Consider the following 56,317-nt stretch of genomic DNA (forward strand, 5'->3'; position numbering starts at 1 on the left):
GTGCTCTCGGCGTGCCGACCGGAAGCCCGTGTACTGGACGTACTCGGGTTTTCGGTCGGTGCGGCGAGAGTGCGTGCCGGGCGCCGCGACGCCACGGACATCCGTCAGACACCCCCTAGTGACCGTCGTCGGAGGGGGCCGGGTTCGGGGGTGCGACCGCCGCGGGGTCGAGCACGCGGTTGAGGAAGTTCCTGGTCCGCTCGTGCGCCGGGGCGCCCACCACCTGGGCCGCCGGGCCCTGTTCGACGATGACGCCGCCGTCCATGAAGACGACCCGGTCCGCGACCTCGCGGGCGAAGCTCATCTCGTGGGTGACGACCATCATGGTCATCCCCTCGCCCGCCAACACCCGCATCACCGAAAGCACTTCACCGACGAGTTCGGGGTCGAGCGCCGAGGTCGGTTCGTCGAAGAGCATGACCTGGGGGCCCATCGACAGCGCCCGCGCGATCGCCACGCGCTGCTGTTGACCGCCCGACAACTGGGCCGGATAGGCAGCGGACTTGTCGGCGAGACCGACGCGTCGGAGGTTCTCGCGGGCGACGGCCTCCGCCCGGGCCCGGTCGGTGCGCAGGACCCGGCGCTGGGGCAGCGTGAGGTTCTCGGTCACGTTCACGTGCGGGAAGAGGTTGAACTGCTGGAAGACCATGCCGATGCGGCGGCGGACGGCGTCGATGTCGACGTCCGGGTCGGTGACCTCCGTACCGCCGACGAAGATCCGGCCGTCGCTGGGCTCCTCCAGCAGGTTCACGCAGCGCAGCAGCGTGGACTTGCCGGAGCCGGACGGTCCGATGACGCACACCACTTCGCCCCGGGCGACCTCCAGGTCGATGCCGCGCAGGACGTGGTTGTCGCCGAAGGACTTGTGCAGCCCCCGGATCTCGATCTCCGGGCGGTCCGGGCCGCTCGCGTCCACCGGCGCCGTACGGGTCTTCTGTGACATGTCGTCCTCACGTGGCCTTGTCCGCACGGGCCTCCAGGCGCCGCACCACGAAGCTCAGCGGTACGGTCACCAGGAGGTAGCACAGGCCCGCGACGAGGATCGGGGTGGAATTTGCGGTCTGGCTGGCGAGGTCCCGGCCGAACTTGGTCAGTTCGCGTTCCTGGAGCGTGACGCCGAGGAACAGCACGAGCGAGGAGTCCTTGAACAGCAGGACCAGTTCGTTGGTGAGCGGCGGGATGACGATCCGGAAGGCCTGCGGGATGATCACCGAGACCATGGCCCGGGCCTGCGAGAAACCCAGCGAACGGGCCGCTTCCATCTGCCCCTTGGGCACCGCCTGGATACCGGCGCGGATCGTTTCCGCCATGTAGGCGGCGGCCACCAGCCCGAGGCCGAGGGCGACCTTGCCGTACGTACCGCCGGGGATCTCGGTGCCGGGGAAGGCGAGGGGGACCGCCACCCCCACGAAGATGAAGATCAGCAGTGCGGGCAGGCCGCGGAACAGCTCGATATAGACGCTCGCCACCCACCGGTACGGGGCCACGGACGACAGTCGCATCATGGCGATGACCAGGCCGAGCACCAGGCCGAGGAGGAACCCGGAGAGGGTGTACACCACGGTGTTGCGCAGCGCCGTGGTGATGATCTCCGGGAAGAGCCGCAGCGCCAGGTCCTTCTGCGCGAACTGGTTCTGCAGTCGGCCCCAGTCCGCGTAGGAGGCGATGAGGGCCAGCACCGCCACGAACAGCGCGTACTGGACGCCCTGCGACAACCGGCGGCGCTGTCGGCGGCTCAGCCGCGAGGTCACTGCGTGGCCTGGGGCAACGGGCCGATCCACTGCTCGTAGATCTTCTTGTAGGTGCCGTCGGCCTTGGCGTCGGTGATCGCCTTGTCGATCGCGGCCACGAGGGCGGAGTTGCCCTTCTTCACCGAGAAGCCGTACTGCTCACCGGTCGGGATGTTCTGCGCCAGGGTGAACTCGGCGGCGTTCTTGGGGTCCTTGAGCCAGCCCTGGACCACGGGGTAGTCGATGACGACCGCGTCGACCTGCCCGGTGCGCAGTCCGTTGAGCACCGCGTCCGAGCTCTCGAAGGCGACGGGGTCGAAGCCCTGGGCCTTGGCGTAGCTCTCGCCGGTGGTCTCGGCCTGCGCCCCCAGCTTCTTCGCCTTCGCCTTGAGGTCGGCGAGCGAGGTGACACCGCTCTTCTTGGTGGCGAGCAGCGCCTGGGTGGCGTCGAAGTAGGGGACGGAGAAGTCCACGTTCTTCTTGCGCTCGTCGGTGATCGTCATGCCGGCGGCCGCGAGGTCGCACTCGCCGGAGTTGAGGAAGGCACCGGTCTTGAAGTTCTCGAAGGGCGTGTCGAGGATCTTCTGCTCGACCTTGAGGCGGCTCGCCACCAGGTCGACCAGGGCCACGTCGAAGCCGACGACCTTGCCGTCCTTCTCGAACTGGAACGGCGGGTAGGGCAGGTGCGTACAGGTGGTCAGCTTGCCCTTCTCGACGACGGGCACCCCGCCGGCCGCCTCCCCCGGGCCGTCGCCGCCGGACGAGCACCCGGCGAGCAGGAACGCGCCCGTCGCGGTGGCTGCGGCCGCGGCCCGCAGGCGGCGGCTGCTGGGGCGACTGCGGTTTCCTCTGGCCGTCCGGAACACGGTTGACCTCCACGGATGCGGGGCGGGCGGTGGGCACGGGACGGGACCCGCGCCGCCGGGGCGATGTCCGCCGAGATCGTAAGCCACGGGTGACGCGCGCCGAGGGATCTCGCGCGATGCGTTCCGGGGCGCCCGGCCGGATCCGGCCAGGACAGCGCGGTGCGCGGCCACCGGGGTCCGGGGCGTTCCCCCACATGGCCGCCGGACGGCGCGCCGGTGGCCGTGTCCGCCCGGCCCTCGGCACGGGGTTTTCGGCCAAGGTCGACGCCCGTGCGGGAGCACGGGCGCGGCGCGTCTTCATGATGTCGCCCGCCCGGAGGCAGCGGCGCGCGGCGCCGACCGGGCCGTCACGCGGGCCGTACGTACGCCCCCGCGCGGGCGGCCACCGCCGCGGCCGTCGCCGCGCGGTCGGCGGCGGCCTCGTCGAGGGGCAGGGACGTGGTCAGCAGCCGGTAGTACAGGGGGGCGGACGCGGCGCGGATCACCTCGTGGGGGTCGGTGCCCTCGGGCACCTCGCCGCGGGCGGCGGCCGCTTCGACGCACGGCGCCCACTCCGCGACGCGGACGGCGTAGAACTCGTGCAGGGCGCGGGCCGCGTTGGGGTCGCAGGTGGCGGCCGCGATCACCGCCTTGAACAGGGCGCCCTGGCGGGGATCGGCCAACGTGCGCCGCACCAGACGGGCGTTGGCCGTCAGGTCGCCGAGCAGGGTGCCGGTCTCCGTCCGGGGGACGGACTGCTGCGCCATGTCCAGCAGGAGGTCGGCGACGAGGCCGGTGACCGTGCCCCAGCGGCGGTAGACGGTCGTCTTCCCGACCTCCGCGCGGCGCGCGACGTCGGTGAGGTCCAGGTGGGCGAACCCCTGCTCGGCCAGCACGTCCCCGGCGGCCAGGAGCACGGCCGCCCGCACCCGCGCCGTACGCCCCCCGGGCCGGACCCCGCCGGACCCGGCACCGGCACCGGCCCCTGACCCGGACCCGGGCTCCAGCGACTCCTCAGACTCCATAACGGGACTCCTGTTCCATTAAGTGCCACAGCTTGCTACGCTGGCGCCATCTTAACGGAACCACGGACCCATTAGTTGGCTCCGTGGACGAGGGGAGACACGTCATGGAATACAGGCGACTGGGCACGTCCGGGCTTCAGGTTCCGGCACTGAGCTTCGGCGCGGGCACCTTCGGCGGACAGGGACCCCTCTTCGGAGCCTGGGGCACCACGGGAGTGGAGCAGGCGCGCCGCCTCGTCGACATCTGCATCGACGCCGGGGTCACCATGTTCGACACCGCCGACGTCTACTCCGGCGGCGCCTCGGAGGAGGTGCTCGGGGCCGCGCTCAAGGGCCGCCGGGACCAGGTGCTCGTCTCGACCAAGGCCGGACTGCCCATGGGCGACGGCCCGCAGGACGCCGGCACCTCCCGCTCCCGCCTGATCGGGGCCGTGGAGGACGCCCTGCGGCGCCTCGACACCGACCACATCGACCTCTTCCAACTGCACGCCTTCGACGCCGGAACACCGGTCGAGGAGGTCTTGTCCACCCTGGACGACCTGGTGCGGGCCGGGAAGATCCGCTACCTCGGGATCTCCAACTTCTCCGGGTGGCAGGCGATGAAGTCCCTCGCCGCCGCCGACCGGCTCGGCCGGCAGCGCTACGTCGCCCACCAGGTCTACTACTCCCTCCTCGGCCGCGACTACGAGTGGGAGCTGATGCCGCTCGGGAAGGACCAGGGACTGGGCGGCATCGTCTGGAGCCCGCTCGGCTGGGGGAGGTTGACCGGAAAGATCCGCCGGGGCCGGCCGCTGCCCGCGGGCAGCCGACTGCACGACACCGCCGACTACGGCCCGCCCGTCGAGGACGAGCACCTCTACCGCGTGGTCGACGCCCTGGACGAGATCGCCGCGGAGACCGGCAGGGCGGTACCGCAGATCGCCCTGCGGTGGCTGCTCCAGCGCCCGACGGTGTCCTCCGTCATCATCGGCGCCCGCGACGAGGAGCAACTGCGCCAGAACCTCGGCGCCGTGGGCTGGACCCTCACCCCCGAGCAGATGACGAAGCTCGACGCGGCGAGCGCCCGCACGGCCCCCTACCCGTACTTCCCGTACCAGCGCCAGGAGGGCTTCGCCCGCCTCAACCCCCCGCTCGTGTAGGCCCCCCGCGCCCACCTCACCTCACCAGGGCACCACACCGGCGTCCTCGAAGAAGGTGCCGGTCGGGCCGCCGTCGGGCAGGGTCGCCAGCTTGACGGCGATCGCCGCGCCCTGTTCGGGGGTGCGCACGCCGTGGAAGCCGTTGAGGTCGGTCGCGACGTAGCCGGGGCAGCCCATGTTGATCAGGATGCCGGTGCCGCTCAGCTCCTGGGCGTACTGCAGGGTGACGGCGTTCAGGAAGGTCTTGGACGGCGCGTACGCCGCGACCACCGGACCCGTTCCCGGCGCGGCGACGGCACCCGACTGCCGGGCGAGGGAGCCGAGGCTGCTGGACATGTTGACGATCCGCGGCGAGGCGGAGCGGCGCAGCAGGGGCAGCATCGCGTTGGTGACGCGGACGACGCCGATCACGTTGGTCTCCACGACCGTCCGGATGGTGTCGGGGTCGATCCGGCTGGGCTCCTGCGGCATCTCGCCGCTGATGCCCGCGTTGTTGACGAGCACGTCGAGGCGCCCCGCCCGCTCCTCGATGAGCCGCGCGGCGGCGTTCACGCTCGCGTCGTCGGTCACGTCCAGCGCTACACCGAAGGCGTCGACGCCCATCGCGCGCAGTCGCTCCACCGCCGCCTCGCGGCGGCGATCGTCCCGGGCGCCGACGCCGACGCTCCAGCCGAGGGCGCCCAGGCCCACGGCTATCTCCTGGCCAATTCCCTTGTTCGCACCGGTGATCAGCGCGATCGTTCGTTCGCTCATGGGGATCATGCTGCCCCCGGACCCCGCCGGGGGTCCAAGACCGATCCGGTGGACAACGATACCGACGGGGTATCGATGCGGGGTAGCGTGAGCGCATGGAGACCCGGGAACTGCGGTATTTCGTCGCCGTCGCCGAAGAGCTGCACTTCGGGCGGGCGGCGCGGCGACTCGGGATCGCGCAGCCGCCCCTGTCACGGGCCGTCCAGCAGCTCGAACGCCGCCTCGGGGCGGCGCTGCTGGACCGGACCAGCCGCTCGGTCACGCTGACCGCGGCCGGTTCGGTGCTGTTGGTCGAGGGCCGGGCGGCCCTCGACGCGGTCGACGCGGCCGAGCGCAGGACGCGCCGCGCCGCCCTGGCCACGACCGACCGTCCCGGCCTGGTCCTGGTCACGAAGGCCAGCGCGTCCCGCGAGCTGCTGGCGGAACTACTCGACGCGTACGCCGCCGAACCGGGCGCGGTCCCGGTCGACGTCATCCTGTGCGGCCCGGCCGAACAGGCACGGCTCCTGCGCGAGGGCCGGGCCGACGTGGCGCTGCTGCACCGGCCGTTCGACTCGACGGCCGGATTCCACACCGAGGAACTCGGCACGGAGGGCCAGGTGGCGGTGTTGCCGGCCGGCCATCCGCTCACGGTCCGGGCGCATGTGCGCATGGCCGACATCACCGGGCTGCCGGACCTGCCGCTGCCGCGCTGGCCCGACCCCGACGGCACCTACCCGCCCGGCCCCGGCCCGCAGGTCCGCGACCACGCGCAGTTGCTGCAGCTCGTCTCCCTCGGCCGGGCGTGCGCGGTCTCACCGCAGTCGTGCCGGGACCAACTCCCCGGCGACCTCGCCGCCGTGCCCGTGCTGGACGCGCCGAGCGTCACCACCGTGATCGCCTGGCCGCCGCACAGCCGCTCCCGAGCCGTCGCCGACCTCGTCCGGACCGCGACACGGCTCTGAGGGCTGCGCCGCGTCACCGCTCGACCGCCGCCGGGCGCCACGCGGTGCGCAGTCGGTCGGCCTCGGCGGCCGCCTGGGCGAGGCCGGCGCGGTATGCCGGGATCCACTTCGTCCGTTCGCCCAGATCGGGGCCGAAGGCGCGCGCCGCGTCGGGGTCCGGGCCGATGGTGACGACGGTCCGCGCGCCCGCGTCGGTCGCCCGTCCCGCCGACGGCCCGCCCGGGGAGCGGTGCGCCATCGGGTCGACCACGACCAGCGTGCGGGCGCCGGCCGCGAGGTCGACGTTGGCCCCCGACCGCAGCGCGCCGTCCATGTACCGCCGCCCCGAGACGGTCACCGGCGGCGCCGCTCCGGGGAAGGAGCTGCTCGCGGCCACCGCGTGGACCAGGGGCACGCCGCTGGTCCGGTCCCACACCACGGGCTCTCCCGAGCCCGCGTCCACCGCGGTGATCAGCAGTCGGCGCGCGGGCCACGCGGCCGCCCCGATCAGGGCGCCCCGCGCCGCGAGCAGCGCCCCCTCCGCCTCCGCGTCGCCGTGTGCCAGGGCGATCCGGCCGACCCGGCGGCGGGCCTCCCCCGGCTCCAGTCCGGATTCGCCGAGGACGGCGAACACCGCCCCGAGCACGGCGGGATCCACCACGGGCGGCGGGGCGGCAGCGCCCGCAGGAGCGAGCGGTACGGCGAGCCGGTCGAGGTCCTGGCCGGTGGCGAGGAGCGCTCCGACGATCGCCCCCGCCGAGGTGCCGACGATCAGGTCGGCCTCGCCGAGCTCCACGCCCGCCCGGCGCAGCCCGGCGGCCAGTCCCGCCGTCCACGCCGTGCCGACCAGGCCGCCGGGGCCGAGCACGAGCGCGCGGTCGGGGGATGCGGGCGCCTCCGGGGCGGGCGGGGTCACCGGGGTGGCGGGGGTCATGGCGCGTCTCCTGTCGTCGGGTGCCGATCGGGTGGATCCGACCGTACGACCTCAAGTGACCTTGGGGTCAAGGCCACTTGCGGGAGCCGTCGCCACTCCCCCCTTTTTCCGGTCGCGGCACTAACCGGACTTGGCGCGCCGCGGTGCGGTGGCGGCGCGGATCTCCTCGGTGGCCGCGCGGAACGCGGGAGCCGCGCGTGCGAAGTAGTCGAAGAGCAGGGCTTGTTGCTCGGGCGAGTAGCTGTCGATCACCTCGGCGACGCGTCGGCGGGCCGGGCCGACGGCGTCTTCGATGCGGTCCAGTGCGTCGGGTACGGCTTCCACGATGACCCGGCGCCGGTCGGCCGGGTCGGCGGCGCGACGGGCGAAACCGGCCCGTTCGAGCCGGTCGATGAGGCGGGTGGTCGCCCCGGTGGTCAGCCCGGTGCGCGCGGAGAGTTCGCCGGAGGACAGGCTCCCCTCCAGGGTGATGAGGCTCAGGGCGTACCACTCCGAGGTGTGCAGGCCGGCCGCCTCGGCGCTCGCCAGCCCCTGGAGGCCCACCGCGTCCAGGTACTGCCGGAAGACCACGTGCGGTTCGCCGCCGCTGGGTGTTGCCATCTTCGCCGGTCGCCTCCTACCTTTATATCTGCACGCATGCAGATACTGCACCGATGCAGCATCTACGCCACCCTAACCAATGGGGAGTGATCCGTCATGCAGTCCACCAGTGAGGCCACCATCGCCGTGCGGGCCCTGCTCACCCGCCTCGTCGACGCCTGGGGGCGCCACGACGCCGACGCCTACGGCGCGCTCTTCACCGAGGACGCCAGCTACACCACCTACGTGGGCACCTTCTACCGGGGGCGGCGCGACATCACCGAGAGCCACCGCATCCTCTTCGCGGGCTTCCTCAAGGGCACCCGCCTGGCGGACGAGGTCCTCGACGTCCGCTTCTACAGGCCCGACGTGGCCGTGGTGAACAGCAGGGGCGACACCCACAAGGCCGGACGCCCGGCCAAGCTCGGCAAGGTCCAGACGTACACCCTCGTCCGCGACGCCGGAGAGTGGCGGATCGCGGCCTTCCAGAACACCAGGCGCCGCCCGCTCATGGAGCGGATCTCCTTCGCCGTCGCCCCCGGTCTGACCCCTGGGGGCAAGGGGTGAAGGAGGACCCGACTCGGTAGTTCGAATTTGAACTGTATGCTGGTGACCGTTCACATCGAGCCGGACCTTTCGAGCCAGGTCCTTCGAGTCATCCGGGAGTCCGTCGCCATGTCTGTCCGCCGTCTGAACCACGCCGTGCTCTGGATCCGCGAGGTCGAGCGGTCCGTCGCGTTCTACCGCGACGTCTTCGGTTTCCAGGTCGACCACCTGATCCCCGGCCGCGCCGCCTTCCTGAGCGCGCCGGGCAGCCTCAACGACCACGACCTCGGACTGTTCGCGATCGGCGCCGACGCACCCGGGCCCGAGCAGGGCCGGGTCGGGCTCTACCACCTGGCGTGGGAGGTCGGCACCCTCGGCGAGCTGCGCGAGCTGGGCGAGAAGCTCGGTGCGCTCGGAGCGCTCGTCGGCGCGACCGACCACCTGGTCTCGAAGTCCTTCTACGCCAAGGACCCGGACGGCAACGAGTTCGAGCTGATGTGGCGCGTCCCGCGCGAGGACTGGCCCGGCGCCGACTCCGACCTGCGCTCCGGGGCGCTCGACCTGCCCGCCGCGATCGCGCGCTGGGGCACGGACCTCGCGACGGGTTCGGCGGCGGGTTCCGCCAGCTGACGGCCCGGGCTCAGGTCGCCGACGGGCTGCCGGAGGGGGACGGCGCGGTCGTACCGGGCGCGAACGGCCAGCTGGTGTCGTAGGTGGTCGTGGGCGCCGGTGCGGGATCCGGCGCCCACGGGCCCGCCCGGTTGGCCAGCAGGATCAGCATCGTCGCGGTGAAGAGCACACTGATGACGATCAGGGCCATCCCGATCGGGTTGCGGGGGTTGTAGTAGTACCGGTTGGTGCCCCACTTGCCGCGCTTGAGGACCGGCTCGTCATCGGGGTGCAAGGCCAGGGCTCGTTCCTCGGTGGGGCGGACCCGCCTGCGGGGGCGGGGCGGACCGGCCCAATCTAGACGCCCCCCGAGGGCCCCCGGAAGGGGGCCGGTCAGCGCAGGGCCGCCGGTGACGAGCCGTTGGGCGTGGTGAGTCGAGGGGTTCCGGTGCCGTCCGCGGGCACCGTCCAGATGTCGCTCGCCCTGCCGTCCGCCCCCGGCAGGGCGTAGGCGAGCGTGCCGTCGTCCAGCCAGGCCGCCTGGTCGTCGACGCTGCGCGTCTCGGCGAGCGGGGTCTCCCGCATCGTCTTGAGGTCGAGGACGTACAACCGCCAGGGCGCGGCCGGATCGTCGGAGACCTTCTTCTTGAAGGCGAGCCTGGTGTTGTCGGGCGAGAGCGAGGGGCATTCGGCGTTCTCCCGCAGGACGCGCGCGGACCACTCCCCCATGTTCCCCTCGACCAGGTGGGTCCGGCCCTTGCTGGAGACGGTCGCGTAGAAGCGGTTGTCGTCGCGGGCGAAGGTCACCCCCCAGTAGTTCACGTCGGGCGCGTGGTAGCGGGCGCCGTCGAGGGTGAGGGGGATCTGCTCCATGGAGGTGACCAGGTATCCGGTGCGCAGGTCGAGGATGGCGGTCCGGGTGGAGAAGGCACTGGTGGCGTACGAGTCCCCGCTCGCGAAGACCGTCCAGGACAGCATCCGCCCCGAGGCCGAGACCCGGGCCCGGTTGGGGACGCCCGGCACCGTGACCCGGCGGACCTCGCGCAGCTGCCGGTCGAGGACGATCGCGTACGTCTTGGGCAGGACCCCCGGTTCGGCGCGCAGGCACAGCGCGGTGTCCGCGGCGGCGTAGAACCGGTCGCACGAGGGCCCTCCGGCGACGCGCGCGTCGGCGTCCCCGGAGAGCGGACGGTGGGCGACGCGGCCGGTGGTGGGATCGCGGAAGTACAGGGCGGGGCCCGCCAGCGTGAAGGAGGCGTCCGCGACGGCCGCCCGGGCCGTTGGGCGGGCCCCGGCGTGCAGGACGTATCCGGTGGCGCCGCCCGCGAGCAGGAGCGCGGCGCTCACCACGACGGCGATGCGGGCCCGGGGGCCCAGCGGCTTCGGGGGTCGGCCGGACCCGGTGCGGTCGGTCATGCGGTTCGCCTCTCGGGGTGGGACGGGGTGGTGCGCGGCAGCAGCAGCCAGCCACCGGCGAGCGCGACGCACAGGAGCGAGAGCGCGGCCCACAGCGCGGGGCCCTGGCCCCACACCGTCCACAGGGCGCCGAAGCCCACCCCGGCGAGCATCCGGGCCAGGGCCTGGCCGCTCTGGAGCAGGGCGAGGCCCCGGGCCGTGCCGTCGGCGGGCAGGACGGGCCCGGTGAGGGCCATCAGCACGCCGTCGGTGGTGGCGTAGAAGGCGCCGAGCAGCGCGAGGACGGGCAGCAGCAGGAGCAGGGTCGGGGCGTCGCCGGTGGGCAGGAGCAGGGCGGCGTAGACGCAGAGCAGGGCGAGGTGGCCGTACAGGAAGGGGAGCCGGCGGCCGACCCGGTCCGCGATCCGGCCCGCCGGGACGGCGAGCAGGAGGTAGGCGGCGGCCCCGCCGAGCGGGAGCAGCGGGAACCAGCCCACGGGCAGGTCCAGGCGCTGCTGGAGCAGGAGGTAGACGAAGGCGTCGCCGACCGTGGCGGTGCCCAGCAGCGCGGTGGCCGCGAGGATGCGCCGGAAGGCGGGGTCGCGAAGGGCCGCGAAGGTCGCTCCCTTGCGGCGGGGTGCCGCGGGCGCGCTCGGCGCCGGGTGGTGTCCGGGCACGTAGAGGACCAGGAGCAGCACCCCCAACAGGCCGACGCAGAAGCTGACCACGAACACGGCGTCGTAGGCGCCGGCCGTCGCCCACAGCAGGGCGAAGGCAGCGAGCGGGCCGAGCAGGGCGCCGGTGGTGTCCATGGCCCGGTGGACGCCGAAGGAGCGGCCCAGCGCGTCGGGCGGGCTGCTCAGGGTGATGAGCGCGTCGCGGGGCGCCGTCCGGATGCCCTTGCCGACGCGGTCGGTGGCGAGGGCGGCCGCGATCCCGGCGGTGGCGCCGCCGGCGAGCAGCAGGCCGAGGCGGGACATGGCGGAGAGCGCGTAGCCGATCCCGGCGACGTGTTTGTGCCGGTGGCCGCGGTCGGCGGCATGACCGCCGAGGAGCCGTACGAAGGCGGTGGCTCCGTTGAAGAGGCCGTCCAGGAAGCCGAATTGGAGGGGGGAGAGACCCAGTCCGAGGACCAGGTAGAGCGGGAGCACCGCCGTGACCATCTCGGAGGAGATGTCGGTGACGAGGCTGACCGCGCCGAGTGCCAGGACGGTGCCCGGGACCCGCCGACCCGCCCCGCCGGTGCGGGGTCGGGCCGACGTGTCCGGGCGGCCTGTGGTCGCCAGGTACATCAGTGGCAGGTGTACTTCGGGCTGGTGTCCTTGGCCTTGCCGTCGGTGCCGACGTAGCTGAAGCTGTAGCCGGAGTCGGTGAAGTCCAGCTTCAGCACGCCGTACTGGCCGCTGATCCGCTTCTGGCTGTTGGGCTGGACGTTCTCGATGGGGTACGGCTCGGCGCCGCCCATGCCGCCGACGATCTCGGTGATGCCGTCAGCGGTGGCCTTGCCGTTCGGGTCCTGCGGGGCGAAGCGCTCGTAGTGGTGGTCGTGGCCGTTGAGGACCAGGTCGGCCTTGGCCGCGTAGAGGATGTTCCAGACCGGCTTGCTGACGGGGTCGTTGCCGTGGCCGCCCGAGGAGTACAGCGGGTGGTGGAAGTAGGCGGCGATGCACTGCTTGCCGTTCTTGGCGAGGTCCGCCTTCAACCAGTCGATCTGGGCCTTCTGGTCGAAGGCGTTGGAGTCGAGGGCGACGAAGTGCCAGTTGCCCTCGTCGAAGCTGTAGTAGGTCTTGCCCTGGGGGTAGGCGATGGAGCCGAAGTACGCCTTGTAGCCGGCGAGGGACCCGGCCGGGTCGTAGGTCTCGTGGTTGCCGGGCACCGGGTGGGTCTTGTCCTTGAAGGTGCCCCACGTCTTGTCGTAGTAGGCCTTGTAGTCCGAGATCCGGGCGTCGTCGTACTGGTTGTCGCCCATCGTCAGGTAGAACTTCGGGTCGATCTGGCGGGCCAGGGCGGCCGTCTTGGGGTGGGCGCAGGAGCTGTCGGAGGCGGTGCACTGGGCGGCGATGTCACCGGCGGCGACCACGGTGAAGGCGCCGGTGGGCGGGGTGCCGCCGTCGACGGTGCCGTACACCTCGACCTCGTGGAGCGAGTAGCCGTACGAGGTCCCGCGCGCGGTTCCGTAGACGCGCAGGTAGCGGCCCTTGCCGGCGAGGCCGGTCCAGTCGTCGGTACCGCCGTTGCCCGCGGTCTCGTTGGCGAGGCGGGTCCAGGTGCTGCCGTCGGCGGATATCTCCACCCGGTAGACCTTGGCGTAGGCGGCCTCCCACGTCACGGACACGCGCGTCACGGTGGCGTTGGCGCCGAGGTCGACGCGGATCCACTGGGGATCCTTGCCCTCGGCGCTCGCCCAGCGGGTGGCCGGATCGCCGTCGAAGGCCTTCTCGGGGCCGAAGGCGGAGGTTTCGGAGGAGGAGGCGGTGGCGGGCTTGCCACGCGAGATGAGGGAGTCGGCGGCGGCCCCGGCCCGTTCGGGCAGGGCGAGCAACAGGCCTCCGACGAGGAGGAGTACGGCGGCGACCAGGGTCACCGTGCCGCGCCGGGCGGGCGCGGGTGCTGAAGCGTTCAGGCGCATCCTTGGGAACTCCTGCACTGGGGGGAGTGAGAGCTGGGCACCGTTGCGAAGCGCCACCCACCGGCCCGGTCGCGGGCAGGGGGCGGCGCAACGGCGGCCGGGTCAGAACTCTCACTGAGCGCGTCACGCCCCTGTCACAGGGCACCGCGCCGAGCCGCCGCCGGGAATGCTATCGAACAGGAAAGTTTCCTACCAGTCTTTCGACGCCCCTTCCCCGGGCACGCGCCGAGGGGCCGGGCAGACGTGCCCGACCCCCCGGGGGACACGCTGACCGGCCCCTTCCGTCACGGCGTCAGGAGGGCTTCACCGCCCCGTCCTTGGTCGAGACGGTGACGCGGTCGACCCGCATCGGATGGCCCGGTTCGGTGGCCGGGCCCACCGTCGCGCCGTCCGCGAGCGGGAGGTTGCCGCCGATCGCCACGTTCAGGATGAGGAACACCCCGTGGTCCACGGCCTGCTTCCAGGTCGCCGGGTCCATCTGGTCCGCGCGCACCCGGTGGTGCACCCGCCCGTCCAGCGACCAACGCACCTCCTGCGCGCCGGGCGTGAGGTCGACCTCGACGGCGTAGGAGTGGAACGCCGTGCGGCAGTCGGGGCAGGGCCGCGGTCCGGACGTCAGGCCCGCCGGTTCCCGGCACGGTCCGCCGCCGAGGACGCCGCAGTGCATGGTGGCGAAGACGTCGTCCCGTCCGTTGACGTTCTCCATGACGTCCAGCTCGCCGACGGACGGCCAGCCGGTGTAGCCGCCCCGCAACGGTGCGCCGAGGGTCCAGAAGGCCGGCCAGTAGCCCGCCGCCTTCGCACCCGTCACGTCCGGCAGGGCGATCGACGCCTCGATCCGCAACACCCCGCCGGGCGGCGGGGCGAAGTCGGCGCGCCGGGTCTCGATGCGGCCCGAACTCCACTGCCCGTCCTTGCGGGTGGGGACGATCTCCAGCGCGCCCTTCCCGTCGAGGCGGACGTTGTCGGTCGAGTCCGTCATCGTCTCGATCTCACCGGTGCCCCACTGCGGCGCCGGGCAGCCCGGGTAGCAGGTGCCCAGGTCGTACTGCCAGTTGGCGCCCGAGGGGCGACTGCCCGCAGGCCCGTCGAAGTCGTCCCGCAGCAGCTCCCGCCATCCGTCGGCGGTCGGCGGCGCCGCGGCGCCCGGCGTCCCGGCGCCGGTCGCGGCCCCGGCGGCCGCCAGCGCGCCGACGTCGGTCAACAGCCGTTCCAGGCGGGCCGTCAGGACGACGGCCGCCACGTTGGTGAGGTGGGAGTCGTCCCGGTAGAGCAGGATCCGGTCCAGCACCGCCGGGCAGGTCGCACCGGTGCCCGGGCACAGGACCGGGTTCACGCTGATGCTCCGTACGCCGGGCAGCGCGCCCGAGGCGATCCGCTGGGCCAACACGTCGGGCAGCTGGGCGGCCGCCCGGCTGAAGGCGCAGGACTCCGGGGAGGAACCGGCGCCCGAGAGGCACGCCGGGACGTCCTTGCCGGGGACGGGCGTGTCCTCGATGTAGACGATCGGCACCCCGAGGGCCCGCAGCGGCTTCAGCGTCTCCTCCCACGCCCCGACCAGCAGGGCGGGGTCGGCGGTGTAGCGGGCCAGCGAGGAGATCACGACGAGGCGGGGCTTCGGCCCCTTCCCCAGCCGGTCCAGCGCGTCCGCCCGCCAGGTGTCGCACTCGCGGTAGGCGCGGCCGAGCTGGGGGTTGTCCACGGCGAGCTTCGCGAGCGGGCAGCCCTGCTTGACCAACTCCTGGAGCGCCCAGCCGCGTTGCGAGGCCAATGCGAGCATCGGCGAGAACCACTGACCGGCGTGCGAATCACCGAGCAGCACGATCCGGTCAGGGCTGTCGACCGCGCCGAACAGGCAGTCCGGGCTGCGGGTGACCTCCGGGTCCACCTCGCAGTTCCCGTCCGGCGGGAAGTCCTTGCCCGCCTGGACGGGACCGGGGACCACCGGGCCGTCCAGCGCGGGCGCCGCCGGGCCGCGGGCGAGCAGCGTGGGGCCGGAGGCCGCGCCCGGCGGCAGGCCCTGGAGGTCGACGGGGGTGGCCGGGCCCAGCAGGCGCAGCGTGGTGGTGCCGACCACCAGGGCGAGGACGACCGGCATGACGATGGCCGTGACGCCCACCGACAGCCCGCGGCGCGGGAGTTCGGAGACCGTGCGGCTGCGGCGCAGCGGGCGCTCCACCCAGCGCATGGTGGCGAGGGCGGGCAGTACGGCGGCCAGCGTCAGCGCCGCCTTGGCGGGCCAGCCGAGGGTGCCCAGGGCGGCCTCGGCGAGGACCAGCACGGGCCAGTGCCACAGGTAGAGGTTGTAGGAGAGCCGCCCGATCGCGCGGGGCGCGCGGCCGGCGAGCAGCCGCCCGACGCCGTAGGCGCCCTCGACGTTGCGCTCGCCCCGGCCGGGGATCGCGGCGAGGATCACGGCGGCGGCGCCCAGGGTCGGGACGAGCGCGGCGAATCCGGGGTACGGGGTGCTCGCGTCGTACGCCACCACGCACCAGCCGATCGCCACGGCCCCGGCCCAGCCGCACAGCAACCGCAGCGGACGCGGACCGCGCAGCAGGTGCCAGGGCAGCAGCGCCAGCAGCGCACCGGTGGCGAACTGCCACACCCGCGAGGGGGTGCCGAGGTAGGCGAGCGAGACCGAGTGCTCCGTCCAGCTCAGGGACAGCGCGAAGGAGCCGAGGGCCAGCAGCGCGGTGGCGAGCGCCACGACGGCGCGCACGACCCGGCCCCGGCGAACGGCGCGGGCCGTGCAGAGGGCGATCACCGCCATCAACGGGGCCCAGAAGAGGTAGAACTGCTCCTCGACGGCCAGGGACCAGAAGTGCAGGAGCGGGCTCTGGTCGTGGCCCGCGGCGAGGTAGTCCGTCTGCTGCGCGACGAAGCGCCAGTTGGCGACGGACACGGCCGCCGCGACGACGTCGTACTCCAGCACGGCGCGCCGCAGCGGTACGGTCAGCCAGGCGCCGGCCACCGCCACCGCGCCGAGCACGACGGCGGCCGACGGCAGCAGTCGCCGGGCCCGCCGGGAGAAGAAGTCACCGAGCCGGATCCGGCCGGTGGTGATCGCCTCGCGGACCAGCAGGCCGGTGATCAGGTAGCCGGAGATGACGAAGAAGACGTCGACGCCGACGAACCCGCCCGCCAGCCCCGGGATCCCGGCGTGGAAGGCGAGGACGGCGAGGACGGCCACCGCGCGCAGGCCCTCGATGTCGGGCCGGAACGCGGACCGGTGCGGACTGGGTCCGGATTCGCCGCCGGAGCCGGGCCGCGCGGGCGCGCCGCCCGCCTCGGCCGGCGGCCCGGACGCCGCGGCGGACGGCCGCGGGGCCGAGGTGGTGCTGTGCTTCCGGCGGAAGCCGGGAGTCACGGGGAAGGGCATGGTGACGAAGCCTTTCAACTCAGCCAGGGCAGCATCGGGTTGACCCACCCGGATGCCAGCAGGCCGATGAGCAGGAGGGCCGCGGAGGCGGCCAGGGTCTCGGGCCAGCGACGGGGCCGCATGCCGGTGTCGGACCGAAGGGCGGTCCGCAGCCGGGTGCGCAGCCAACCGGTGTCACCGGCCGTGCTCCGGGGCTCCGTTGCCCCGCGCAGTTCGGTCATCAGGTCCCGGATCAGCGGGACGTTGATCTGGCACTGCACCAACAGGTAGAGCAGGAGGCCCCAGTTGGGCTCCCAGCCGTTGCGCGCGACGGCGAGGGCGAGGCCGGTGGCGGCCGCGCCGTTGGAGAGCACCAGCCACACCAGCGAAACGGCCACCACCCGCCGGGCCATTCCGCCCGAGGCCTTCGGGCCGCGCACACCGGTGGGCACCCACGCGGCGCTGCGGCCGCGCAGGGTGTGCAGGAACGCCGCCGCGGCGGCCACGCTCGTCAGGACGTTCGCGCGGATCACCTCGACCCGCCAGCGGGTGCGGCTGATGCGCGGCAGCAGCACGTGCCACAGCCACAACGGGGCGAGCAGCGGCAGGACGTGCCAGGGCCGGATGTGGTCCGGGTACCAGAACATCATCACCAGCGGCGGCAGCGGCGCGGCGAAGGTGTTCACCACCGTGGTCAGGTAGCCGACGACGCCCTCGTAGAAGCACAGCCGCATCCGCCAGGGCGCGCGCATCCGTCCCAGCACGGGGGTGCCGATCAGGTGCAGGTTGCCCATCGCCCACCGGTACTGCTGGTTGATGAAGGCGGTGGCCTCGTCCGGCGACGTGCCCTTGGCGACCAGGACGGGCACGTACAGCGTGCGGAAACCCTTTTCGTACAGGGCGAGTCCGGTGTAGAGGTCCTCGCTGTGGTCGAGCCGGGCGAACCCTCCGGCCAGGTCGATCGCCCGGCGCCGGTAGACGGCGTTGCTGCCGCAGCAGATGGCGGCGTCGCTGGCGTCCCGGGACGGCTGGATCCAGCGGAAGAACCACTCCTGGGCGCTGCCCGCGGCCCGTTGGATCCAGCCCATGGCCTCGTCGGTGTCGAAGCACTGCGGGCTCTGGACGATGCCGACGGCGGGGTCGGCCAGGTAGGGGACGAGGTGGCGCAGGAAGTCGGGCCGGGGCGCGAAGTCGGCGTCCAGGATCGCGATGTACTCGCCGCTGCTCAGGGTGAGGGCGTGGTTGAGGTTGCCCGCCTTCTTCAGGTGCCCCCGGTCGGGGCGCACGACGTACTCGTAGCCGTGCGCGGCGGCCAGCGAGGCGACCTCGGGCCGGTCGCCGTCGTCCAGGACCCACACGGTGAGCGCGCCCGGCCAGTCGACCTCGGCGACCGCGCGGTAGGCGTTGGCGAGGACGGGCAGGGGTTCGCCGCAGGTCGGCAAGTAGAGGTCGACGCTGGGCAGTTCGGCGGGCCGCCAGGCCTGGACGAGGATCTCGTGCGACTGCCGGGTCAGGCGGCGCCCGCGCAGGCTGTTGACGGAGGAGAGGACCAGAGCCACGACGTTGAGGCCGAGGACCGCGAGGAAGGCCCACAGTGCGGGCGTCCTCAGCGAGAAGGTGAACATCGTCACCGCGGTGAAGCTGAAGGCGAGAGAGGTGCTGATCAGGACCCAGCGACGCTGCGGGCCGAAGTACCAGTACAACTCGTCGTCGGATGGTGGCTGCGGAAGATGATGCACGGTCATATAGCCCCCCACGGCTGTATATGTGCCGGTTTCAGGTGACCCACTCTACCGTCAAAGGTATAGACCACATGCCCAAAGCGGGCCCAACGCGGCGATCGACACATGGATTTGGCGCGAATGAAATGGTCCAGACCTGTTTACGGTCCCATTCGAACGGTTCGGCCGACCTGTCGGGAAAGCCGCAGGTCACAGCCGGGTGAACAGAGCCCGAAGACTTGTGGTGTTCGATCGCCCGACCGGTATGTCCCCCAGCGCGTCTCGACCGCGCGTGGACCGCACCTCCAGCGCTCCGCGAGCGCGGTGGACCAACGTGGTGACCGCCGCACAAACGGCACACGGAAACACGAACCCCCGCCACTCACACTGGGAGACGCGTATGTCCGACACCACGCCGAACGCGCACACCACCGAGTTCGAACTCCAGGACCTGGCACTCGACCTCGACGACCTCACCGTCACCTCGATGAGCGACACGGTCGCGCTGCCCGAAGGCGGAGCCTCCTGGGGCTCCTCCTCCTGCCAGGGCTCCTCCTCCTGCGCCCAGCCGCAGACCGACACCCCCACGGTGTAACCGGGGCCGAGATCCCGGGCACCGACTGCGCGGCCGCGCGTCCTCCCGCCGTACTTCGCGTACGGCGGAAGGCGCGCGGACCGCGCCGGGTCCGGGCGGCCCGGAACGGCCCGGACCGACCGGGGCGGGCCCCACCGCGCACGACGACCGGCACGACGACCGGCAGGACGGGGAGGGAGCACCATGGAACGGTCACAGCCGCAGCCACGGCCGGGGGAAGCCGACGCGTACCGGGTGCGCACCGCGCCGTACGCGCTGGTGCGCGCCACCGTGCTCGCCCATCCCGCCCAGCTCCCGCCCGCGGCGGCCTTCCGCACCGCGCTCGACCGCCTGCACCGCACGGACGCCCGGCTGCTGCGGATCGCCGGGCCCCTGACCGACGCCCTCCACGACAGCCGGGACGGCCATCCGCCCGCCTTCCACCGCGACGTCGTCCTGCCGCTGCGCCGCGCCCTGCACAACGGCCGCGAGCCCCGGCCCGCCCTGCTGGAGCGCCTCGGCGACCTCCCGGACCGGGTGCCGCTGCTCGCCGCCTGGCTCGCGCTGCGGGCCCGGCGCGGCGCGGTGCTCACGGCGCTGGGCGACGTCACCGAAGGAGCCCTGGCCGGCGAGCGCGCGTCCCTGGCCGCCCTGTGCCGGGAACCGGCCCTCGGCCGGGCCGTCGCCCTCACCAGCGCGGACCTCTTGCGCGCGGTGGAGCGGGCGGGCACCGGGGCGACCGACCGCAGGGCGCGCAAGGAAGAGCCCACCGCCCTGCGCTACGCCCTGCGGGCCAGCACCAAGACCAGCCCCCTGTCGTGGTTCACCGCGGTCGGCTGGGGCCCGCTGGTCGCGCCCGAGGACGCCTTCGGCGCGACGGCGCGGGCCGGGGCCGTCCACGACTGGGGCACCGCGCCGCTGTTCGCAGACCCCCTGTGCGCGGTCGTGAAGGTCAACCGGACCCTCACCAGCGCCCTCACCCGCGCGCTCCTGGCCGCCCCGCACCGGCGGGCCGCGCTCCCCCACCGCATCACCAGCACCGCGCGGATCACCGGCCTGCGGGCCGCGTACGCGCGGGAGCGGACCTCCTTCGCCGGAGGCCGGTTCCTGGTGGCCGAGGAGGACGAGGTGGAGCTGATCCGCGGGGTCCCGCTGCGCCTGGTCACCGAGTGGGCCGAAAGCCCGCGCCACCTGGACGAGTTGGCCGCCCTGCTGACCGCCGCGCTGAAGGGGGCGGGCGGCGCCGGATCCGACGCCGCCGCGGCCTTCCTCGGCCGGCTCTTCGAGGCCCGGCTGCTGGTGACCGGCGAGCCGTTCGCCCAGCAGGACACCGACCCGCTGGAGCGGATCGCGTCCTGGCTGCGCACCACCGCCCCGACGCACCTCGAGATCCCGGCGCAGGCCGGAGAGCCGCCCCTGGCCGCAGACCCTGCGCTCGCCGATCGGATCCTCGAACTCGGCCGGACGACGGCGGATTTCGGGTCCGTGCCCGCCGGTGAGCGTCCCGCCCTGCTCGCCGGGCTGTCCCGGAGCTGGGCGGGGGTGCTCGCCGACGCCGGCAGTCCCGTCCCGCCCGCATCGGCCCCGCTCAGCGTGCTCACCGAGGACGTCGTCGCCCCCCGCCCGCTGGCCGTCGACGGCTTCCTCGACGGCGCCGACCACGAGGCGCTCGGCGAAGTCACCGCCCTCGCGGAGCTGTTCGACCTCGGGCACCTCGTCCGCCGCCTCCTGCGGGACCGCTTCGTCGAGCGCTACGGCTCCGGCGGCACCTGCCACCACCCGTGGGAGTTCGGCGGCGAGGTCGCCGGGGCCTGGGAGGTCGCCGGGCGGTCCGCGACCCTCGCCCCCGAGGACCCCGCCGCCCTCCCCACCGGGACGGCGGAGTTCGCCGCCCTGCGGGCGCAGGCCGTCCGGGCCGTCGGCGACGCCCCGGGCGAGCGCGGGAGCGACCTGGGGGACGACCGGGCGCGCGTCCACGAGGTGGTGCTGCCGCCGGACTTCGTCAAGGGCCTCGGCGAGCGGCTGCCCGCCTGGGCCGTCGAACGCCCGCTCAGCTACGCGTACTTCGTCCAGCGGGCCCCGGGTCCCGGGCCCGGCCTGCTCTGCGTGAACCACGTGTACGGCGGGTGGGGCCGGTTCACCAGCCGGTTCCTGGACGCCCTGGACCCGGGCGCCCGGGCCGAGGTCTCGCGGCAGATCCACCGCGGGCTCGGGCCCGGTGCGCGGGCCGCGCAGATCCGGCCCGTCGGCGGCTTCAACGCCAACCTCCACCCGATGCTCGTCCCCCGGGAGATCGGACCCGACCGCCGCTGGGCGTCGATCGGCGAGGCCGACCTGGACCTCGTCCACGACGAGGCCACCGACCAGGTCCGCTTCCGGCTGCGGAGCACGGGCGAACACCTCGACGTCCTCTATCCGGGCTTCCTGGCCCCCGTCCTGCTGCCGCGCCGCATCGGGGCCCACCTGGCCGACCACCCCCACGGCGCCGTCGACTTCGGGCCGCTGGTGCCCCGGAGCCGCGTCGCCGCACCGGGTGGCCCGGTGACCCGCACCGCCCGGCTGCGCCACCGCCACGTGGTGCTCCGCCGGAGCCGCTGGCTGCTGCCGCCCGAGGTGGTCCGCGCCCTGCGCGCCGACCTCGGGACCGAACCGGTGCCGGTCGCGGCCACGGCCCGCTGGCGCGCCCTGCTCGACCTGCCGGAGCAGCTCTTCCTGCACCCCGCCGCCGTCGCGCCGGACACGGCGGACACGGCGGACTCGGGGGCCGCCGACGCGTTCCTGCACCGGCTGAGCCGCCCCAAGCCGCACCTCGTGGACCTCGGCAACCCGCTGCACCTGAGGTGCCTGGCCAAGTGGTTGTCCCGACACGTCGACGCCGGAGCGGTCCTGGAAGAGGCCCTGCCCGCACCGGGCGGCCGGGCCGCACCGGCCCGCGCCGTGGAGCTCGTCCTGGAGGTCTACCGGTCCGGACGACGGCGATGAAACGGTTCCCGACGACAGTGGAAGCGAGCGTACGAGCGGTGCGACCCTCCGAGAACGACTCCCGCGACACGGCCCTCGACGTGATCGTCCACTACCACCACCCCGTCAAGGCGGCGCTGCTGCGCGAGGTGATGCTGCCGCTCGCCGCGTCCTGCGCGGCGGACGGGCTGACCGCCCACGTCGAACGGCACTGGTTGCACGGCCCCCACCTCAGGCTCCGCCTGCGGGGCCCGGCCGCCCGGGTCGACGCCGCCGCCGCGGCCGCCGTCGGCCGGGCCCGCGACTGGCTGCGGACCCACCCCTCGCACGGCGGACTCAGCGACGCCCAACTGCTGGAGCACGCGGCCGCCGCCGGTCGCGCCGAACTCGTCGCCCCGCCCTACGGACCGATCGTGCCCGACAACACGGTCCGCCTCGCGCCCGTCGACGACGCCCCGCTGCGCGACCTCCTCGGCGCCGCCGGCGCCGACCTGCGCGACGACCTGCTGCGGGCCGGTCTGGACCCGCTGCGCGCGGGCGCCCGCTTCCTGGCCGACCACGGCGACGACGCCGACGCCCGGGTCCAGCTCACGGTGGTCGCCCTGGCCGCGCACGCCGCCGCCCACCCCGGCGGCCTGGCCGGCGGGCACTACTCGTACGTCTCCCACCTGGAGGACTTCCTCTTCCACGAGGATCCCGGGGGCCGACTGCGGGAGCGCTTCGAGCGCCATGCCGACCGCGGGGGCGACGCCGTCACCCGCCTCGTCGGCAGGATCCGCGACGGCGGCGCCCACGGGTGGGAACGGGCCTGGACCGCCTACTCGGCGGGCGCCTGGCAGCTGACGCGGAGCCGCTACGACGCGGGCGCCGACCTGCACGGCGACCCCGACGCCTACCGGGCGCGGGCCGCCGCCACCGGGGACGCCGCCGCGGCCCTGCGCTGGAACCACGAGGAGCGGACCGGCTTCAGCGACTTCCACCACCGGCTGCGGCGCTCCGACCCCGACGGGAAGATGTGGAGCCGCCCCGACTACCTGGTGCACCGCGCCTGTACGAACGCCCTCTACCGCCTGCTCGCGATCTGTGACGTCCGCCCGCTGGAGCGGTACCTGGCGGCGCACCTGGTGATCCGGTCGGTGCCCGCCCTGACCGGCTGCGACTGGCGGCGGGAGCTCGGCGCGGCCGTCGACGCGGTGGAAGGCCGCTCGTGAACCGCGCGGCCCTCACCGACCGGCGGCTGCGTCCCGGGGTCGCCGTCACCCCGCTGCGCGCGGGCCTCCACCTGCGCGGGCGCCGCGGGACCCTCACCCTGGAGGGCGGCGGGGCGCTGCCCGCGCTCTGGCGGCTGCTCGCCGAGCCGCTGCGCGAGGGAAGGGTGGCGCAGCTCCTGGACTCGATGGCGGCCGGTGCGACCCTGCGCGCCTCCGTGGACACCCTGCTCGGGCAACTGGACGCGCACGGGCTCCTCGTGGCCGGGCCGTCCCCCGCCGCGCCCGGCGGTCCGGTCGCCGACTGGACCGGGGCGAGCGCCGGGCGTCCGGAAGTCGCGGCCGCCGCACTCGCCCGGTTCCGGGCCGAGGTCGTGGCCGCCGCGCCGGACGGGCCGCTGGCCGCGGCCGCCGGGCGCGCGCTGGCGGCCGGTGGCCTGCCCCTCGACCGCACCGCCGATCCGGAGCTTCCCGCGGACCGGGTCCTGCTGCGCCTGCACGGCGCCGGGCCCGAGCGGTGCGTCGCGGTCGGGCACCTCGGCGGGAACGGCTACGCCACCGCGCCCGGCAGCTCGGTGCAGGTCACGGCGGACGCCGAGGCCCTGGAGACCCGGTGGGGCCGCGCCCACCCGCCGCAAGAGCCCGGGGGTGTCGAGCCCCTGCCCGCCGCGTTCCTGCCCCTGCTCGCGGGTTCCGCGGCGCACCGGCTGCTGTGCGCGGCGGCCGGGCAGCCCGACCCGTCGCGCGAGGGGGAGGACGAACGGCCGCCCCCGGACGCGACCCCCACGACACCCGCCGCCGTGCTTCCTTCCGTGCTGCTGGCGCGGGCCCGGCCACTGCGTGCCGACTACCGGGCCTGGCCGGGTCCCCTCCGCATCGACGCCGACCGGCGGGTGCGGCTCGCACCGGCCGCGACCCTGGGCGAGGCGCTGCGGCGGATGGCGGACCTCACCGACGAACGATGCGGTGCGCTGCCCGAGCCGCTCCCGGCCGACCTGCGCCAGTTGCCCGTACCCCTGGCCCGCTGTGCGCTGCCCGGGGCCGGTGCCGGGGCGGGCGGGGCCGAGCTGCTCGGCGGGGCTGCGCGGCTGGACCTGGCCCGCCTCGACCTCTTCTGCCGGGCGGCCGAACTCGCGCTGGGCGAGGACCTCTTCACCGTCGGCGCCACTCCCGGGCACGCACGGGGCCGGGCCCTGCGCAGCGCCGCCCGCCGTCGCCGCGCGCCCGGGCGGCCGGACCCGGTGGCCGCCGAGCGGTGGGCGGACCACCCCCAGCTGCGCCACTGGTGGGCCACGCTGACCGGCCGCCTCGGGGTGGCCGCGCGGCTGGAGGTGGTCCGGCTCGCCCCGGGCGCGGAGGCCTACCGCGCCGTCGTACGTCCCCTCGCGCCCGGTGGCGGGTCGGCGCCGCCCCCGCCGCTCGGGGACGCCGTCGAGGCGACCCCCGGTGACGCGGCCGCCTTCGCCGCGCTCGGCGCCGTCGTCCGCACCCGCGCCGCCGCCGAAGGGCGGCCCGGCGCACGCTTCTTCGCCCCGGACGGCGCGCTCGCCCCGCTGGCCGCCGCCGGAGTCCGGACGGCCGACTGGGAGGACGCGGGCGGTACCGGCCGGTGGCTGGCCGACCTGGCCGGACGCGAGGAGGCGCACCAGGGCGCGCTGCGCCGGATCACGGGCCGTGCGCCGCGCCCCGAGGCCCCGCGGGTGCGGCCGGAACTCGTCGCGCTGCTGGAGGCGTTCGGGTTCACCGTACTGCCGGCTCCACGGGAGGACCGATGAGCACCCGCACCCCGACACCGCTCCTGCCCGCGGGGCCCTCCGGGGCGCCGTCGGTGCCCGTCCTCGACGCGGCCCGCGCGAGCGCGTGGACGTCCGGACCGGCGGTGGTCCTGCTGCCGCGCTGGACGCTCGGGCTCGCCGAGGAGCTGAGCCGTCATGCGCTCGGGCACCCCGTGGCACTCGTCCCGGTGCGCTTCGACGGCGCCCTGGCCGTCGTCGGGCCGGTGCTGCGGCCGGGCGCGCCGGCCTGCCTGAGCTGTACGGAGTACCAGCGGCTCGCCACGGCGGGCGGCCGGGTGCCGTGGCGCAGCCCGGAGTTGGCGCTCGGCGGCGTGCCCTCCCCTGCCCTGTCGGACGCGCTCGGCGCGCTCGCGGTCGGCCTGTTGGACTCCGGCGCCGGCGCGCCGGATCCGGACCCCGGGGCGGCCGTGGTGCACCTCGTCCACCAGGGCCGGGGCACCTGGTCCACCCATCGGGTCCGGCCGGTCGGCGGCTGCCCGGTGTGCCGGCCGCTGCCGGTGGACCGCGCGGACGCCGTCACCCCGCTGCCGTCGGCGCCGCGCCCGCTGCCGGACCCGTACGTCCTGCGCGCCCCCAATCCGCTGACCGCTCCGGCCCGGCTGCGCGGGGCGCTCCTCGACGAGCGGTTCGGCCCGGTGCGGCGGCTGTTCCGGTCCGAGGACTCGGCGTTCTGCCTCACCAGCGCCTTCGTGAGCGACGGTCGCGCCGTGGACGACGGCGGGTACGGCCGGTCGCTCGACTTCGGCGGCAGCGAGCGGATCGCCCTGTTCGAGGGCGTCGAGCGGTACGCGGGCATGCGCCCCACCGGCAAACGGACCGTGCTGCGGGCCTCCTTCGCGCGGCTCGGGCCGGAGCGGGCCGTGGACCCGCGTCGACTCGGCCTGCCCGACCCCCGCTACCACGGGCACCCCGCGTCGCCGACCGTCCCCTACACGCCGGACCTGGAGATGGACTGGGTGCACGGCTGGTCGCTGACCCGGCGGCGCGCGCGGGCCGTTCCCGAGCACGTCGCGTACTGGGACGTGCCAAGTCGGGGGCCACGCGTGGTGTACGAGTCCTCCAACGGCTGCGGCCTCGGCAACAGCCCCGAAGAGGCCCTGCTCTACGGCCTGTTCGAGGTGGCCGAGCGCGACGCGTTCCTGATGGCGTGGTACGCGGCGACGCCGCTGCGCCGGATCGCCCCGCCACCGGACGACGCGGACACCGCGCTGCTCGTGGACCGGGCGGCCCTGGCCGGGTACCGGCTCGTCCTGCTCGACGCGACGAACGACCTCGGCGTCCCCGCCGTCGTCGCGGTCTGCCACTACGAGGGCTCCCACCCGCGGGCGCCCAGGATGTTCCTGGCCGCCGGAGCCCACCACGATCCGCGAGCCGCCATCCGCTCCGCGGTCGCCGAAGTCGTCACCAACGTCGTCGAGTCCGGGCCCCGCTCGCTCGCCGAGGGCGGCCCGCGCGACCCGCGGCGGCTGCGTCCGATGCTGGACCGGCCGGAGCTGGTGACCACCCTGGACGACCACGTCGGGCTGGGCACCCTGCCCGAGGCGGCTCCCCGGCTGGCGTTCCTCCACGCCGACACGGCCCGCGTGAGCGTCGAGGAGGCCTGGCCGGGTGCGCCCGCGCCGGTGGGCGACCTCTCCGTCCTGCTCGGAGCGACCGTGGAGCGGCTGTCCCGGGCCGGGTTGGAGGTCATCGCCGTCGACCAGAGCGAGCCGGGGCTGCGCGAGCGGCTAGGGCTGCACTGCGTGAAGGCCATCGTCCCGGGCTCGCTGCCGATGACCTTCGGGCACGTCAACCACCGCGTCCGGGGCCTGCCCCGGCTGCTGGACGTGCCGTACCGGCTGGGGCGGTCGCGGCGGCCGCTGCGCCCGGAGGACCTCGCGGTCCACCCCCACCCCTTCCCCTGACCAGGACCCACGACGAGGACCCCAGATGACGACGACCGGTACCGGTGGCTGGTACAGCGCTCACGTGTTCCTGCACTCCAGCGCCGAGGAGACCGACGCGTTCCTGCTGCGCGAGGCGGCGCCGTACCTCGACGGCCTCGTGGCGGCCGGGGAGGCGACCGGCTGGTTCTTCATCCGCTACGGGGAGGACGGCCCCCACCTGCGGATCCGGGTGCGCGATCTGGGCGCGGGCGCCGCCGCCCGGCTGGTGGACCGGCTCGGGCGCGCCGCGCGGGAGGTTCCCGCGGTGCCGGGTCCGTGGTCCTCCGCCCACGGGGAGGTCCGCGCCGTGCCGTACCTGCCCGAGGTCGAACGCTACGGCGGTCAGGGCGCCCTGCCGGTCGCCGAGGAGGTGTTCGTCGCCTCCACCGGGGTGGTCCTCGAAGCCCTGCGGGAGCTGAAGGGCGGCAGCGGTTCCGCGCGGCTGGCGGTCGCGGCCGACCTGGCGCACGCGACGGCGCACGCCCTCGGCATGGACCGGCTCGGCTCGGCGCGCTGGCTGCGCGGGCACGCGGCGGGGTGGCGGTGGGTGGACGAAGTGCCGCTGCTGCCGGGGGCGTCCGTACACGCGCGGGTCAACTCGGTCTACGCCGCGCAGCGTTCGACCCTGTCCCGGCGTGCGCGGGAGCTGCGGCGGCGGCTCGGCGACGGCTCCGCGGCGCCCTGGCTGAACCGCTGGACGGACCGGGTCCGCGAGGCCGACGCCGCGCTGCGGGCCGTCGGCGCCGCCGAGGAGGCGCCGCCCGCGGCCCCGGCCCCCCGGTCCTGGGTGTGGGCGTCCCAGTTGCACATGCTGTTCAACCGGCTGGGGGTGATCCCCGACGAGGAACGGGCCGTGTGCAGGCTGGCGGCGCGGACCCTGCTGGAGACGGATGCGGAGGGGGCCGAGGGGACTCCCCCGTACTTCCCTTCCGCGTACACCGCGCCCGACCTGCAGTACCTGGAGCGCAGCAAGTTCCACGTCGGACGCGGCGAGGACACGGCGCTGCGGCCCGCCGCGCCGCTGCCGCCGTCCTCCCTGCGGCCCGCCGGACCCGACGTACCGCTGCCGACGGGCCCCCTGCCCGACGTGTCGTTCGCCGACGTCCTCGCGGCGCGGGCTTCGGCGCGCGGCCCGCTCGGCGGTCCGCTCGACGCCGCCACGCTGGGCTCGCTGCTGTGGCACTCCCTCGCCGAGAGCGGGCGCTCCGACCGGGTGCTGCCGGACGGCTCGACCCGGGGCGTCGCCCATCGCCCCCATCCGAGCGCGGGCGCCCTCTACACGGCCCGGGTGCGGCTGCTGGTGCTCGACACGGCCGGGGTGCCGGCGGGCACGTACGAGTGCGTGCCCGCCGCGCGGACGCTGCGCCCCGTCGGGCCCGTGCCCCCGATCGAGGAGGTCAAGGCGCTGTCGACGTACCTGTCGCGGCCCGCGAGCGACCCCGACGCGATCGGCGTCGACCGCGCGCCGGTGGTCCTCGGGGTGTACGCGGACGTCGGCCTGCTGCGGCGCCGGTACGGGCTGCGCGCGCTGCGCCTGGCCCTGCTGGAGACCGGCCACCTGACCCAGACCCTGCTCCTCACCGCGGCGGCGCTGGGTCTGGCCGGTACCCCGCTCGGCGGCTTCCACGACGATCTGGCACACGAACTCTTCGGCCTGGACGACCTCGGCCAGCCCCTCCAGTACCTGCTGCCCCTCGGGCGCCGCCCGTAGGCCGGGGGCGGATGCCGCGCGGGCGACCGGGGACGCGTCCGGGCGTGGCACGCCCCGGCCCGCGGCCCGCTTGTGGAATGGTCTCTTCCGCCAGATGGGCCGCAGTGATCCCCGATCGAGGTGATGCGCATGTCGATGCCACAGGACGACGCGTACGGAGCGTGGTTCTACGAAAGTCAGCAGGACGGCTCCGCCCGGTCGGCCGCGCGGGCGCTGCCCCTGGTCTTCGATCTGGTCCGGCCCTCCAGCGTGGTCGACCTGGGGTGCGGCACGGCGTCGTGGCTGGCGGAGGCCCGGCGGCTCGGCACGGAGACGGTCCTCGGGGTCGACGGGGACTGGGTCGCCGAGAGCGCCCTGCGGATCCCGCCCGACTCCTTCCTGCGGTGGGACCTGTCCCGGCCGCTCCGGCTGGAGGGGCGACGGTTCGATCTGGCCATGTCCCTGGAGGCCGCCGAGCACCTGGACCCGGCCCGCGCCGACTCCCTCGTGGCGGACCTCTGCGCGCTGTCCGACGTGGTGCTGTTCTCGGCCGCGGTCCCCGGCCAGACCGGCAGCGACCACCGCAACGAGCAGTGGCCCACCTACTGGCGCGAGCACTTCGGACGCCGGGACTACGAACTCGTCGACTGCCTGCGGACCCGTTTGTGGGACGACCCGGAGATCGAACCCTGGTACGCGCAGAACGCCTTCCTCTACGTGAGCGCCGACCGTCTCGCGGTCGACGAGCGGCTGCGCGCGGCCGCGGCGGAGACGGGCCTCATGCCACTGTGCACGGTGCATCCGGGGCTGCTGGCCCTCTTCTCCAAGCCCTTCGCCCCGGCCGTGCCGGCCCCTCCGGTACGACGCCCAGCGCCGCTGCGCTTCACTGCGCGGGCACCGAGAGACCCTGCAGGGCGAAGCCTCGGTTGAGGACGGTCTGGCGCCGGTAGGAGTCCGGTAGGTCGGGCAGGGCGAGGAGCCGGTCGCAGGCCCGTACCGACGCCGCCAGGTCGCCCACCCAGTACGCGGTGATGGAGTACTCGAAGAGCAGCCCCCACCGATAGACCCAGGGCTGGGTGAAGAGGACGTCGTCCGGGGCCGGCCGGTCCAGGCAGGCCCGCACCAGTGCGTGGGCCGCCCGGTACCGGCCGAGCAGCCGCAACCGGGAGACCAGTTCGTAGCAGGCCTCCATCCGCTCGGGCCGGGACTCCCAGGCCCGGTCGAGCGCGTCCATCGCGGCGGGCCAGTCCGCCGGGTCGCCGCTGTCGCCGTGCAGCACGCCGACCTGGAGGAGGGACTGGTACACCTCCTCCGGCCAGCCGCCCATGGCCGCGCGCCGCTCGTAGAGCCGGATGGCCTCGGCGCGTTCGCCCATGTCGCGCATGGTCTGGGCGAGGTAGAAGACGGTGCGGCCGACGGAGGGGTCCCGTCGCATCTCGGCGCTCAGCAGCCGGGCGTCCCGCTCGAACTTGTCGTGCTTGGAGCCGCCGTCGCCGTGGTCCTCGATCACCAGGGCGTCCAGGTGGGCCACGCTCTCGGTGGTGTCGCAGGTGATGTACTCGTGGGTGACGCCCTCGTACCGCCAGGGCAGGTCGCCGCGCACCAGGCGCTTGATGCGGTACTCGGTGTCGCCCAGGTGCCGGAGCATGTACGCGTCCGCCACGAGCGGCGGCACCGGCGCGTCCTCGCGCAGCACCAGGTCCGCGTCGAGCAGCAGCAGGTAGTCGGCCTTGCCACGGGCGTGGGCGATGTTCAGGCTCCGGTTGTGCCCGAAGTCGACCCAGGGCTCCTCGTGGAGTTCGCCGGGGATCCCGTCCAGGGCCGCGCGGATGAGTTCCTGGGTGCCGTCGTCGGAGCCGGTGTCGGAGATGACCCAGGTGTCGATGTGGTCCCTGACCGAGGCCAGGGCCCGCCCGATGACGGCGGATTCGTTCTTCACGATCATGCAGAGGCAGATGGTCGGCTTCACGGCGGGACCCTATGGAGCCGCCGCCGCGTACCGGAGACAGCGCGCCGGGCGGCTGACCCGTGTGGCCGGGCCCAGGGCACCCGGGTGGGCGCACGGGCTGGGCCGAACCGCTGATATGGGGGCGCGGCAGCCGGTTTCCGCGTATCCGGTTCCTCAGGATGACCCGCGCCACCGGAAATCCGGTGATCATCTGAACGAATTCTTCAGAGGAGCAGTGCATGCGTCCTGAGGACAGACCCCGATCCATGCTGGGCCCGCTGCCCAGGCGGTCCGGCTGGCTGACGGGTGGAACCTTCGCCTCGCTGGCGCTGGTGCTGGCGGGGATCGCCTCGCCCGCCGTCGCGGCGGTACCGGTGATCCAGGCGAAGACCGCCGAAGCGGCGGCCGTGGATCCGCGGGGCGGTGGCGGTGGCGGGGACGAGTGCGACGACGAGTCGTCGTGGCCGAAGACGACGGAGGCGGACCGGCACGAGTCCTGCCGCGGCCCGCAGGGTCCCCCCGGACCGCGCGGCCCGAAGGGCCCGCCGGGCCCGAAGGGTGCGACCGGAGCCACCGGCGCGACGGGCGCCACCGGCCCGAGGGGCACCACCGGAGCGACGGGCGCCACCGGAGCCACGGGCGCGACGGGTGCCACGGGCGCCACCGGGCCGAGGGGCAACACCGGACCGACCGGAGCGACGGGTGCCACGGGCGCCACGGGCGCGACCGGAGCCACGGGCGCAACGGGAGGCACGGGAGCAACGGGTGCAACGGGTGCAACCGGGGCCACTGGAGCTACCGGAGCGACCGGCGCCACGGGCGCAACGGGAGCCACCGGAGCCACGGGAGCCACCGGACCGAGGGGCAACACCGGACCGACCGGACCGACCGGAGCCACGGGCGCCACGGGCGCCACCGGAGCGACGGGCGCCACGGGCGCGACCGGGGCCACCGGTGCGACCGGCGCCACTGGAGCAACGGGCGCGACCGGCGCCACGGGTGCCACCGGCCCCTGCGTCGACATCGACAGCTACTCCCCCTCCAACAGCGAGTCGTTCAGCGCTGCCGTACGCAACGGCGTCGCCTCCGCCGGGCGGGCGCCGAACACGGGCGCCGCGGTCGTCTGGCAGGACCTGTCGGGCATCACCGGCTACCCCAAGGGTGGTGACGCCGGAACCGCCTGCAGCATCTCGATCGAGTCCCAGGGCAACGACGCCTACGTCAAGGTCCTGACCACCACCGGTCGGGTCTACCAGCTCCACGTCGCCGTCAACGGGACGAACTTCACCCCCGACACGATGACGGGATGGGTGCTGCAGTCTCCCGGCCCCGCCCTGCGCCACGGCCGCAGCGTTCCGTTCGCGAGCGACCTGTCATACGGCTTCTCGCCGAACCAAACGGAGTGATCTGACGCGGTGCACGGCCGCGAACGCCGCCCTCGGATTCCGCGGGCGGCGTTCGCGCGCCGCGCGGGGCACGGCGACGACAGCGGAACGTTAGCGAAGCGTCAGCGACGCACGGCAGGGTCGTCGTCGTGGGCACCGGCGATGGGCGCCCGCGCAGCACAGCAAGGAGCGACAGGAACATGAAGAGGATGAGGATCAGGGCCGGTGTTCTCGCGGCCACCCTCCTGGCGGGTCTCGCCGTGGCGGTCACCCCGGCCCAGGCCCTGAGCCACTGCAACGGCGGTGGCGGCGCCGTCTACATCTGCGAGTACGGCGTCACCACGCACCCGCTCCCGAACGGCGCCAAGCAGGAGTTCCTGATCGGCACCGACCGGGCCGTGTGGACCCGCTGGACCGACACCAAGGGCAAGTGGTCCGGCTGGCAGTCCATGGGCGGCATCTTCACGGACAAGGTCTACGTCATCGACCGCTGGAGCGCGGGTGATCCCTGGAGGTTCGCGCTGAGCGTCCGGGGCGACGACGGCTACCAGTGGGTCAACCTCCGCGACCACGGGGGCGGCTGGAGCGGCTGGTCCCGCATGCCCGACCCCGACTGACCGGTCCGGCCCGGCCTGGCCGGACCTGGCCCGGGTCGGTCCCGTCCCCCCAGAGGACAGGACCGACCCGGGCCGCCCGCCGTTCGCGGGCTAGCCGCCGTTGATGACGAACTGCGATCCGGGTTCGACCACGACGTTCCCGTCGGCCGAGCCCGTGATGGTGACGTTCGACAGGGTGGCGCTGCCGCGCGCCCCGCCGTGGGCCCGTATTCCGGCGCCGTTGTTGGACTTGTCGATGGTCACGCCGGTGATCTTCGCGTCGGGCACGGCGCCGCCGCCCGTCTTGAACTGGATCCCGTCGTAGGTCGAGTCGCGGATGTCGGTGTCGCGGATGGTCACGCCCGGGATGGGCTGGTTGGCAGCGAAGAGGGTGATCGCGCCGAACTCCTGGGCCTCGCCCCAGAAGGCGCCGCCCGTGCGGAAGAGGCCGTTGCCCGCGATCAGGGTCTGTCCGGAGAAGGGCAGCGGGTCGTGGTCGGTGGCCAGCATGATGCCCGGGTAGTTCATCGTGTCGTAGATCAGGTTGTTCTCGATGGTGTTTCCGTAACCTCCGTAGATCGCGATGCCGTTGGCCCGCCATGGCAGCTGGATCGTGTTGTTGCGGAAGTGGTTGTCGTGGCCGATGTCCACCGACTGGTCCTTCACGTACTTGCTGGACCAGACGGCGAGCGAGTCGTCGCCGGTGGTGCGGAAGGACGAGTTGAAGACGGTCGAGTTGCGGGTGCCATTGGCGAAGTTGATGCCGTCGGCGTAGATGTCGCGGATGCGCATGCCGGTGAATTCCACGCCGTCTCCCGGACCCCACAGGGCCGGGATGTTGTCGTAGTCGCGGCCGACCCAGACACCGACGTTGGCGTGCTCGATCCACACGTTGGTGATCTTCGTGTTCTTGCCGAACCGGCCGTTGAGGCCCACGCCGCCCTCGGCGTTGCCGTCGCCGCCGCGGATGGTGCCCGAGCCGAAGACGGCGATGTCGGAGATCTGCGTGTTGTCGTCGATGTCGAAGCCGAAGTTGCCCTCGTGCGGGTGGTTGATGCCGCCCGCGTTCTGCGGCGGGGTCAGGGTGTAGAGCTGGGAGTACCACATCCCCGCGCCCCGGATGGAGACGTTGCTGATGCCCACCTGGTTGAACTGGCCCCGGTTCAGCGGGTCGTCGGTGAGGATCTTCTGCTCCTGGCGCCACTGGCCCCGCGGGATCCAGACGCAGGCGATCTGCCCGTTCTGGTCCGCCGTCACCGCCTTCTGGATGGCCGCCGTGTCGTCGTTGCCGTCGTCGGGGACCGCCCCGTACTCGGTGATCGAGGTGCACTCGGCGGGCTTGGCGGCCGGCGGGGCCACTTGCTCCAGGTCGATCAGGTCGATGACGTAGTACGCGGCGGTGTCGCCCGCGTCCCGCTGGAGGCGGAAGGTGGTCCCCTGCGGGTAGCTCTGGGCGAGCAGCGCGTGGGACTCGTCGAAGAGCCTGCGGGCGTCGCCGCCGGGGGTGTTGGTCAGACCCTCGGGGCTGTCCGTGCTCCCGTACAGCCAGCTGTACTTGGAGGTCAGGTTCAGCTTCTGTGCGAAGGCGCCGTTGACGTAGAGGCTGATGGTGGCGTCGGCGCCGCCGCCGGTCGGGGCGTCCGGGACGGAGTTGCGCACGACGATGGAGTTGGCCGCCGCGGTCGAGGTGAACTGCACGTACTGGCCGGTCGCGGTCAGCCGGACCGATTCGCGGCCCGAGGACTCGGTGGCGAAGTTGGTGTGGCCGAAGGTGCGCTTGGCGTCGGTCTGGAGCAGCGCTCCGGTGTAACTGCCCGCCTCCGCCTCGTACTCGGTGTAGGGGAGCGCCGCCCCGCGCCCGACGACGACCGCCCGCGCGAAGCCGTTGTTGCTCTCGTTGGTCTCGGCGACCGTGCCGGTGGCGTCGGCGGTGGCGGTGAGGGCGGCCCCGCCGCTGACCGCCGTCCAGGTGCCGGAGATGGCCACGTTCGCCGTCGCACCGGCGGCGATCGCCGGGGTGGCGCCGTTCAGCGTGGTCGCTCCCGCGACCAGTCGGGTCACCGTGCCGGCCGCCACGCCGGTGGTACCGCGGTTGTGCACGGCCACGGTGAAGGAGACCGGCGCGCCGACGGCGGGGTTCGCCGGGTTCGTGGTGATGGAGAGGACTTCCAGGTCGGGACCGGGGGCCTGGCCGACGACGAGCTTCGCCGCGGCCGTACGGCTGTTGTTGGTCTCGTCCTGCTCGGGGACGGTGGCGGCGGGGTCGACGGCGGCCGAGACGCCGTAGCTGCCCACGGGCCGCTTGCCCACGGCGACCGGGACGGTCACCGAGGCGCCGGCGGCGAGGGCGCCCACCGGGGCGCTGCCCGCGACCGCGCCTTCGACGGCGACGTCGACGGTGGTCGCGGCGGAGGCGAGGGTACCGGCGTTGCGCACGGTGACGTCGACGGTGACGGGGTCGCTCTCGGACGGGGCCGACGGTGACCAGCTCAGGGCGGTGACGGTCAGGTCGGGGTTGGCCGCGGCGGCGCCGATGACCTGGAACTCCGCCACCTGGCCGCCGCCCGCCCCGGTGTTGCCGGAGAACTTCAGCTGGACGTCGGCGAGGCGCCCGGTGACCGGGACGGTCACGGTGTTCTGGTTGCCGGACGGGCTGAACGCGTAGTCGGCGCGGGCCCGCAGGGAGCTGAAGCCGCTCGCGGACTGTTCCCGGCCCAGCACCTCGATGCTCTGCGTGCGGGTGGACCAGGCGGGGTCGGGGTTCAGTTTGAGGAACACCCCGGTGACGTCGGCGTTGGCACCGAGCTTCACCGTCAGCGTGGACTGCTGGCCGGCCGCCTCCCAGTAGCTGGTGACGCTGTCGTCGACGGCGTTCGCGGCCACGAAGGACTGGGTGGTCGAGGACGCCTCGATCGGCTTGTTCCTGGCCAGGTTCACGCCGGTGGGGGGCGGGGTGCCGGGGTCGCCGGGGTCAGCGCCGCCGTCGGCGGCGTAGATCTCGAACTCCGACAACTGGGCCGCCGGCCAGCCGGTGTTGGCGCTGACGACGACGCGGACCTGGCGCACCGTCGCGGCGGTGAAGCCGATGGTCACGGTGTTGGAGCGGGCGGGATCGAACACCCGGCCCGCCGAGCCGGACAGGGTGGTGAAGGTGTTCCCGTCGGTGCTGCCCTGGACGGAAAGGGTCTCGGTGCGCGCCTCCCACCCGGCGGGGAGTTTCAGCACCACCTGGTCGACGGTGGCGCTGCTCCCGAGGTCCACCTGTATCCAGTGCGGGAAGCCGCCGGAGGGGCTCTCCCAGTACGAAGCCTGGTTGCCGTCGGTGACCCCGGTGGCCGGGTAGCCGCCGAGGGACCCGCTCGCGGTGACCGTCTTGCCGCGCGCGAGGTTGGGGCCGCCCGCTGCGGCGGCGAGGCCGGCGGGCAGGAGTCCGAGGGCCATCAGCCCGCCGACGACCAGGCCGGCCAGCAGCCGCCGACCGCCTTGCATCCATCTCATGCTGTCCTCTGCATCCATGGGGGGGACCGGCTCGACGGGTATCTGCCGGGAACTTGCGCTTCATTCCACGATTTTTGAGTGATCTGATCGCAGATATGCGGCCATGGCGCCACAGGTTTCTAGCAGATGGCGATTTTGTCAACGCCGCGCGCACGACGGCACGTTGGAGGAACGGTCGACGGCGGTACGCGTCGACGCCGGGTCACGCGGTCGGGACGGTGCCCTCCGGCTCCGCGCGCCCGCCGCGCGCGGCCTCGTCCAGCGCGCGCCTCGCCGTGGCCTCGCCCGCCGCGTCGCCCAGCGCGCGCAGCGCGTCCACGGCCTCCGTCAACGGAGCCACGGCAGCGGCCGGGGTGCCCGCACCGGCCAGCGCGACGCCGAGGTTGACGAGGGCGATCGCCCTCGCGTGGGTGTCGTCCAGGTCCCCGAAGGACTCGGCGGCTTCGCGCAACGGCGCGACGGCGTCGTCGAAGTGCCCGGCCGCGCTCAGGACCGTGCCCAGCACGCTGAGCGCCCCGGCCCGGCCGTGCCGGTCGTCGGAAGCGGTGCAGATCGCCACCGCTTCCCGGGCGTGCCGCACGGCTTCCGCGTAACCGCCCGTGTGGGCGAGGGCGTTCGCCAGGTTGCAGAGCGCCCGGCCCTCCTCCCGCCGGTCCCCCCGCCCCCGGCCCAGTTCCACGCTCTCGCGCAGTACCTCGACCGCCTCCGCGTACCGGCCGACGTGGCGCAGGGTGATGCCCAGGTTGCCCAGGACCATGCCGAGGAACTGTTCGTCCCCCTGTTCCCCGCCGAGGCCCACGGCTCGCGAGAAGGCCTCGATGGCCTCGTCGAACCGCTTCCCGTGGCGCAGGGCGACCCCGAGGTTCGACAGGGCCCCGCTCTCCCCCTTCGGGTCGCCCAGGGAGCGGAAGACCGTGACGGCCTCCTGGTGGTGCGCGATCGCCTCGGGGAACCGCCGGTTCAGCCGCAGGCAGTTGCCCAACTGGTCCAGGGCGCGGGCCTCGGAGCGGCGCTCGCCCGTGCTCCGCGCCGTGCGCAGCGCGCTCGCGGCGACGGTGGACCAGTCGTCGAGGTGGCGGCGGCGCTCGAACCACTGACCCAGGTTCAGCCCGAGCACCAGGGTGAGGTCGGCCGGCCCGAACCGCCCGGGCGAGGTGGCCGCGAGCGTGATGTTGTGCCGTTCGTCCTCCAGCCACGCCCACGCCTCCCGCGGCGTGTCGAAGCGCTGCGTGAGCGGGCCGTCCGGATCGGGGCGCAGCAGGGTGACGGCGGTCAGCGCGACCGTCCAGTAGTGGTCGAAGAGGCGTCGGCGTACGGTCTCCCGCTCGTCCGCGTCGGCTTGGCGGGCCCCCGTCTCGTCGGCGTACAGGCGCAGCAGGTCGTGCAGGCGCCAGCGGCCCCAGGAGCGCGCGGGCTCGATCAGGTGGGCGCGGGCGAGGTCCTCCAGGACGGCCGCCGCCGTGGCCTCGTCGAGTGCGCCGAGTCGGGCGGCGGCCTCGGTGGACAGGTCGGGTCCGGGGTTGACCGGCAGCAGCCGGAAGAGCCGCGCCTGCCCGTCGGTGAGGCGCCGGTAGGACAGGTCGAAGGCGGCCCGCACGGCCCGGTCGTCGCGGGTGAGGCGGTCCAGGCGGGTGTGTTCGGCCCGCAGCGCCCGGCTCAGGTCGGCCGGTGGGCGGGTGGGGAAGTCCACCAGGAGCGCGGCCACGATGTGCAGTGCGAGGGGCAGGCCCGCGCACAGTTCGGCGATGCCGAGCGCCGCCGCGGGGGCGTCCTCGATCCGGGTGTCGTCGGGATCGGCGTACCGCAGGGCCTCGCCGAGGAAGTCGACCGAGGCGGCCGCGCCCAGGACCTGGAGCTCGTGCGGGCGGGCGCCGACGGCCAGTGTGGTGCGGGAGGTGACCAGGGCGGCGGTGTCGGGGTCGCCGGGGAGCAGCGGGCGCACCTGTTCCTCGCTGCCCGCGTTGTCGAGGAGGACCAGGGTCCGCAGGCCCCGGCGCGCGCGGGCGGCCAGGGTGGTGCGCAGCAGCGCGGCGCGGGCGTCCGTACCGGACGGCACGTCCCCGGCCGGGACGTCGAGGGTGCGCAGGAAGTCGCCGAGGACGTCCGAGGCGTCGGCCCGGCGGGCGGGGTCCGGAGCGTAGCCGGCGAGGTCGGCGAAGAGGAACCCGCCGGGGAACCAGCCCGGCTCGCGCAGGGCGCGTTCGGCGCTCTGCAGGACCAGCTCGGTCTTGCCGACACCGGCCATGCCGACCACCGCGCGCACCGGGGGCGTGCCCGGTGCGGCGCCGCCGGGGGCGAGGAGCGCGAGGAGGGCCCGGACGTCCTCCTCGCGGCCGGTGAAGGTCTTCGACCGCGCGGGCAGACCGGCCACGGCTTCCGCCGCGCTCGCGGTCCTGGGTCCGGGACCGGTCGCGCGCTCGGGCTCGGACTCGGGCTCGGGCTCGGTCGTGCGCCGTGGGCGCTCCGGTGGCACGGACGGTTCGCCGGGAGGAGGGGCGGGCGGGGCGCCGGGCGCGGGACCGGGGCTGCCGTGGGCGCGCAGGACGAGGCGGCGCAGGGTGGTGAAGGTCCGGTGGTCCGCCGTGGTCGTCCGCAGGATGCTCGCATGGTCCCCGGGCAGGGCCGCGGCGTCCGGGAAGACGTTCTGGGCGGAGGCCGGTGGGACCACCGCGTCGCTCTCCCCCGCGTAGACCGAGAAGGGGATCGGGCAGGTCCGCTCCGTGACCGCGGTCGCCCCGACGACGTCCCGCAGTACGGTCCGCAGGGTGCTGGTGACCTGCTCGTTGAGCGGCCGCAGCTGGCTCTCCTGCGGGTGGCGGGACCCGAACAGCCCCCGGCGCAGCGACAGGAGGAGTTCGGATCCGCTGTTGGGGCAGGCCAGCATGACGACGGCGCGGATCCGGGCCAGCTCCCGCCCGCGCCCGTCGCCGAGCATCCGGGCCAGCATGCGCTGCGCGACCAGGCCGCCCTGGCTGTGGGTGACGAGCACCAGTTCCTCGAAATCGCCCGCTTCGGTGGCCAGGTACTCCTTGAGGCTGTCCGCGGCGGTCTCGATGCCCGGGAAGACGCGCAGGGGGTGGACCCGCTTCAGCCCGGTCGCGTACGCGAAGGGCAGGGTGACGGCGAAGGCGAGGTCCGCGTCGGCGGCGAACCGCTCGCGCAGCGGGTCCCACGCCCGCGGCCCCGACCGGAACCCGTGCACCAGGACCACGCCCAGCCGACGCATCGACACCCGGTCGCTCCTCCCCGAAGCCGGCGGACCACCCAAGGTATCCGCCCGGGCGGAGCGCGGACCGGGCTTCGCCGGAACCGGGCGGCTCGCGGGCGTCGCGGGCGTCGGCCCGGGGGGAGCCGACGCCCGCGGTCACCGGGGTCGCGGGGTCAGAGGGTGCAGCCCGCGGGGATCTCGCCGTCGGCCGTGCGCTCGCCGGGCAGCGGCACGGTGTGGCTGGGGGGCGGAGCGACGCCGTCGCGGGTCCAGTTCACCAGGTCGTCGAACGCCTCGGTGAAGCAGGACTGCATCGTACGGACCGCCTTCGGCGCGACGTCGCGGAAGCCGTCGGTGTGGGTGCCGTTCTCGATCCGGTAGTACCGGTGCAGGTCCGCGCGGCCCGCGTCGCCGACCAGTTTGTCGTAGACGTCCCCGGTCCGGGTGATCGGCAGCAGGACGTCGTACGTCCCCTGGAGCGTGATCAGCGGCCGGGAGATGCGGCCGGTCAGGGAGACCCGCCCGACCGCGTCGTGGACGGCCGCGGGGCGGGAGGCGTAGTCGTAGTCGGTGTCGCACCCGGGGCCCGTCCCTTCGGCGCAGAAGGGGGTGCCGCCCTGGAGGGGTCCGTCGTACTCGGGGTCGAGTTCCTCGCGGATCGTGCGCTGGAGGGAATCCCACAGGTCCTTGTGCGCCCGCCACAGGTCCTCGGTGCCCTTCGGGTACCCCTCGGCGTACATCGCCTCCGCGGCGCCGGGCTCGTGCCGCTCGAAGCGGGGGTAGGCGCGCAGCGCGGGTGGCAGGTTGGTCAGCAGGTTCGGGGCGTCCCGGGTGAGCAGGAGGCCGTTCCAGTCGATTCCGCCCGTGTACAGCTGCGGGAAGTGCTCCAACTGCCAGCGCACCAGGTAGCCCGCCGCGGACAGCCCGGCGGCGTAGGTCCGCGTCGGCGTCCGACCGTAGTGCTGCGCGGCCACCAGCTTGGCCGCGACGGCCAGTTGGGCGACCCGCAGGTGCCACTCCATGATCGCGTCGCCCGGCTCGTCGCCGTCCTTGTACAGCTCGGGGCCGGTGTTGCCCTTGTCGGTGGCGGCGTACGCGAAGCCCCGGGCCAGCACCTGGTCGCTGATGATCTGGTCGTTGGCGTACTGCCTCCGGGTGCCGGGCGGGCCCGCGACCACGAGGCCGCCGTTCCAGTGCTCGGGCAGCCGGATCACGAACTGGCTGTCGTGGTTCCAGCCGTGGAGGGTGTTGGTGGTGGAGGTGTCCGGGAAGTATCCGTCGAGTTGGACGCCCGGTACGTGCGCGGGGTTGACGGTGCGGGCCGCCTGGAGGCCGCCGTAGTCGCTCGCGTCGGTGAGACCGCGCGGCAGGAGCGCGGCCGTGGTCAGGTCGTCCTCGCAGTGGGCGACCAGGCGCTCCGCTCCGGGAACGCGCAGCCGCCGGCCCTGGCACGCGGAGTTCGCGGTGTACGACGGATCGGCGGCGCTCGCGTCGACGGCGGGGAGGAGGGCGACCGCCAACAGGGCGGTGACGAGGGCTGCCAGTGATCGTCGGTGTGGGGACATGGGACGGATGCTCCTCGGAATGGCCGTGCGGTGATCGGACGGGGCGACCGTAGGCCGCGCCGCCGGGCGCCCGGCAGTGCCGATCGGCCAGTCCCCCGGCACTCACGGCGGCCGGGAGGCCGACCCGCACGCCGGGCCGCGAACACCCCCCTGCCGAAGGGCACATGACCTCCGGCCACACCTGGGACGGGCCCCCGCCGCGCACGGCCGCGCCCGCCGGCGCTGACGTATCGTTCCTGGTGAACAGCCGGGTGCCGCGCGGATCCGCAGGCCGGCGCCCGATCGCGGCGAGCGCCGGCGACCCGAGCGCCACCGCCCCGAGAGGAGTCCCGATGACCTCGCCCCCCATCGCCGTACCGTGGATACCGCCCGTGCTGTACGCGGCCGTCCTGCTCGGCGGCGGCTACCACGCGGCGGTGTCGGACGGGCCCGTGCACACGGCGCGCACGGTCGGCTTCGCGGCGGGGCTGGTCCTCCTGCTGCTCCTCGAACCGGCCGAGCACCGCCGGTACCGGCACGGGACGCCGAAGGGCGTGGCGGCGGCCCTGCTGGCGGCCCGGGTCGTCCTGTTCTCGGTGGTGGCCCTGCTGGACGGGTCGGGGGTGTCGCGGGCCCTGTTCGTCCTGGTGCCCTTCACGGCCCACCTGTCCTTCGGGCGGCGGGCGGGGCGGCTGTCGGGCGCGGGATGCGTCGCGCTGCTGGTCACCGGCTACACGGTAGGGGTGCCCCACTGGTGGGTCCGGGCGGCCTACGTCTCCGACCTGTTGATGTTCGTACTGGCGCTGGCCCTGGCGCTGTCGATGGCGGCCGTCGCCGTTCGGGAGCAGGCGGGCCGGGCCCGACTCGAAGGCGTCCTGGCCGAGTTGGAGCAGTCCCACGAGCTGCTGTCCGACTTCGCGTTGCGGGTGGCCGAGCTGTCCACGGCGAGCGAGCGCAACCGGGTCGCCCGGGAGATCCACGACAGCCTCGGCCACCACCTCACCGCCGTCGCGATCCAGTTGGAGAAGGCCGAGGCGTTCCGCACGCTCGATCCACCGGCCGCGGCCAAGGCGGTCTCCGACGCACGGTGGTCGGCGGGGCGCGCGCTGAGCGAGGTACGGGAGTCGGTCGGCGCCCTGCGCGACGCCCGGCCCTTCTCCCTCACCCGGGCGCTCGCCGATCTGGTCCGCCACCTGGGGGACGAACGGCTGACGGTGACGCTGGAGGTGACCGGCGACGAGAGCGGCTACGACGCCGCGTCGCTCACGGCCCTCTACCGGGCGGCCCAGGAGGCGCTGACCAATGCCCACCGGCACGGTCGGGCGACCCGGATCGAGGTGAGCGCCGCCTACGGCGAGTCCTCGGCCCGGCTGGTCGTCGCGGACAACGGACGGGGGTTCCCCGCGTCGCCGCAGGCCGCCGACCGCCCGAGCCGGACCGGCTACGGGATCCGCGGCATGCGCGAGCGCGTCGAACTCCTCGGCGGGCGGGTCGACATCGAGGACCGGCCGACGGTCGACCGCTCGTCCGGAGCCGTCGTCACCATGACGGTCCCCCGCACCCCCCTGCCGGCCGGGAGCGCCGGGCCGCCCCCTCCTGCCCTGTCCGGGTCCTGGGCGCCCGGCACCTCGACCGATGCGATCCGAAGGAGAGGGACCGGATGAGCGCCCCCACGGGAGAATCCGGCACCCCGGGCGCGAGCGACCCGACGGTGGACACCGGCGCGGCGGCGCCCGTGCGGGTCCTGGTCGTCGACGACCAGGAGCTCGTCCGGGAGGGCATCGCCTCCCTGCTCGGCATCCAGCCCGGCGTGAGCGTCGTGGGGACCGCGTCCGACGGACGCCGGGCGGTCGAGGCGGCCGTCGCGCACCGCCCGGACGTGGCGCTGGTCGACGTACGGATGCCCGGCATGGACGGCATCGAGACCACGGCGGCGCTCACGGCCCGGGTGCCGTCCTGCCGGATCGTCATGCTGACCACCTTCGACGACGAGGACTACGTGGCCCGGGCGCTGCGGGCGGGCGCCGTCGGCTACCTGCTCAAGAACCTGCCGTCGGCCGAACTCGCCCGTTCCGTGCGCCTCGTGCACGCCGGGGTTGCCCAGCTCGACGCCTCGGTCATGACCCGCCTGGCCGCCTCCCTGGCCGCTCCCGACCCGGCCGCGCCGCCCGCCGCGGCGGTGGCCGCGGGACCCGTCCCACCGGAGCCGTCGCAGCCTCTGACCGGGCGCGAGGTGGACGTGCTGCGGCTCATCGCCGGGGGATCGACCAACCGCGAGATCGCCGCCCGCCTCTACCTCAGCGAGGGGACCGTCAAGAACCACATCTCGCGCATCCTCGGTCGGCTGGGCCTGCGCGACCGCACCCAGGCCGCGCTGTACGCCCGGGACCACGGCCTGCTCTGAAGCGGCGGGCCGGTCCGGATCCAACCGGTCCTTCACGCCCCCACCACCCCCGAACCTCCGCTGCGCGGGCGCCGGTTCGCCGTGCGCCGCCGGTTCGCCGCGCACCACAGCAGGGCGGCGGCCACGGCGGCGAGGGCGACGGTCGCGAGCCCGGAGGCCGCCAGCACCAGCCGCGGCCCCATGACGGCGGTGAGGGGTCCGCCGAGGGCGGTGCCCACGGGACCGGCCGTGAGCAGGGCGGCGCCCCGGAACGCGAGGACGGTGGTGAGCCAGGCCGTCGGGGTGCGGTCCTGGAAGAGGGTGAAGGACAGCGCGGTGAAGGGCCCGTAGATCACACCGCCCACCCCCATGCACGCGAGCGACACCCCCACGGGCACGTCCAGTCCGAAGGGGACCAGCACCAGGCCCCACCCCGCCACGATGCCCAGGGTCACCAGCCAGCGGGGAAGCCCGCGCAGGGCTCCGGCGGCCAGGGCGCCGAGCACGGCGCCGGCTCCGAAGACGCTCCAGTACAGCCCGAGCAGGCCCGCGCCGGAGCCGAGGTCGTCGACGACGTGCAGCGGGAGCGCGACCTCCACCGGGCCGTAGAGCAGGTTGAAGAACCACGTCAGGGCCAGGACGCCGAGGAGTTCGGGCTGTCTGCGCAGCAGGCCCGGCACGCTCCCGCCCGCCACGGCCGTCCCGTCCGCCTCGGCTCCGTCCACCTCGGCGACGACTCGGATGCGACCGGCCTGTACCGCCAACAGGGCGAAGGACAGGGCGTCGAGGCCGATGATCCAGGCCGGGCCGATGACCACCGTGAGGAGACCGGCGAGTGCGGGCCCGACGACGATGGACGCCGACGCACTCGTGGCGACCAGCGCGTTCGCCGCCAGGCGCTGCTCGGTGGGCAGCAGTTGGGCGATCAGGGAGTACCTTCCCGCGCTCCCCCAGGCGTGCAGCACCGACGATCCGGCCAACAGGGCGACGTACAGCGCCGGGTGCAGCACTCCCAGGGCCCACGCCAGCGGCACGGCGCCGAGGAGCAGCGCGCGCAGCCGTCCGTCCACCACCATCAGCCGTGCGGGCGGCAGGCGGCGCAGTCGGCGGCCGAAGAGCAGGGCCCCCGCGGCTCCGGGCAGCGCGTAGGCGGCGAGCGCCGCGCCGACGACCCAGGCGGACCGGCCCGGTGGCGAGATCACGATGGCCAGCCACGCCACGGCGACCGCGCTCATCCCGTCACCGAGGTCGCTGGCCGCCAGGGCGGGCAACAGGCGCCGGAATCCGGCGTGGGCGAGGAGCGGCCGGTAGGGCCGTGGCAGCAGGCGGGTCATCGTGGAAGACGTCACGCGGGCAGACTGGTGGTTCAAGTCCACTTGAAGTCAAGACAAGATCGACGACATCGACGACATCAACGGGATCGACGGGGAGAAGAGGGCAACCGTGGGGGGACCGGTGGAGGGAGCCGTGGGACGGACCGCCCGGGACGCGGCGCAAGGGGCGCTTGCCGCGCGCGAGTTGGGTATTGGCGAACTCGCCCGGCGGGTGGGGATGCGGGCGTCGGCCCTGCGCTACTACGAGAGCGTCGGGCTGCTGCCACCGGCCCGGCGGGTCGCCGGCCGCCGCGTCTACGCGCTCGCCGCGGTGCGACGGATCGCACTGATCAGGATGGCGCAGCGGGCCGGGTTCACCCTCGCGGAGATCGGCGGGCTGCTGGAATCCGGCGCCGATCGCGGCGCCACCCGACAGTGGCGCGCCCTCGCCGCGCGCAAGCTGCCCGAGCTGGACCGCTTCATCGCCGACGCGCAGGCGCTCCGCGACGCGGTCGCGGACTGTCTGGCGTGCGGGTGCATGAACTTCGACGACTGCCGGTTGCTGGCCTCCGCGCCGCCCGGCGGGCACTGAGAGGGCGCCCGCCGAACCCCGGACCCGTCGCGGTTACGCGGCGGGCGCGTCGTACCAGGAGAAGGCGGCGATGCGCCAGCCGTCGGCGGTGCGGACGAACTGGATCGTCTTCGTGCCGCCGCCCTCGATCGGCTCGCCGTCCAGGATCCCGGACTTGCGGTACTCGCCGAACCTCGACGCGATGTCGCCGGCGATCTCCGTCCGTTCGGAGGTCTCCCACTCGGTGAACTCGACCAGGCGACCGTCGCTGAGCAGGCGCCGGCGGGGCTCGATGAACTCGTCCACGCTGTAGACGGTGAAGTCGGGTCCGGTCTTGACGATCACGCCACCCGGTAGGACCAGCCGCCGCAGGCGCTCCAAGTCGGCTTTCCCACCACCCCGGTTGTCGAACGCACCGAAGAACTCCGCGGTCACCTGATCGATCTCGGCCTTGGACATGGCGCGACATTAACACGCCCGCACACCCGTTCCCCCGGCCCCGTCACGCCACCAGTTCGGCGATGAGGCCGGGCAGTTCGCCCATGTCGTCGAAGACGACGGTTCCGGGGCCGGCGAGCAACGCGGCCGCGGTGAGTCCGCCCGCATAGCCGAAGGAGCGCATCCCGGCGGCGCGGGCCGCCCGGACCCCCGGTCGGCTGTCCTCGACGACGACGCAGGCGGCCGGGTCCACGCCCATCCGGCGCGCCGCGTACAGGAAGAGGTCGGGGGCGGGCTTGCCCCGGGGCACCTCGCTCGCGCTGAAGACGTGCCCCTCGAAGCGCTCGTAGAGCCCGGTGACGCCGAGCGTGTGCCGCATCTTCTCGTGCGAGCCGCTGGAGGCGACGCACACCGGCAGCGTGATCGCGGCCAGCGCCTCGGGCAGGCCGTCGACCGCCTCCAGTCCGGCGTCCACCGCCTCCCGGTGGCGCTGCTTGAACAGCTCCCACCACACGGCGGCCGTCTGCGCGCCGAGCCGCTCCGCGATCTGTTCGCAGATGGACTCCTTGGAGCGCCCGATGAAGCGGTCGACGGCGTCCTCGGCGGTCAGCGGCCAGCCGAGCTCCGCCCCGAGGGCGACCTGGAGGCGCAGGGCGATGCGCTCGCTGTCGACGAGCACCCCGTCGCAGTCGAAGATCACGAGTTCTATCGGCTTGATCATCCCGGCATCATACGAACGCCCCACCCGCCCTCCCGCGCTCCCTCCCCTCCCCCGCTCCCGCCCCGCGCCCGGCGCGTCCCGGGCCGGTCCTCGCGTGGGTTAGCGTCGAGGACGAAACGACCAGGAAGGACCAGACATGAACCCCGCCCAGCACGTCGCGGCCGTCGCGGCGCAGAGCGCCGGCTTCGTCGCCGCGGTCAAGGGAGCCGACCCCGCCACCCCGGTGCCGTCCTGCCCCGGTTGGACGCTCGCCGATCTGACGCGGCACGCCGGGAGCGTGCAGCGCTGGTTCTGTGTTCTGCTGCGCCAGCGCGTCCAGCAGCCCCCGACCAGCCGCGACGTGGACCTGCGGCTGCCGGAGCGGGACGCCGACTACCCCGAGTGGCTGGCGGAGAGCGCCGCGGAGTCCGCGCAGGTGTTCGCCACCACCGACCTGGACGCGCCGATGTGGGCCTGGGGACTCGACCAGCACGCCCGGTTCTGGGTCCGCCGGATGCTCTTCGAGACCGTCGTGCACCGCGCCGACGCCGAACTGGCCCTGGGCATCGCACCGCGGATCGACCGCGAGGTGGCGGTGGACGGCATCGACGAGTTCCTGACGAACCTGCCGTTCGCCGCGTTCTTCGCGCCCGGCACCGCGGCGCTGCGCGGCCCGGACCGCACCATCGGTTTCCGGTGCACGGACGGCGGCGACAGCTGGCAGGTCCGGCTGCGCCCCGACGGCTTCGGGCTGGTCACCGAGGACGGCGACGGACCCGAGCCGGACGCGACGGTCCAGGGGGCGTCCGGCGACCTGCTCCTGCTCCTCTACGGCCGCCTCGACCGTACGAACGAGGCGTTCCGGCTGCGGGGCGACCGGGAACTGCTCGACCTCTGGTCGTCCCACTCGGCGTTCTGAACGCCCCGCGTGCCGGTCCCCACGATCCCCGCCCGCTGCGCCGGTCGGGGATGGCGGGTCCGTCCGGTCAGGCGGGTGCGGTGAGCAGGCGGACCGCCTGCTCGCGCATCTCGATCTTGCGGATCTTCCCGGTCACGGTCATCGGGAACTCCTCGACCACGTGGACGTAGCGCGGGATCTTGAAGTGGGCCAGCCGACCCGCGCAGTACGCCCGCACGGCCTCGGGGGTCAGCGGCTCGGCCCCCTCGCGCATCCGGACCCACGCCATCAGCTCCTCCCCGTACTTCGCGTCGGGTACGCCGATGACCTGCACGTCCAGGACGTCCGGGTGGGCGTGCAGGAACTCCTCGATCTCCCGCGGGTAGACGTTCTCCCCGCCCCGGATCACCATGTCCTTGATCCGGCCGGTGATGCTCAGGTAGCCCTCGTCGTCCATGACCGCGAGGTCGCCCGTGTGCATCCAACGGGCCGCGTCGACGGCCTCGGCCGTCCGCTCCGGCTCGGCCCAGTACCCGAGCATGACGGAGTAGCCGCGGGTGCACAGCTCCCCCGGCTCGCCCCTGGGCAGGGTCCGGCCGGAGTGCGGGTCCACCACCTTGACCTCGAGGTGCGGGCCCACCCGGCCGACGGTGGCGACCCTGCGCTCCACCGAGTCGTCGGCGCGGGTCTGGGTGGACACCGGCGAGGTCTCCGTCATCCCGTAGCAGATGGACACCTCGGTCATCCCCATGCGCTCGATGACCTCGCGCATGACCTCGACCGGGCACGGCGAGCCCGCCATGATGCCGGTGCGCAGGCTCGACAGGTCGTAGTCGTCGAAGGCGGGATGGGCCAGCTCGGCGATGAACATCGTGGGGACGCCGTAGAGCGAGGTGCACGCCTCGGCCTGGACGGCGGCCAGCGTGGCGCCCGGGTCGAAGGAGGGCGCGGGGATCACCATGGTCGCGCCGTGGCTGGTGCAGGCGAGGTTGCCCATGACCATGCCGAAGCAGTGGTAGAAGGGGACCGGGATGCACACCCGGTCCCGCTCCGTGTAGTGGCACAACTCCCCGACGAAGAAGCCGTTGTTGAGGATGTTGTGGTGCGAGAGGGTGGCGCCCTTGGGGAAGCCGGTGGTGCCGGACGTGTACTGGATGTTGATGGGGTCGTCCGGGCTCAGCGCCGCCTGGGCGCGGGCCAGTTCGGCCCGGTCGCCCGAGCGGCCGCGCTCGAACAGGGCGGACCAGAGCGGCCCTTCCAGCAGGACCACGAACTCCAGCTCGGGACAGCGCGGCCGGACCTCCTCGATCATGCCCGCGTAGTCGGAGGTCTTGAACCGCTCGGCCGCTACCAGCAGGCGGATCCCGGACTGCTGGAGGACGTACTCCAACTCGTGCGCGCGGTAGGCGGGGTTCACGGTGACGAGGACCGCGCCGATCTTGGCGGTGGCGTACTGCACCAGGGTCCACTCGGCGCGGTTGGGGGCCCAGATGCCGACGCGGTCGCCCTTGGCGATGCCGAGGTCGAGCAGTCCGAGGGCGAGAGCGTCGACGTCGGCGGCCAGCTCCGCGTACGTCCACCGGCGCCCCGCGGCCATGTCGACGAGCGCGTCCCGGTCGGGGAACCGGCGCACGGTGCGGTCGAGGTTCTCCCCGATGGTGTCGCCGAGCAGGGGTAGGGCGCTGGCTCCGGACGCATAGCTCGACGTGACGGACACACGTTCCTCCAGGGCGCGGCGGCGGGCGCGGGCCCCGGCGGGCCGGCGTGCCCCCATGATCCCCGGCGCCCGCGCGAGCGTCCACCCACCGGGTCAGCCGGCGGCCCGCTCCGTGACCGGACGGCGGCGCTGGGCGAGTTCGGTCAGCGCGGGCGGGTTCCACACGCCGTCCGGGCGGTACAGGTTGGTGCCGGGCGGCACGATCTCGTCGATGCGGTCGAGGGTGGCGTCGTCGAGCGTGAGCGCGGCGCCCCCCAGCAGGGACCGGAGCTGGTCCATCGTGCGCGGGCCGATGATCACCGAGGTGACCGCCGGGTGCACGGTGGGGAAGGCCACGGCCAGTTCGGGCAGGGTGCACCCGATGGAGTCCGCGAGCTCGATCAGCCGCCCCGCCGCCTCCAGCTTCGCCGCGTTCCCGGGGACGGCCTGGTCGAAGCGGGCGGGTGTCAGCGCGGCCCGGCCCGAGGTCAGGTCGACGGGTGCGCCGGGGCGGTACCTGCCGCTCAGGAAGCCGGAGGCCAGCGGGCTCCAGGTCAGCACGCCCATGCCGTGGCGCCGGGCGACCGGCAGCACGTCGCGCTCGATGCCGCGCGCGAGGATCGAGTAGGGCGGCTGCTCGGTCCGCATGCGCGGCAGAGCGCGCCGCTCGGCGACGTGGTGGGCCTCCGCTATCTCCTCCGCGGGGAAGGTGGAGCAGCCGAAGGCCCGGATCTTCCCGTCCCGGACGAGGTCGCCCAGGGCGCCCAGGGTCTCCTCGATGTCGGTGGTGTGGTCGGGGCGGTGCACCTGGTAGAGGTCGATCCAGTCGGTGCCCAGCCGACGCAGGCTGTCCTCCACGGCCCGGACGATCCACCGTCGGGAGTTTCCGCTCCGGTTGCGTCCCTCGCCCATCGGGAAGTGCACCTTGGTGGCGAGGACCACCTCGTCGCGGCGCCCGCCCGCGAGGGCCTTGCCGACGATCTCCTCGGACTCGCCCGCGGAGTACATGTCGGCGGTGTCGACGAAGTTGATGCCCGCGTCGAGTGCGGCGTGCACGATCCGCACGCAGTCGTCGTGGTCCTTGTTCCCCACGGCGCCGAACATCATGGTGCCGAGGCAGTGCACGCTCACTTCGATGCCGGTACGGCCGAGGCTGCGGTAGTTCATGGTCATGGCGGTGCACTGTAGGAGTTGGAGTGCGCTCCAGGTCAAGGGTCCGCGACCGGTTCCCCGGGGGGCGGTTCGCGCGCCCGCCGCGGTGCTAGCCTGACCGGCATGTCCCTCCTCTGTGCGTAGGACCCCGCACCGACCGCCCGTCCGGGCGGTCCTCCGGCGTCCCCGCACGTTCGCGGCGCCCCTTCGCGCGCCGCCCTCCAGAGGAAACCCGTCGTGCTGTTCTCTTCCTATCGCGCTGTCCTGCGCGCCCCTCACGCCTGCCGTACCTTCGGCGCCGCCCTGCTCGGGCGGCTCTCGTACGGGATGGTGTCCCTCTCCCTGCTCCTCGCCGTCAAGGACGCCACCGGCTCGTACCGGACGGCGGGGACCGTCATGGCCGTCTTCGGTCTGGCGAGCGTCTCCCTCTCCCCCGTCCGGGCCCGGCTCGTCGACCGGTTCGGTCCGCGGCGGTCCCTGGTCCCGATGGCCGGTGCGTACGCGCTCCTCCTGACGGCGCTGGCCTGGCTGACCTGGCGCCCGGGCGCCGCCGGGAGCGCCCTGGTGGCACTGGCCGCCGTCGCCGGAAGCTGCACCCCGCCCCTCGGGCCCGTGATGCGGGCGCTGTGGAGCACCCTGCTGCCGGACCGCCTGATGCTGCAACGCGCCTACAGCCTGGACGGGGTGGCCGAGGAACTGCTCTTCGTCAGCGGCCCGTTGCTCGTCGGGCTGCTGGTGCGCGGCGCCGCGGCGGCCGCGGGCCTGGCGGTCAGCGCGGCACTGGTCCTGGTGGGCACCCTCGCGCTCGTCTCCTCACCCGTCGCCCGGTCGCTGCCCGGGTCCACCGACGCCCCGGCGGCAGGGCCGGTTCCCGAGCGGCGGCGGTCGTGGTCCGCCGGGCTGGGCGGCGTGGTCGTGGTCGCACTGGGCGTGGGCGCCGGGCTGGGCGGCCTCGACCTGCTCGTGGTGGCCTTCGCGGACCAGCGGCACCAGCCGGACGCGGCGCCCTGGGTGTTGGCCGCCCTGTCCACGGGCAGTGCGCTCGGGGGGCTGGCGTACGGGGCGGTGGCCTGGCGGCTGCCCGGGCGCCGGCGGCTGGCGCCGATCGCGACCGGGCTGGCCCTCGCGCTGGCCGCGGCGGGGCTGGCTCCGAACGCGTACGTGCTGGCCGTACTGGCGGCCCTGGCGGGCGTGTTCATCGCGCCCGCCATCACCACGGCCTATCTGATCGCGGACGAGTCGGTCGGTGCGGCCGACCGCGTCCGGGCGGGCGCCTGGATCAACACCGCGCTCAATGCCGGGACGGCGGGCGGCGCCGCCGCCGTCGGCGTGCTGATGGGGCGGGTGCCCGTGGCGGGCTGTTTCGTGCTGGCGGGTGCGCTGGTCCTGCTGTCGGCGGTCGCGGGGGCGCGGGTGCGAGTGCGGCGGGATGCCGGGGCGGAGGCGGGGATGGTGGCACGGACATGATCGGTTTGACAGGATGCCGCCATGATCTCCCCCGAGCCGATACCGCCGGTCGTTCCCGAAGGCAGGATGGCCGCCGCCGATCAACCCGTGCTCGACCTGGCGGACGGGATGGAGCTGCGGCCCTGGCGCCCTGACGACGCGCCCGCGCTGGTGGCCGCGGGCCTCGACCCCTCGATCCGGTTGTGGAACATGCTCCGGACCTGGACGCCGGACGAGGCCCGCGGGCGGATCGAGGGCATGCGGCAGCGCTGGCGGGGCGAGTCGGGCGCCCTGTGGGCGATCGCCCGCCCCGACGGCGTGGTCGTCGGCCTGGCCGGTTGGAACGACATCGACCTCGCCGCCGGTACCGCCGAGATCCTGTACTGGGTGCTGCCCGAGGCGCGCGGGGGCGGCCTGGCCGTGACGGCCGCGCGGCGCGTGTGCCGCTGGGCACTGGAGGAACTCGGTCTGCACCGGCTCCAGTTGTTGCACTCGGTGGCCAACCCGGCGTCCTGCCGGGTGGCCGACCAGCTCGGGTTCACCCCCGAGGGGACACTGCGCAGCGCGGTGCTGCACGCGGACGGGTGGCACGACATGCACCTGCACGCCCTGGTGGCGGGCGACCTCTGAAGTCCCCTCGCGAGGGCGTGCGCCGCTGCGGGTAGGGTCCGGCGGATGGACCTTCCCACGCCACCCGCCCTGTTGCGGAACAAACAGTTCCGAATGCTGTTGCTCGCGAGCCTCGTCTCGGCGAGCGGCTCGGCGATGGCGCCGGTCGCCCTGGCCTTCACGGTGCTCGGGTTCGACGCCCGCCCGGGATCGCTGGCCATCGTGCTGGCCGGCAGCGCGGCACCCAAGCTGGTCCTGTTGCTCGTCGGCGGGGTCGCCGCGGACCGCTTCTCCCGGCGGCGGCTGATCGTGATCTGCAACGCGGTGCCGGCGCTGACCCAGGCGACGGTCGCCCTGCTCGTCCTGTGGGGAGCCGCGAGCACCGCCCGCGTCGCCGTGTTCGCGGCCGTCGCCGGCGGCGCCTCCGCGCTGGCCTCGCCCGCCATGAACAGCCTGTTGCCCCAGTTCGTCGAGGCCCCGCGGCTCCAGGAGGCGAACGCGCTGCTGCGCCTGCCGACCAACCTCGTCCGCATCCTCGCGCCCGCGATCGGCGGCGTCCTCGTCGCGCTCGTCGGCCCGCAGCTGACCCTCGCGTGGGACGCGGCCAGTTTCGCGATCGCCGCGCTGCTCTACAGCAGGCTCTCGATCGCCGGGCCCGTCGGGGCGCGGGGGTCCGTGCTCCGCGACTTCCGCACCGGCTGGGCCGAGTTCCGCGGGCGGTTCTGGTTGTGGTCCTACACCTTGTCCGGCACCTTCGTGGTGGCCTTCTGGTTGGGCGGGTACGGGCTGCTCGGTCCGGTGGTCGCCCACGACACCGATCTCGGCGCGGCCGGGTGGGGCACCGTACAGGGGTCGTTCGCGGTGGGGCTGGTGCTCGGCGGGGTGGTCTCGCTGCGCTGGCGGCCCTCCCGGATCATGATCGCCTGCGTGGCCGCCAACCTACCGCTGGCGCTGCCCCTGTTGGCGCTGGCCGCGGGGGCTCCGCTGCCCGTCCTCGCGGTGTCGGCCGCCTTGGCGGGGGTCGGGGTGGACATCTCGATCGTGTGCTGGAACACCGTGATGCAGCAGCAGTTGCCGGACGAACTGCTGGGGCGGCTCGGCTCGTTCACCTCGATCGGTGAGCAGCTGGCCGTGCCGCTGGGGTACCTGCTCGTGGGGGCCGCCGCGGCCTCGTGGGGGGCTGCGCCGGTGCTGTGGGGCGGTGCCGTGGCGATGACCCTGGCCACGGTGGTGCTGCTCGGGGCGCCGAGCCTGTGGGCGCTGCGGAGGGTGCCCGTGGCGGGGGCCGTGCGGGCGTGACCTCCGGTCGGGTGGGCGGGCTGCGGCTCCGTCGGTGACGGTCGCCTCCGGCGGGTCCTCAAACGCCGGACGGGCTGGATGTGGCGGGGCCGGGGCCGGGACGGGGTGGATGTGGGCGGGGCCGGGGGGTGGGCGCGGGGGCCGTGGGGAGGGTGGGTACTCTGCGGTGCCCTCGAAGACCGGGGGCGTACCGTCCCCGCCCAGGAGGAACCATGGCCGTCAAGAAGGCCACCATTCAGCAGCAGGTGGCACAGGCCATCGCCCAGGTGAACCCGGCCGACAGACCGCTCGTCACGATCCAGGCCGTCGCGGGCCCCAGCGTGTGGCTCATGAGCATGCTCGGGCTGATCGGGCAGGCGTTCCTCACCTACTACTTCATCACCGTCACCGAGCAGGCCGTGGTGATACACAAGGCCAGCCGGATGAGCAACCGCCCCCAGGAGATCGCCTTCGCGATCCCGGCCCACGAGGCCGTCGGCATCATCTCCGGCGTCGACCGCAACACCATCTGGAGCTCGTTCCGCCTCCAGCTGCCCGGCCAGCCGAAGCCGACCCGGATGAACGTCCACCGCCTGTGGCGCGCCGAGATGGACGAGCTGCTGGGCCGGATGACCGGTCAGCCGATCGCCTGACGGTGAGCGGGCGGCCGCCCGGCGCGGCCGCCGTCGCCACCTCCACCGCTCAGGAGGTGGCGTCCCGCCGGTTCCTGCGTCCGGCGAGCTGGCCCTGGACGTAGGGGTCCGTCTCCGGGGCGTACGGGCCGCCGTGGGCGGAGAGCACGTCGGTGATCCGCTCCCACTCGGCCACCGTGGCGCGGGTCCGCACGTCGGCCTCCTCCAGGTCACCGGCGGCCTCCTCCGCCGCCTCGAGCGCCTCGGCGCTCTCGTGGTGGGACATCCCGGCGGCCAGTCGCCGCACCTCGTCGCACGCCTCGCGCTCCACCGAGGTGGGGCCGTCCTGCACGAACTCCGGGCCGTCGGCCGCTTCCATGGGGTTCCCTTTCCTCGCACGCTCGCCCTGGACCTGCGGGATCCTGACCCGCAGTGCGCATTATGCGCGGGCGGCGGAGCGCGCCGTCACCCGGGCGGCGCTCCCGCGGGGTCCGCGGAACCCCGCGGGTCGCGTCAGGCCGCGCGGTCGAGAGAGCGGGGGCACTCGGCGACGCCTTCGGCGACGGCGCCGGAGGTGTCCTCGACGAACTCCGCGGCGGCGTCCTCCTGCGCGAGGCGCGCCAGCAGCTCCTTCAACTGACCGTTGCGGCCCGTGGCCATCATGTAGATCATCTTCAGGTCGCCGGAGAAGGCGGCGCCGGGATCGGTGAAGCCGACCGGCAGGTTGCGCTCGAAGACGAAGTGGCCGCTCCACGCGAAGGCGAAGAAGGCGGCCGGTACGGTCCACAGCCGTCCGGGCCTGCGGCCGCGCACGGCGACGACCGCGGCCGCCGCGGCGGCGGACATGCCCACGACGTGCATCCAGCGGCTCGCCTCGCTCGTGTGCCCGCGCATGTACTCCTCGAAGCGCTGGTCGAACTCCCTCATCACGGAACTCCTCGCTAGCGGTGGGTGTATGGCCTTGCGTACGAGCCCGTGCCGTCAGTGGACGGCAGAGCCCGCCTCGTACGACGAGCGCAGCAGCGGATCGGCGACCGCTCCCCGCTCGTAGCGGTTGCCGAAGCGGTGCTGGTACTCCGCGAACAGCCGGTTGTCGTTGTGCAGGAACAGGACGTCGTGCAGCGCCATGTTCCGCATGGCGAGCAGCGGTACGGGGCTCCGCGAGACGGGGAAGCGCGGATTGCGGGCGGCGGGCTCGGGGCATTCGGGGTGGAACTGGCCCAGCATCAGGCCGCCCTCGGCGAGTTCCGCCTTCAAGAGCGCCTGGGTCCGGTCGAGTTCGCTCCACTGCGACTGCGGCAGGTCGGGCAGGATCAGGACGTAGGCGTACATCGTGGGGTTGGAGCGCGGCCAGCGGGTGGTGCGGAAGGTGCGCGCCATCTCCCGTACCAGGGAGCGCAGTTCACCGCCGCCGACGCCCGTGAGGCCGGTACGGGTGTGCATCATCAGGGTGCCGGCCCGCGCGGCGGGTTCCACGAAGGGGCAGACGTCGCCGTCGCGGCCGAGCTCCTCGTGGGGGTTGCTCACGTACTCGCGCAGCCACTCCTGGACGACGGCCTCGGCCGCTTCCGTGACGGACGCGGGCGGAGCGGGGGACAGCAGCGCGACGGGCGCCGCCTCGTCGTGGAGCGTCATCGGGGACCCCCTCCCAGCGTGCCGCGCGCCTCGATCACCCCGGTGCCGCCCGGCAACCGGGTGACCCGCAGCGCCGTCAGGCCCGCCGCGCGCAGTAGGGCCTCGGTCTCCTCCCGGGTGCGTTCCCGCCCGCCGTCGAACAGGGACATCATGTAGAGGTCCATCAGGCCGCCCCACTGGCCGCTCGAACCCTCCCCCGCGCCGTCGGTCGGATCGGCGGCGGTCAGGTGGTCGATGAGCACCAGTCGGGCGTCGGGCCCCATGGCGTCCCGGCAGTTGCGCAGGATCGCGACGCATGACTCGTCGTCCCAGTCGTGCAGGATGTGGCGCAGGACGTAGCGGTCCGCGCCGGTCGGCAGGGCTTCGAAGAAGTTGCCCTCGCGCAGCTCGCAGCGGTCCGCGAGCCCCGCGCCGGTCAGCCGCAGGGCGGCGGGCGGCAGCGCCGCGGCGAGGTCGACGAGCGTGCCGCGCAGCTCGGGCCGGTCGGCGAGCAGCCCGGTGATGAGCGCTCCGTCCCCGCCGCCGATGTCGACGACCCGGAGCGGGCCGGTGAAGTCCACCGCGCCCAGCAGCCCCTCCAGTTCCAGGGCCAGGCCGGTCTCCTGGGAGCGATCGAAGATGCGCCGCAGCCGGGCGTCGTCGCCGAGGTGGGAGAAGAAGTCCTGGCCGAAGACCTCGGGGAAGGAGGCGCGTCCGCTGCGGACCACCTGGGTGAGCCGTTCCCAGGCGGGCGCCACGGTGGCGGCGACCAGCAGGGCCGTCGGCAGCGCCGAGCCGGGGGCGTCCGATCGCAGCGTCTCGCCGAGCGGGGTCAGCGAGAACTCCTCGCGTCCGTCGGGGCGTTCGAGGCGCACGATCTCGAAGGAGGCCAGGGCGCGCAGCAGTCGGCTCAGCAGGGCGCGGTCGGCGCCGACCTTCGCGGCGAGTTCGGCGGCGCTCAGGGCTCCGTCGCCCAGCACGTCGGCGAGGCCGAGTTCGGCCATGGCGCCGATCGCGCGGGAGCGGAGCTGGCCGTAGATCATTTCGCGCATCCGCCAGGCGTGTCGG

Annotated in this window: 46 protein-coding genes and 1 pseudogene (1 of these 47 cut by a window edge); 21 read left to right on the forward strand and 26 right to left on the reverse strand. The window is 74.1% G+C overall.

Features of this window, described 5'->3' with window-relative positions; all coding sequences use genetic code 11:
• Positions 1 to 115: 115 nt before the first annotated feature.
• The 4 genes from ACFWAR_RS24165 to ACFWAR_RS24180 form a co-directional block, all read right to left on the reverse strand.
• Entirely contained in the window at positions 116 to 943 is an 828-nt protein-coding gene (locus ACFWAR_RS24165; protein WP_385780694.1) for an amino acid ABC transporter ATP-binding protein, read from the reverse strand.
• A gap of 7 nt (positions 944 to 950) precedes the next feature.
• Positions 951 to 1,781 (reverse strand): amino acid ABC transporter permease, encoded by an 831-nt coding sequence (locus tag ACFWAR_RS24170; RefSeq protein WP_385780697.1) that lies wholly within the window; start codon positions 1,779 to 1,781, stop codon positions 951 to 953.
• Complete coding sequence (locus ACFWAR_RS24175) at positions 1,748 to 2,596, reverse strand: ABC transporter substrate-binding protein (protein ID WP_385780700.1); 849 nt, start codon at positions 2,594 to 2,596, stop codon at positions 1,748 to 1,750. Before ACFWAR_RS24175 ends, ACFWAR_RS24170 begins: the two co-directional genes overlap by 34 nt.
• A gap of 347 nt (positions 2,597 to 2,943) precedes the next feature.
• Positions 2,944 to 3,600 carry a TetR/AcrR family transcriptional regulator C-terminal ligand-binding domain-containing protein gene (locus ACFWAR_RS24180; RefSeq protein ID WP_385780703.1) on the reverse strand — a complete coding sequence of 219 codons (657 nt, stop codon included), beginning with the start codon at positions 3,598 to 3,600 and terminating at the stop codon, positions 2,944 to 2,946.
• A 104-nt stretch (positions 3,601 to 3,704) separates the two neighbouring features.
• On the opposite strand from ACFWAR_RS24180, the gene ACFWAR_RS24185 reads away from it, so the two are divergent.
• On the forward strand, positions 3,705 to 4,739 hold the full coding sequence (locus ACFWAR_RS24185; RefSeq protein WP_385780706.1) for an aldo/keto reductase: 1,035 nt from the start codon (positions 3,705 to 3,707) through the stop codon (positions 4,737 to 4,739).
• 21 nt (positions 4,740 to 4,760) lie between these two features.
• On the opposite strand, the gene ACFWAR_RS24190 is transcribed toward ACFWAR_RS24185, so the two are convergent.
• A complete protein-coding gene (locus tag ACFWAR_RS24190) occupies positions 4,761 to 5,492 on the reverse strand; it encodes an SDR family oxidoreductase (RefSeq protein WP_385780708.1) in 732 nt (243 codons plus the stop codon).
• Positions 5,493 to 5,587: 95 nt separating this feature from the next.
• Between ACFWAR_RS24190 and ACFWAR_RS24195 the strand changes: the two genes are divergently transcribed.
• Positions 5,588 to 6,436, forward strand: coding sequence for a LysR family transcriptional regulator (locus ACFWAR_RS24195; protein ID WP_385780711.1), 849 nt, complete (start codon positions 5,588 to 5,590; stop codon positions 6,434 to 6,436).
• 13 nt (positions 6,437 to 6,449) lie between these two features.
• Here ACFWAR_RS24195 and ACFWAR_RS24200 read toward each other — a convergent pair whose 3' ends face one another.
• Both ACFWAR_RS24200 and ACFWAR_RS24205 read right to left on the reverse strand, forming a co-directional pair.
• Positions 6,450 to 7,349 carry a patatin-like phospholipase family protein gene (locus tag ACFWAR_RS24200; RefSeq protein WP_385780714.1) on the reverse strand — a complete coding sequence of 300 codons (900 nt, stop codon included), beginning with the start codon at positions 7,347 to 7,349 and terminating at the stop codon, positions 6,450 to 6,452.
• A gap of 120 nt (positions 7,350 to 7,469) precedes the next feature.
• Positions 7,470 to 7,949 (reverse strand): MarR family winged helix-turn-helix transcriptional regulator, encoded by a 480-nt coding sequence (locus ACFWAR_RS24205; protein ID WP_385780716.1) that lies wholly within the window; start codon positions 7,947 to 7,949, stop codon positions 7,470 to 7,472.
• 96 nt (positions 7,950 to 8,045) lie between these two features.
• Between ACFWAR_RS24205 and ACFWAR_RS24210 the strand changes: the two genes are divergently transcribed.
• Positions 8,046 to 8,495, forward strand: a complete 450-nt coding sequence (locus ACFWAR_RS24210) for an SgcJ/EcaC family oxidoreductase (protein WP_385780718.1) — start codon at positions 8,046 to 8,048, stop codon at positions 8,493 to 8,495.
• 108 nt (positions 8,496 to 8,603) lie between these two features.
• Positions 8,604 to 9,104: a VOC family protein gene (locus tag ACFWAR_RS24215; RefSeq protein ID WP_385780720.1), complete on the forward strand. Its 501-nt coding sequence runs from the start codon at positions 8,604 to 8,606 to the stop codon at positions 9,102 to 9,104.
• Positions 9,105 to 9,114: 10 nt separating this feature from the next.
• Here ACFWAR_RS24215 and ACFWAR_RS24220 read toward each other — a convergent pair whose 3' ends face one another.
• From ACFWAR_RS24220 to ACFWAR_RS24245, 6 genes are all read right to left on the reverse strand, one after another.
• On the reverse strand, positions 9,115 to 9,378 hold the full coding sequence (locus tag ACFWAR_RS24220) for a hypothetical protein (RefSeq protein ID WP_385780723.1): 264 nt from the start codon (positions 9,376 to 9,378) through the stop codon (positions 9,115 to 9,117).
• Positions 9,379 to 9,476: 98 nt separating this feature from the next.
• Positions 9,477 to 10,499, reverse strand: coding sequence for a TolB family protein (locus ACFWAR_RS24225; RefSeq protein ID WP_385780726.1), 1,023 nt, complete (start codon positions 10,497 to 10,499; stop codon positions 9,477 to 9,479).
• A complete protein-coding gene (locus tag ACFWAR_RS24230) occupies positions 10,496 to 11,770 on the reverse strand; it encodes an MFS transporter (protein WP_385780728.1) in 1,275 nt (424 codons plus the stop codon). Before ACFWAR_RS24230 ends, ACFWAR_RS24225 begins: the two co-directional genes overlap by 4 nt.
• Positions 11,770 to 13,107, reverse strand: a complete 1,338-nt coding sequence (locus tag ACFWAR_RS24235; protein WP_385780731.1) for a discoidin domain-containing protein — start codon at positions 13,105 to 13,107, stop codon at positions 11,770 to 11,772. Before ACFWAR_RS24235 ends, ACFWAR_RS24230 begins: the two co-directional genes overlap by 1 nt.
• Positions 13,108 to 13,399: 292 nt before the next feature.
• A complete protein-coding gene (locus tag ACFWAR_RS24240; protein ID WP_385780734.1) occupies positions 13,400 to 16,486 on the reverse strand; it encodes an acyltransferase family protein in 3,087 nt (1,028 codons plus the stop codon).
• Between the two features lie 14 nt (positions 16,487 to 16,500).
• Positions 16,501 to 18,210, reverse strand: a complete 1,710-nt coding sequence (locus ACFWAR_RS24245) for a glycosyltransferase family 2 protein (protein WP_385780737.1) — start codon at positions 18,208 to 18,210, stop codon at positions 16,501 to 16,503.
• Positions 18,211 to 18,586: 376 nt separating this feature from the next.
• On the opposite strand from ACFWAR_RS24245, the gene ACFWAR_RS24250 reads away from it, so the two are divergent.
• The 7 genes from ACFWAR_RS24250 to ACFWAR_RS24280 all read left to right on the forward strand — a co-directional run bounded on the left by ACFWAR_RS24250 (position 18,587) and on the right by ACFWAR_RS24280 (position 29,270).
• Positions 18,587 to 18,781, forward strand: coding sequence for a thiazolylpeptide-type bacteriocin (locus ACFWAR_RS24250; RefSeq protein WP_354381708.1), 195 nt, complete (start codon positions 18,587 to 18,589; stop codon positions 18,779 to 18,781).
• Positions 18,782 to 18,964: 183 nt separating this feature from the next.
• The gene (locus ACFWAR_RS24255; RefSeq protein ID WP_385780740.1) at positions 18,965 to 21,742 is read left to right on the forward strand and encodes a lantibiotic dehydratase; all 2,778 of its coding nucleotides are present in this window, start codon (positions 18,965 to 18,967) and stop codon (positions 21,740 to 21,742) included.
• A 38-nt stretch (positions 21,743 to 21,780) separates the two neighbouring features.
• Positions 21,781 to 22,932 carry a lantibiotic dehydratase C-terminal domain-containing protein gene (locus ACFWAR_RS24260; RefSeq protein ID WP_385780743.1) on the forward strand — a complete coding sequence of 384 codons (1,152 nt, stop codon included), beginning with the start codon at positions 21,781 to 21,783 and terminating at the stop codon, positions 22,930 to 22,932.
• Positions 22,929 to 24,704 carry a hypothetical protein gene (locus ACFWAR_RS24265; RefSeq protein ID WP_385780745.1) on the forward strand — a complete coding sequence of 592 codons (1,776 nt, stop codon included), beginning with the start codon at positions 22,929 to 22,931 and terminating at the stop codon, positions 24,702 to 24,704. Before ACFWAR_RS24260 ends, ACFWAR_RS24265 begins: the two co-directional genes overlap by 4 nt.
• A complete protein-coding gene (locus ACFWAR_RS24270) occupies positions 24,701 to 26,629 on the forward strand; it encodes a TOMM precursor leader peptide-binding protein (RefSeq protein ID WP_385780748.1) in 1,929 nt (642 codons plus the stop codon). Before ACFWAR_RS24265 ends, ACFWAR_RS24270 begins: the two co-directional genes overlap by 4 nt.
• A gap of 25 nt (positions 26,630 to 26,654) precedes the next feature.
• Positions 26,655 to 28,361 carry a thiopeptide-type bacteriocin biosynthesis protein gene (locus ACFWAR_RS24275; protein ID WP_385780751.1) on the forward strand — a complete coding sequence of 569 codons (1,707 nt, stop codon included), beginning with the start codon at positions 26,655 to 26,657 and terminating at the stop codon, positions 28,359 to 28,361.
• Between the two features lie 129 nt (positions 28,362 to 28,490).
• Positions 28,491 to 29,270, forward strand: coding sequence for a methyltransferase domain-containing protein (locus ACFWAR_RS24280; RefSeq protein WP_385780754.1), 780 nt, complete (start codon positions 28,491 to 28,493; stop codon positions 29,268 to 29,270).
• Here the strand turns inward: ACFWAR_RS24280 and ACFWAR_RS24285 are convergent.
• Positions 29,224 to 30,309, reverse strand: coding sequence for a glycosyltransferase (locus tag ACFWAR_RS24285; RefSeq protein WP_385780757.1), 1,086 nt, complete (start codon positions 30,307 to 30,309; stop codon positions 29,224 to 29,226). The two genes, ACFWAR_RS24280 and ACFWAR_RS24285, sit on opposite strands and share 47 nt — an antisense overlap.
• 218 nt (positions 30,310 to 30,527) lie before the next feature.
• Between ACFWAR_RS24285 and ACFWAR_RS24290 the strand changes: the two genes are divergently transcribed.
• Together ACFWAR_RS24290 and ACFWAR_RS24295 are read left to right on the forward strand one after the other, a co-directional pair.
• The gene (locus ACFWAR_RS24290; protein WP_385780760.1) at positions 30,528 to 31,694 is read left to right on the forward strand and encodes a hypothetical protein; all 1,167 of its coding nucleotides are present in this window, start codon (positions 30,528 to 30,530) and stop codon (positions 31,692 to 31,694) included.
• 179 nt (positions 31,695 to 31,873) lie between these two features.
• Positions 31,874 to 32,290 (forward strand): hypothetical protein, encoded by a 417-nt coding sequence (locus tag ACFWAR_RS24295; RefSeq protein ID WP_385780762.1) that lies wholly within the window; start codon positions 31,874 to 31,876, stop codon positions 32,288 to 32,290.
• A gap of 90 nt (positions 32,291 to 32,380) precedes the next feature.
• Here the strand turns inward: ACFWAR_RS24295 and ACFWAR_RS24300 are convergent, their stop codons facing one another.
• From ACFWAR_RS24300 to ACFWAR_RS24310, 3 genes are all read right to left on the reverse strand, one after another.
• Positions 32,381 to 35,767 carry a CARDB domain-containing protein gene (locus ACFWAR_RS24300; RefSeq protein ID WP_385780766.1) on the reverse strand — a complete coding sequence of 1,129 codons (3,387 nt, stop codon included), beginning with the start codon at positions 35,765 to 35,767 and terminating at the stop codon, positions 32,381 to 32,383.
• A 202-nt stretch (positions 35,768 to 35,969) separates the two neighbouring features.
• Positions 35,970 to 38,993, reverse strand: a complete 3,024-nt coding sequence (locus ACFWAR_RS24305; protein ID WP_385780858.1) for an alpha/beta fold hydrolase — start codon at positions 38,991 to 38,993, stop codon at positions 35,970 to 35,972.
• Positions 38,994 to 39,148: 155 nt separating this feature from the next.
• Positions 39,149 to 40,540 (reverse strand): tannase/feruloyl esterase family alpha/beta hydrolase, encoded by a 1,392-nt coding sequence (locus tag ACFWAR_RS24310; protein ID WP_385780771.1) that lies wholly within the window; start codon positions 40,538 to 40,540, stop codon positions 39,149 to 39,151.
• Positions 40,541 to 40,872: 332 nt separating this feature from the next.
• On the opposite strand from ACFWAR_RS24310, the gene ACFWAR_RS24315 reads away from it, so the two are divergent.
• Together ACFWAR_RS24315 and ACFWAR_RS24320 are read left to right on the forward strand one after the other, a co-directional pair.
• Entirely contained in the window at positions 40,873 to 42,183 is a 1,311-nt protein-coding gene (locus tag ACFWAR_RS24315) for a sensor histidine kinase (RefSeq protein WP_385780774.1), read from the forward strand.
• Complete coding sequence (locus ACFWAR_RS24320) at positions 42,180 to 42,923, forward strand: response regulator (protein ID WP_385780778.1); 744 nt, start codon at positions 42,180 to 42,182, stop codon at positions 42,921 to 42,923. Before ACFWAR_RS24315 ends, ACFWAR_RS24320 begins: the two co-directional genes overlap by 4 nt.
• A 32-nt stretch (positions 42,924 to 42,955) precedes the next feature.
• On the opposite strand, the gene ACFWAR_RS24325 is transcribed toward ACFWAR_RS24320, so the two are convergent.
• Positions 42,956 to 44,251 carry an MFS transporter gene (locus tag ACFWAR_RS24325; RefSeq protein WP_385780782.1) on the reverse strand — a complete coding sequence of 432 codons (1,296 nt, stop codon included), beginning with the start codon at positions 44,249 to 44,251 and terminating at the stop codon, positions 42,956 to 42,958.
• A gap of 118 nt (positions 44,252 to 44,369) precedes the next feature.
• On the opposite strand from ACFWAR_RS24325, the gene ACFWAR_RS24330 reads away from it, so the two are divergent.
• Entirely contained in the window at positions 44,370 to 44,807 is a 438-nt protein-coding gene (locus ACFWAR_RS24330) for a MerR family transcriptional regulator (protein WP_385780785.1), read from the forward strand.
• Between the two features lie 33 nt (positions 44,808 to 44,840).
• On the opposite strand, the gene ACFWAR_RS24335 is transcribed toward ACFWAR_RS24330, so the two are convergent.
• Both ACFWAR_RS24335 and ACFWAR_RS24340 read right to left on the reverse strand, forming a co-directional pair.
• Positions 44,841 to 45,245, reverse strand: a complete 405-nt coding sequence (locus ACFWAR_RS24335) for a DUF4440 domain-containing protein (protein WP_385780788.1) — start codon at positions 45,243 to 45,245, stop codon at positions 44,841 to 44,843.
• A gap of 43 nt (positions 45,246 to 45,288) precedes the next feature.
• Positions 45,289 to 45,945, reverse strand: coding sequence for an HAD family hydrolase (locus tag ACFWAR_RS24340; RefSeq protein ID WP_385780791.1), 657 nt, complete (start codon positions 45,943 to 45,945; stop codon positions 45,289 to 45,291).
• 136 nt (positions 45,946 to 46,081) lie between these two features.
• On the opposite strand from ACFWAR_RS24340, the gene ACFWAR_RS24345 reads away from it, so the two are divergent.
• The gene (locus ACFWAR_RS24345) at positions 46,082 to 46,843 is read left to right on the forward strand and encodes a maleylpyruvate isomerase family mycothiol-dependent enzyme (RefSeq protein WP_385780795.1); all 762 of its coding nucleotides are present in this window, start codon (positions 46,082 to 46,084) and stop codon (positions 46,841 to 46,843) included.
• A gap of 67 nt (positions 46,844 to 46,910) precedes the next feature.
• On the opposite strand, the gene ACFWAR_RS24350 is transcribed toward ACFWAR_RS24345, so the two are convergent.
• Both ACFWAR_RS24350 and ACFWAR_RS24355 read right to left on the reverse strand, forming a co-directional pair.
• Complete coding sequence (locus ACFWAR_RS24350; protein WP_385780799.1) at positions 46,911 to 48,596, reverse strand: AMP-binding protein; 1,686 nt, start codon at positions 48,594 to 48,596, stop codon at positions 46,911 to 46,913.
• 36 nt (positions 48,597 to 48,632) lie between these two features.
• Positions 48,633 to 49,685 (reverse strand): aldo/keto reductase, encoded by a 1,053-nt coding sequence (locus ACFWAR_RS24355; protein WP_385780861.1) that lies wholly within the window; start codon positions 49,683 to 49,685, stop codon positions 48,633 to 48,635.
• Positions 49,686 to 49,883: 198 nt separating this feature from the next.
• On the opposite strand from ACFWAR_RS24355, the pseudogene ACFWAR_RS24360 reads away from it, so the two are divergent.
• The 4 genes and pseudogenes from ACFWAR_RS24360 to ACFWAR_RS24375 form a co-directional block, all read left to right on the forward strand.
• Positions 49,884 to 51,137: pseudogene (locus tag ACFWAR_RS24360) on the forward strand (MFS transporter); the annotation flags it as partial.
• 21 nt (positions 51,138 to 51,158) lie between these two features.
• Positions 51,159 to 51,746 carry a GNAT family N-acetyltransferase gene (locus ACFWAR_RS24365; RefSeq protein ID WP_385780803.1) on the forward strand — a complete coding sequence of 196 codons (588 nt, stop codon included), beginning with the start codon at positions 51,159 to 51,161 and terminating at the stop codon, positions 51,744 to 51,746.
• A gap of 45 nt (positions 51,747 to 51,791) precedes the next feature.
• Positions 51,792 to 53,024 (forward strand): MFS transporter, encoded by a 1,233-nt coding sequence (locus tag ACFWAR_RS24370; RefSeq protein ID WP_385780805.1) that lies wholly within the window; start codon positions 51,792 to 51,794, stop codon positions 53,022 to 53,024.
• A gap of 212 nt (positions 53,025 to 53,236) precedes the next feature.
• Positions 53,237 to 53,656 carry a hypothetical protein gene (locus tag ACFWAR_RS24375; protein WP_385780808.1) on the forward strand — a complete coding sequence of 140 codons (420 nt, stop codon included), beginning with the start codon at positions 53,237 to 53,239 and terminating at the stop codon, positions 53,654 to 53,656.
• Positions 53,657 to 53,705: 49 nt separating this feature from the next.
• On the opposite strand, the gene ACFWAR_RS24380 is transcribed toward ACFWAR_RS24375, so the two are convergent.
• From ACFWAR_RS24380 to ACFWAR_RS24395, 4 genes are all read right to left on the reverse strand, one after another.
• On the reverse strand, positions 53,706 to 54,014 hold the full coding sequence (locus ACFWAR_RS24380; RefSeq protein ID WP_385780811.1) for a hypothetical protein: 309 nt from the start codon (positions 54,012 to 54,014) through the stop codon (positions 53,706 to 53,708).
• A 134-nt stretch (positions 54,015 to 54,148) separates the two neighbouring features.
• Positions 54,149 to 54,562: an Mpo1-like protein gene (locus tag ACFWAR_RS24385; protein ID WP_385780814.1), complete on the reverse strand. Its 414-nt coding sequence runs from the start codon at positions 54,560 to 54,562 to the stop codon at positions 54,149 to 54,151.
• A 54-nt stretch (positions 54,563 to 54,616) separates the two neighbouring features.
• Positions 54,617 to 55,270 (reverse strand): DUF6875 domain-containing protein, encoded by a 654-nt coding sequence (locus ACFWAR_RS24390; RefSeq protein ID WP_385780817.1) that lies wholly within the window; start codon positions 55,268 to 55,270, stop codon positions 54,617 to 54,619.
• On the reverse strand, positions 55,267 to 56,317 hold the 3' portion of the coding sequence (locus tag ACFWAR_RS24395) for a methyltransferase (RefSeq protein WP_385780821.1). It continues 59 nt past the right edge of the window; only the last 1,051 of its 1,110 coding nucleotides appear in the window; its start codon lies off the right edge, out of view — the gene reads right to left on this strand; it ends in the stop codon at positions 55,267 to 55,269. Before ACFWAR_RS24395 ends, ACFWAR_RS24390 begins: the two co-directional genes overlap by 4 nt.

Origin of the sequence: Streptomyces sp. NPDC059917 (assembly GCF_042730635.1) — a bacterium.
Lineage (GTDB): Bacteria > Actinomycetota > Actinomycetes > Streptomycetales > Streptomycetaceae > Streptomyces.

Coding starts and splice junctions, on each gene's coding strand:
- ACFWAR_RS24165 (WP_385780694.1), bottom strand. CDS start 943: ATGTCACAGAAGACCCGTACGGCGCCGGTGGACGCGAGCGGCCCGGAC.
- ACFWAR_RS24180 (WP_385780703.1), bottom strand. CDS start 3,600: ATGGAGTCTGAGGAGTCGCTGGAGCCCGGGTCCGGGTCAGGGGCCGGT.
- ACFWAR_RS24185 (WP_385780706.1), top strand. CDS start 3,705: ATGGAATACAGGCGACTGGGCACGTCCGGGCTTCAGGTTCCGGCACTG.
- ACFWAR_RS24190 (WP_385780708.1), bottom strand. CDS start 5,492: ATGAGCGAACGAACGATCGCGCTGATCACCGGTGCGAACAAGGGAATT.
- ACFWAR_RS24195 (WP_385780711.1), top strand. CDS start 5,588: ATGGAGACCCGGGAACTGCGGTATTTCGTCGCCGTCGCCGAAGAGCTG.
- ACFWAR_RS24200 (WP_385780714.1), bottom strand. CDS start 7,349: ATGACCCCCGCCACCCCGGTGACCCCGCCCGCCCCGGAGGCGCCCGCA.
- ACFWAR_RS24205 (WP_385780716.1), bottom strand. CDS start 7,949: ATGGCAACACCCAGCGGCGGCGAACCGCACGTGGTCTTCCGGCAGTAC.
- ACFWAR_RS24210 (WP_385780718.1), top strand. CDS start 8,046: ATGCAGTCCACCAGTGAGGCCACCATCGCCGTGCGGGCCCTGCTCACC.
- ACFWAR_RS24215 (WP_385780720.1), top strand. CDS start 8,604: ATGTCTGTCCGCCGTCTGAACCACGCCGTGCTCTGGATCCGCGAGGTC.
- ACFWAR_RS24225 (WP_385780726.1), bottom strand. CDS start 10,499: ATGACCGACCGCACCGGGTCCGGCCGACCCCCGAAGCCGCTGGGCCCC.
- ACFWAR_RS24230 (WP_385780728.1), bottom strand. CDS start 11,770: ATGTACCTGGCGACCACAGGCCGCCCGGACACGTCGGCCCGACCCCGC.
- ACFWAR_RS24235 (WP_385780731.1), bottom strand. CDS start 13,107: ATGCGCCTGAACGCTTCAGCACCCGCGCCCGCCCGGCGCGGCACGGTG.
- ACFWAR_RS24240 (WP_385780734.1), bottom strand. CDS start 16,486: ATGCCCTTCCCCGTGACTCCCGGCTTCCGCCGGAAGCACAGCACCACC.
- ACFWAR_RS24245 (WP_385780737.1), bottom strand. CDS start 18,210: ATGACCGTGCATCATCTTCCGCAGCCACCATCCGACGACGAGTTGTAC.
- ACFWAR_RS24250 (WP_354381708.1), top strand. CDS start 18,587: ATGTCCGACACCACGCCGAACGCGCACACCACCGAGTTCGAACTCCAG.
- ACFWAR_RS24255 (WP_385780740.1), top strand. CDS start 18,965: ATGGAACGGTCACAGCCGCAGCCACGGCCGGGGGAAGCCGACGCGTAC.
- ACFWAR_RS24270 (WP_385780748.1), top strand. CDS start 24,701: ATGAGCACCCGCACCCCGACACCGCTCCTGCCCGCGGGGCCCTCCGGG.
- ACFWAR_RS24275 (WP_385780751.1), top strand. CDS start 26,655: ATGACGACGACCGGTACCGGTGGCTGGTACAGCGCTCACGTGTTCCTG.
- ACFWAR_RS24280 (WP_385780754.1), top strand. CDS start 28,491: ATGTCGATGCCACAGGACGACGCGTACGGAGCGTGGTTCTACGAAAGT.
- ACFWAR_RS24290 (WP_385780760.1), top strand. CDS start 30,528: ATGCGTCCTGAGGACAGACCCCGATCCATGCTGGGCCCGCTGCCCAGG.
- ACFWAR_RS24295 (WP_385780762.1), top strand. CDS start 31,874: ATGAAGAGGATGAGGATCAGGGCCGGTGTTCTCGCGGCCACCCTCCTG.
- ACFWAR_RS24300 (WP_385780766.1), bottom strand. CDS start 35,767: ATGAGATGGATGCAAGGCGGTCGGCGGCTGCTGGCCGGCCTGGTCGTC.
- ACFWAR_RS24305 (WP_385780858.1), bottom strand. CDS start 38,993: ATGCGTCGGCTGGGCGTGGTCCTGGTGCACGGGTTCCGGTCGGGGCCG.
- ACFWAR_RS24310 (WP_385780771.1), bottom strand. CDS start 40,540: ATGTCCCCACACCGACGATCACTGGCAGCCCTCGTCACCGCCCTGTTG.
- ACFWAR_RS24315 (WP_385780774.1), top strand. CDS start 40,873: ATGACCTCGCCCCCCATCGCCGTACCGTGGATACCGCCCGTGCTGTAC.
- ACFWAR_RS24320 (WP_385780778.1), top strand. CDS start 42,180: ATGAGCGCCCCCACGGGAGAATCCGGCACCCCGGGCGCGAGCGACCCG.
- ACFWAR_RS24335 (WP_385780788.1), bottom strand. CDS start 45,245: ATGTCCAAGGCCGAGATCGATCAGGTGACCGCGGAGTTCTTCGGTGCG.
- ACFWAR_RS24340 (WP_385780791.1), bottom strand. CDS start 45,945: ATGATCAAGCCGATAGAACTCGTGATCTTCGACTGCGACGGGGTGCTC.
- ACFWAR_RS24345 (WP_385780795.1), top strand. CDS start 46,082: ATGAACCCCGCCCAGCACGTCGCGGCCGTCGCGGCGCAGAGCGCCGGC.
- ACFWAR_RS24350 (WP_385780799.1), bottom strand. CDS start 48,596: ATGGGGGCACGCCGGCCCGCCGGGGCCCGCGCCCGCCGCCGCGCCCTG.
- ACFWAR_RS24355 (WP_385780861.1), bottom strand. CDS start 49,685: ATGAACTACCGCAGCCTCGGCCGTACCGGCATCGAAGTGAGCGTGCAC.
- ACFWAR_RS24365 (WP_385780803.1), top strand. CDS start 51,159: ATGATCTCCCCCGAGCCGATACCGCCGGTCGTTCCCGAAGGCAGGATG.
- ACFWAR_RS24370 (WP_385780805.1), top strand. CDS start 51,792: ATGGACCTTCCCACGCCACCCGCCCTGTTGCGGAACAAACAGTTCCGA.
- ACFWAR_RS24375 (WP_385780808.1), top strand. CDS start 53,237: ATGGCCGTCAAGAAGGCCACCATTCAGCAGCAGGTGGCACAGGCCATC.
- ACFWAR_RS24380 (WP_385780811.1), bottom strand. CDS start 54,014: ATGGAAGCGGCCGACGGCCCGGAGTTCGTGCAGGACGGCCCCACCTCG.
- ACFWAR_RS24385 (WP_385780814.1), bottom strand. CDS start 54,562: ATGAGGGAGTTCGACCAGCGCTTCGAGGAGTACATGCGCGGGCACACG.
- ACFWAR_RS24390 (WP_385780817.1), bottom strand. CDS start 55,270: ATGACGCTCCACGACGAGGCGGCGCCCGTCGCGCTGCTGTCCCCCGCT.